This window comes from Actinomadura scrupuli, from assembly GCF_050971785.1.
GTDB lineage: Bacteria > Actinomycetota > Actinomycetes > Streptosporangiales > Streptosporangiaceae > Actinomadura_E > Actinomadura_E scrupuli.
In genome coordinates this window covers 798871-856541 of record NZ_JBPCCU010000001.1, presented here as the reverse complement: position 1 = coordinate 856541, position 57671 = coordinate 798871, and the positions used below count along the sequence as shown (strand labels likewise).

The 57671-nt window shown below is 70.7% G+C and carries 49 protein-coding genes (2 of these 49 only partly in view); 26 read left to right on the top strand and 23 right to left on the bottom strand.

The window, feature by feature from the left end:
* The 3 genes from ACRYCC_RS03960 to ACRYCC_RS03950 form a co-directional block, all read left to right on the top strand.
* Window positions 1–662, top strand: the 3' portion of a protein-coding gene (locus ACRYCC_RS03960; RefSeq protein WP_433808774.1) for a DMT family transporter. It extends 292 nt beyond the left edge of the window; the window shows 662 of its 954 coding nt (coding positions 293–954); the start codon falls outside the window, past its left edge; it ends in the stop codon at window positions 660–662.
* A gap of 47 nt (window positions 663–709) precedes the next feature.
* Window positions 710–1777, top strand: coding sequence for a hypothetical protein (locus ACRYCC_RS03955; protein WP_433808772.1), 1068 nt, complete (start codon window positions 710–712; stop codon window positions 1775–1777).
* A 984-nt stretch (window positions 1778–2761) separates the two neighbouring features.
* Window positions 2762–3319, top strand: a complete 558-nt coding sequence (locus ACRYCC_RS03950; protein ID WP_433808770.1) for a hypothetical protein — start codon at window positions 2762–2764, stop codon at window positions 3317–3319.
* Window positions 3320–3392: 73 nt separating this feature from the next.
* Here the strand turns inward: ACRYCC_RS03950 and ACRYCC_RS03945 are convergent, their stop codons facing one another.
* Window positions 3393–3578, bottom strand: coding sequence for a hypothetical protein (locus ACRYCC_RS03945; RefSeq protein WP_433808768.1), 186 nt, complete (start codon window positions 3576–3578; stop codon window positions 3393–3395).
* Window positions 3579–3940: 362 nt separating this feature from the next.
* Between ACRYCC_RS03945 and ACRYCC_RS03940 the strand changes: the two genes are divergently transcribed.
* From ACRYCC_RS03940 to ACRYCC_RS03920, 5 genes are all read left to right on the top strand, one after another.
* A complete protein-coding gene (locus ACRYCC_RS03940; protein ID WP_433808766.1) occupies window positions 3941–6820 on the top strand; it encodes an ATP-binding protein in 2880 nt (959 codons plus the stop codon).
* A gap of 201 nt (window positions 6821–7021) precedes the next feature.
* A complete protein-coding gene (locus tag ACRYCC_RS03935; protein ID WP_433808764.1) occupies window positions 7022–8122 on the top strand; it encodes an alpha/beta fold hydrolase in 1101 nt (366 codons plus the stop codon).
* Window positions 8123–8124: 2 nt separating this feature from the next.
* On the top strand, window positions 8125–10602 hold the full coding sequence (locus ACRYCC_RS03930) for a GMC oxidoreductase (RefSeq protein WP_433808762.1): 2478 nt from the start codon (window positions 8125–8127) through the stop codon (window positions 10600–10602).
* 168 nt (window positions 10603–10770) lie between these two features.
* Complete coding sequence (locus ACRYCC_RS03925; protein WP_433808760.1) at window positions 10771–10977, top strand: hypothetical protein; 207 nt, start codon at window positions 10771–10773, stop codon at window positions 10975–10977.
* 194 nt (window positions 10978–11171) lie between these two features.
* On the top strand, window positions 11172–12554 hold the full coding sequence (locus ACRYCC_RS03920; protein WP_433808758.1) for an alpha,alpha-trehalose-phosphate synthase (UDP-forming): 1383 nt from the start codon (window positions 11172–11174) through the stop codon (window positions 12552–12554).
* A 71-nt stretch (window positions 12555–12625) separates the two neighbouring features.
* Here ACRYCC_RS03920 and ACRYCC_RS03915 read toward each other — a convergent pair whose 3' ends face one another.
* Together ACRYCC_RS03915 and ACRYCC_RS03910 are read right to left on the bottom strand one after the other, a co-directional pair.
* Window positions 12626–14788, bottom strand: coding sequence for a serine/threonine-protein kinase (locus tag ACRYCC_RS03915; RefSeq protein ID WP_433808756.1), 2163 nt, complete (start codon window positions 14786–14788; stop codon window positions 12626–12628).
* A gap of 62 nt (window positions 14789–14850) precedes the next feature.
* Window positions 14851–16296: a WS/DGAT/MGAT family O-acyltransferase gene (locus ACRYCC_RS03910; RefSeq protein ID WP_433808754.1), complete on the bottom strand. Its 1446-nt coding sequence runs from the start codon at window positions 16294–16296 to the stop codon at window positions 14851–14853.
* 417 nt (window positions 16297–16713) lie between these two features.
* On the opposite strand from ACRYCC_RS03910, the gene ACRYCC_RS03905 reads away from it, so the two are divergent.
* Window positions 16714–17391, top strand: a complete 678-nt coding sequence (locus ACRYCC_RS03905; RefSeq protein WP_433808752.1) for a uracil-DNA glycosylase — start codon at window positions 16714–16716, stop codon at window positions 17389–17391.
* 47 nt (window positions 17392–17438) lie between these two features.
* Here the strand turns inward: ACRYCC_RS03905 and ACRYCC_RS03900 are convergent, their stop codons facing one another.
* A complete protein-coding gene (locus ACRYCC_RS03900; protein WP_433808750.1) occupies window positions 17439–18098 on the bottom strand; it encodes an iron-containing redox enzyme family protein in 660 nt (219 codons plus the stop codon).
* A gap of 312 nt (window positions 18099–18410) precedes the next feature.
* Between ACRYCC_RS03900 and ACRYCC_RS03895 the strand changes: the two genes are divergently transcribed.
* The 6 genes from ACRYCC_RS03895 (at window position 18411) to ACRYCC_RS03870 (ending at window position 24559) form a co-directional block, all read left to right on the top strand.
* A complete protein-coding gene (locus ACRYCC_RS03895; RefSeq protein ID WP_433808748.1) occupies window positions 18411–19802 on the top strand; it encodes an FAD-dependent oxidoreductase in 1392 nt (463 codons plus the stop codon).
* 37 nt (window positions 19803–19839) lie between these two features.
* The gene (locus tag ACRYCC_RS03890) at window positions 19840–20589 is read left to right on the top strand and encodes a lysophospholipid acyltransferase family protein (protein WP_433808746.1); all 750 of its coding nucleotides are present in this window, start codon (window positions 19840–19842) and stop codon (window positions 20587–20589) included.
* 88 nt (window positions 20590–20677) lie between these two features.
* A complete protein-coding gene (locus ACRYCC_RS03885; RefSeq protein WP_433808744.1) occupies window positions 20678–21835 on the top strand; it encodes a DUF5925 domain-containing protein in 1158 nt (385 codons plus the stop codon).
* Window positions 21836–21988: 153 nt separating this feature from the next.
* A complete protein-coding gene (locus ACRYCC_RS03880) occupies window positions 21989–23170 on the top strand; it encodes a trans-sulfuration enzyme family protein (protein ID WP_433808742.1) in 1182 nt (393 codons plus the stop codon).
* Window positions 23171–23248: 78 nt separating this feature from the next.
* On the top strand, window positions 23249–24136 hold the full coding sequence (locus ACRYCC_RS03875; RefSeq protein ID WP_433808740.1) for a TauD/TfdA dioxygenase family protein: 888 nt from the start codon (window positions 23249–23251) through the stop codon (window positions 24134–24136).
* A gap of 216 nt (window positions 24137–24352) precedes the next feature.
* Window positions 24353–24559, top strand: a complete 207-nt coding sequence (locus ACRYCC_RS03870; protein ID WP_433808738.1) for a hypothetical protein — start codon at window positions 24353–24355, stop codon at window positions 24557–24559.
* A gap of 24 nt (window positions 24560–24583) precedes the next feature.
* On the opposite strand, the gene ACRYCC_RS03865 is transcribed toward ACRYCC_RS03870, so the two are convergent.
* From ACRYCC_RS03865 to ACRYCC_RS03825, 9 genes are read right to left on the bottom strand one after another with little or no spacing between them, the layout of a single operon-like run.
* Window positions 24584–25618: a hypothetical protein gene (locus ACRYCC_RS03865; RefSeq protein ID WP_433808736.1), complete on the bottom strand. Its 1035-nt coding sequence runs from the start codon at window positions 25616–25618 to the stop codon at window positions 24584–24586.
* Window positions 25615–26919: an MCE family protein gene (locus ACRYCC_RS03860; RefSeq protein WP_433808734.1), complete on the bottom strand. Its 1305-nt coding sequence runs from the start codon at window positions 26917–26919 to the stop codon at window positions 25615–25617. Before ACRYCC_RS03860 ends, ACRYCC_RS03865 begins: the two co-directional genes overlap by 4 nt.
* Entirely contained in the window at window positions 26919–27992 is a 1074-nt protein-coding gene (locus ACRYCC_RS03855) for an MCE family protein (protein WP_433808732.1), read from the bottom strand. The genes ACRYCC_RS03860 and ACRYCC_RS03855 overlap by 1 nt, the downstream gene beginning before the upstream one ends.
* On the bottom strand, window positions 27989–29023 hold the full coding sequence (locus ACRYCC_RS03850) for an MCE family protein (protein ID WP_433808730.1): 1035 nt from the start codon (window positions 29021–29023) through the stop codon (window positions 27989–27991). The genes ACRYCC_RS03855 and ACRYCC_RS03850 overlap by 4 nt, the downstream gene beginning before the upstream one ends.
* Before the next feature lie 2 nt (window positions 29024–29025).
* Window positions 29026–30048 carry an MCE family protein gene (locus tag ACRYCC_RS03845; RefSeq protein ID WP_433808728.1) on the bottom strand — a complete coding sequence of 341 codons (1023 nt, stop codon included), beginning with the start codon at window positions 30046–30048 and terminating at the stop codon, window positions 29026–29028.
* Entirely contained in the window at window positions 30045–31142 is a 1098-nt protein-coding gene (locus tag ACRYCC_RS03840; RefSeq protein WP_433808726.1) for an MCE family protein, read from the bottom strand. The genes ACRYCC_RS03845 and ACRYCC_RS03840 overlap by 4 nt, the downstream gene beginning before the upstream one ends.
* A complete protein-coding gene (locus ACRYCC_RS03835; protein WP_433808724.1) occupies window positions 31142–32164 on the bottom strand; it encodes an MCE family protein in 1023 nt (340 codons plus the stop codon). The genes ACRYCC_RS03840 and ACRYCC_RS03835 overlap by 1 nt, the downstream gene beginning before the upstream one ends.
* Entirely contained in the window at window positions 32161–33015 is an 855-nt protein-coding gene (locus ACRYCC_RS03830; RefSeq protein ID WP_433808722.1) for an ABC transporter permease, read from the bottom strand. The genes ACRYCC_RS03835 and ACRYCC_RS03830 overlap by 4 nt, the downstream gene beginning before the upstream one ends.
* The gene (locus ACRYCC_RS03825) at window positions 33015–33818 is read right to left on the bottom strand and encodes an MlaE family ABC transporter permease (RefSeq protein ID WP_433808720.1); all 804 of its coding nucleotides are present in this window, start codon (window positions 33816–33818) and stop codon (window positions 33015–33017) included. Before ACRYCC_RS03825 ends, ACRYCC_RS03830 begins: the two co-directional genes overlap by 1 nt.
* Before the next feature lie 646 nt (window positions 33819–34464).
* On the opposite strand from ACRYCC_RS03825, the gene ACRYCC_RS03820 reads away from it, so the two are divergent.
* Complete coding sequence (locus ACRYCC_RS03820) at window positions 34465–35094, top strand: aggregation-promoting factor C-terminal-like domain-containing protein (protein ID WP_433808718.1); 630 nt, start codon at window positions 34465–34467, stop codon at window positions 35092–35094.
* Window positions 35095–35126: 32 nt separating this feature from the next.
* Here the strand turns inward: ACRYCC_RS03820 and ACRYCC_RS03815 are convergent, their stop codons facing one another.
* Window positions 35127–35756, bottom strand: coding sequence for a TetR/AcrR family transcriptional regulator (locus ACRYCC_RS03815; protein ID WP_433808716.1), 630 nt, complete (start codon window positions 35754–35756; stop codon window positions 35127–35129).
* A gap of 178 nt (window positions 35757–35934) precedes the next feature.
* Between ACRYCC_RS03815 and fabG the strand changes: the two genes are divergently transcribed.
* Both fabG and ACRYCC_RS03805 read left to right on the top strand, forming a co-directional pair.
* Window positions 35935–36696 (top strand): 3-oxoacyl-ACP reductase FabG, encoded by a 762-nt coding sequence (gene fabG / locus ACRYCC_RS03810; protein ID WP_433808714.1) that lies wholly within the window; start codon window positions 35935–35937, stop codon window positions 36694–36696.
* A gap of 11 nt (window positions 36697–36707) precedes the next feature.
* Window positions 36708–38162 carry an MFS transporter gene (locus ACRYCC_RS03805; RefSeq protein ID WP_433808712.1) on the top strand — a complete coding sequence of 485 codons (1455 nt, stop codon included), beginning with the start codon at window positions 36708–36710 and terminating at the stop codon, window positions 38160–38162.
* A 96-nt stretch (window positions 38163–38258) separates the two neighbouring features.
* Here the strand turns inward: ACRYCC_RS03805 and ACRYCC_RS03800 are convergent, their stop codons facing one another.
* On the bottom strand, window positions 38259–39716 hold the full coding sequence (locus ACRYCC_RS03800; protein WP_433808707.1) for a flavin-containing monooxygenase: 1458 nt from the start codon (window positions 39714–39716) through the stop codon (window positions 38259–38261).
* 86 nt (window positions 39717–39802) lie between these two features.
* Between ACRYCC_RS03800 and ACRYCC_RS03795 the strand changes: the two genes are divergently transcribed.
* Window positions 39803–40468, top strand: a complete 666-nt coding sequence (locus tag ACRYCC_RS03795) for a TetR/AcrR family transcriptional regulator (RefSeq protein WP_433808705.1) — start codon at window positions 39803–39805, stop codon at window positions 40466–40468.
* On the opposite strand, the gene ACRYCC_RS03790 is transcribed toward ACRYCC_RS03795, so the two are convergent.
* Window positions 40431–41123: a TetR/AcrR family transcriptional regulator gene (locus ACRYCC_RS03790; RefSeq protein ID WP_433808703.1), complete on the bottom strand. Its 693-nt coding sequence runs from the start codon at window positions 41121–41123 to the stop codon at window positions 40431–40433. The two genes, ACRYCC_RS03795 and ACRYCC_RS03790, sit on opposite strands and share 38 nt — an antisense overlap.
* Window positions 41124–41251: 128 nt before the next feature.
* Here ACRYCC_RS03790 and ACRYCC_RS03785 point away from each other — a divergent pair, with 128 nt between their 5' ends.
* Window positions 41252–42364 carry a ferritin-like domain-containing protein gene (locus ACRYCC_RS03785; protein WP_433808701.1) on the top strand — a complete coding sequence of 371 codons (1113 nt, stop codon included), beginning with the start codon at window positions 41252–41254 and terminating at the stop codon, window positions 42362–42364.
* Between the two features lie 36 nt (window positions 42365–42400).
* On the opposite strand, the gene ACRYCC_RS03780 is transcribed toward ACRYCC_RS03785, so the two are convergent.
* Window positions 42401–43105 carry a 4'-phosphopantetheinyl transferase family protein gene (locus ACRYCC_RS03780; protein ID WP_433808699.1) on the bottom strand — a complete coding sequence of 235 codons (705 nt, stop codon included), beginning with the start codon at window positions 43103–43105 and terminating at the stop codon, window positions 42401–42403.
* A gap of 654 nt (window positions 43106–43759) precedes the next feature.
* Window positions 43760–44563 carry a hypothetical protein gene (locus ACRYCC_RS03775; RefSeq protein ID WP_433808697.1) on the bottom strand — a complete coding sequence of 268 codons (804 nt, stop codon included), beginning with the start codon at window positions 44561–44563 and terminating at the stop codon, window positions 43760–43762.
* 131 nt (window positions 44564–44694) lie between these two features.
* Here ACRYCC_RS03775 and ACRYCC_RS03770 point away from each other — a divergent pair, with 131 nt between their 5' ends.
* Window positions 44695–46218: an ATP-dependent DNA ligase gene (locus tag ACRYCC_RS03770; protein WP_433808695.1), complete on the top strand. Its 1524-nt coding sequence runs from the start codon at window positions 44695–44697 to the stop codon at window positions 46216–46218.
* A 21-nt stretch (window positions 46219–46239) separates the two neighbouring features.
* On the opposite strand, the gene ACRYCC_RS03765 is transcribed toward ACRYCC_RS03770, so the two are convergent.
* The 3 genes from ACRYCC_RS03765 to ACRYCC_RS03755 all read right to left on the bottom strand — a co-directional run bounded on the left by ACRYCC_RS03765 (window position 46240) and on the right by ACRYCC_RS03755 (window position 49496).
* Complete coding sequence (locus ACRYCC_RS03765) at window positions 46240–47748, bottom strand: hypothetical protein (protein WP_433808693.1); 1509 nt, start codon at window positions 47746–47748, stop codon at window positions 46240–46242.
* A 68-nt stretch (window positions 47749–47816) separates the two neighbouring features.
* Entirely contained in the window at window positions 47817–48572 is a 756-nt protein-coding gene (locus ACRYCC_RS03760; protein ID WP_433808691.1) for a bestrophin-like domain, read from the bottom strand.
* Window positions 48573–48659: 87 nt separating this feature from the next.
* Entirely contained in the window at window positions 48660–49496 is an 837-nt protein-coding gene (locus ACRYCC_RS03755; protein WP_433808689.1) for a hypothetical protein, read from the bottom strand.
* Between the two features lie 105 nt (window positions 49497–49601).
* Between ACRYCC_RS03755 and cds1 the strand changes: the two genes are divergently transcribed.
* A complete protein-coding gene (gene cds1 / locus ACRYCC_RS03750; protein ID WP_433809910.1) occupies window positions 49602–50684 on the top strand; it encodes an L-cysteine desulfhydrase Cds1 in 1083 nt (360 codons plus the stop codon).
* 139 nt (window positions 50685–50823) lie between these two features.
* On the opposite strand, the gene ACRYCC_RS03745 is transcribed toward cds1, so the two are convergent.
* Both ACRYCC_RS03745 and ACRYCC_RS03740 read right to left on the bottom strand, forming a co-directional pair.
* Window positions 50824–52125, bottom strand: a complete 1302-nt coding sequence (locus ACRYCC_RS03745) for a M50 family metallopeptidase (protein WP_433808687.1) — start codon at window positions 52123–52125, stop codon at window positions 50824–50826.
* Window positions 52126–52203: 78 nt separating this feature from the next.
* Window positions 52204–52959: a FadR/GntR family transcriptional regulator gene (locus ACRYCC_RS03740; protein WP_433808685.1), complete on the bottom strand. Its 756-nt coding sequence runs from the start codon at window positions 52957–52959 to the stop codon at window positions 52204–52206.
* Window positions 52960–53171: 212 nt separating this feature from the next.
* On the opposite strand from ACRYCC_RS03740, the gene ACRYCC_RS03735 reads away from it, so the two are divergent.
* From ACRYCC_RS03735 to gcvT, 4 genes are all read left to right on the top strand, one after another.
* Window positions 53172–54530, top strand: coding sequence for a glutamine synthetase family protein (locus tag ACRYCC_RS03735; RefSeq protein ID WP_433808683.1), 1359 nt, complete (start codon window positions 53172–53174; stop codon window positions 54528–54530).
* A gap of 115 nt (window positions 54531–54645) precedes the next feature.
* Window positions 54646–56025 carry an aldehyde dehydrogenase family protein gene (locus ACRYCC_RS03730; RefSeq protein WP_433808681.1) on the top strand — a complete coding sequence of 460 codons (1380 nt, stop codon included), beginning with the start codon at window positions 54646–54648 and terminating at the stop codon, window positions 56023–56025.
* A 95-nt stretch (window positions 56026–56120) separates the two neighbouring features.
* Entirely contained in the window at window positions 56121–56903 is a 783-nt protein-coding gene (locus ACRYCC_RS03725; RefSeq protein WP_433808679.1) for a 3-oxoacyl-ACP reductase, read from the top strand.
* 376 nt (window positions 56904–57279) lie between these two features.
* Window positions 57280–57671, top strand: the beginning of a protein-coding gene (gene gcvT / locus ACRYCC_RS03720) for a glycine cleavage system aminomethyltransferase GcvT (RefSeq protein ID WP_433808677.1). It continues 763 nt past the right edge of the window; only the first 392 of its 1155 coding nucleotides appear in the window; its start codon is at window positions 57280–57282; its stop codon lies off the right edge, out of view.

Genomic DNA, 57671 nt, shown 5'->3' with positions numbered 1-57671 from the left:
TCGCGGCGCTGCCGCTCTTCGTCGCGGTGCTGGCGATCCGGCTCGATCCCGCGGAACGCGCCGGGGGCCTCCGGCTACTCGGCCTGCTCATCGGCATGGCCGGGGTGGCGGCCGTGCTCGGCTTCGACGTCAGCGGCGACCGGTCGGCGCTGCTCGGGGCGGCCATGGTCCTGCTCGCCGCGCTCAGCTACGCCTTCGCCACCTTCCTGGTCAAACGGTCGTTCTCCGACACGTCCGCGCTGGCCGTCTCCGCAATGGCCGTGACGATCAACGCGGTCATCCTGGCCCCACTCGGGCTGCTCGGCCTGCCCGCCCGGGCCCCGTCCACCGCGGCCGTGGCCGGGATCGTGGTGCTGGGCCTGCTGTGCACCGCGGCCGGGCTGCTGGTCTACTTCGCCCTGATCACCATCGCCGGTCCCGGTCGCGCCTCGGTGATCACCTACGTGAATCCGGCCGTCGCCGTGGCGCTCGGTGTCACGATCCTGAGGGAACCGCTCACGGCGGCGACCGTGGCCGGCTTCCTTCTGATCATCATCGGGTCCTGGCTCTCCACCGGCGGCCGCCCGCCCGCTCGCCTGCTCGGCCGCACCTCCCGGTCCGCACGGTCGCTCGGCCGGGCGGCGGCGCCGGCCGCTCAGGGCGAGCCGGGGTCCTCGGCCTGAGCGGGGCCGGGCATCGAGCGCGAGAGCGCGACCGGAGGGGTGACACGGTGACGATCGAGGAGTGGCGCCGGGTCCGCGATCTGCTGGGCGAACGCCGGCACGAACTGGGGAAGGCGGCCGGGCGGCTGTACCCGGACCTCCCCCGGGTGGGAGCCGGCTCGCTGCTGTGCCGGCCCGAGTGGCTGCCCGCCGCCCCGCTACCCCTCCGTACGGTGGAGCTGACCTGGCAGGACGATCCCCCGCCGCCGGCGGTGACCGGCGCCGAGCCCGCCTCCGAGGGCGTACGGCCCGTACGTCCTGACGGCCGGCGCTTCCGCACGTACGCCGAGGCCCTCGGCGAGCTGGCACCACCGGCGGTCTTCGACAACCGCCCCTGCTACGGGCTGCTGGGTGCGGATCTGCGCGGCCCCCGGCCCGGGCTGCGGATGGGCCGGGCGTGGTACTTCGACGGGATCGACGTCGGCGAGGCCGTCGCCCATGAGCTCGCGGCCGGGCTCGGCACCCCGTTGCGGGACCTGGTCGGTGACCCGCTGGACTTCGGCCGCCGGCCGGCCCGGCCGGCGATCACCACGCTCACGCTCCGCCGGGCGGGCGGCGACGCCGGTTTCGTCCTGCACCGGCGGGACCCCGCCAAGGTCGCGCATGCGGGAGGGCTCCTGCAGGTCGCCCCGGTCGGGGTCTTCCAGCCGCTGTCGCAGGCCGGCGAACGCGACGACTTCGACCTGTGGCGCTGCATGGTCCGGGAGTTCAGCGAAGAGCTGCTCGGTGGTGCGGAGGAGTACGACCTGCCCTTCGAACAGTGGGACTTCGCCACCGGCCTCGGCGCGGCCCGGGAGGCCGGGCGCCTCCAGGTCTACGTGCTCGGGCTGGGGGTGGACCCGCTCAGCCTCGCCGTCGATCTCCTCACCGTGGCGGTCTTCGACGCCGACCTGTTCGACGAGACCTTCCACGGCCTGGTCGGCGTCAACGCGGAGGGACAGATCATCGGCAACGTGCCTTTTCAAAGGGACGTCATCGCGCCCTTTATCCACGGCACCGAACCCATGCAGCCCGCCGGAGCCGCCGTTCTCGACCTCGCCTGGCGGCACCGTCATCACCTGCTCACCCGGCCCTGACGGGCGCCGCCCGTACCGGCCGCCGGAGGCCGCGGCTCACCGCCGGGGCGGCCATTGGGTATACCGCGGAGTGACCATCAAGTCATTCCTCTACGACGACCCGAGAATGGCCCGAGCACACGGATGCGGTCACCGCATCCCGGGCGGGGAGCGTCACGAGTCATCAGAGCGTGACTCATGCCGTGACGTAAGCGGACGATAAAAATAAGCACGAGGAGCGCACCCGCGAATACCGCTCCACCTCTCCGGGAGCGCCACATTTTCCTACTGTCGAGATCTCCGTTTCGCCCCTTTTATCCTATCCAAAGATCATTCATAGTAACGGGAATATCACCGACAGTCGCCAAAGCGGGGAGTTGATATACAGCCGGTCGCCGAGCACCTTCTTGCCCTCGCCCAGCGGCGTATGCTGGGGTTACGCGCTCGCCACCGAACTGCGACCCGGTGGTCCCGGTGCGGGAGCCCGGCTGGAGGACCCCGGCGAGCACTCGCGCACCGTGACCGGCACCGAGCCGACAAGGCAAGGGCGCTGAGCGCTGCAGACGACTCACGGGGAGGTGCCGGATGCGGCACTGGTAACGGACCGGCAATCGGGGATCGGGCTCACGGAATTCACCGCCACCAGTGGGGTGATGCCGGGGCCCCTTTGATCTCTCGGACAATCGCGAAGTGCGGCCTCGCACGTCGAGGACCGCCCACCCTGCCGTCGTTGTTGGTCGCAGCTCGGCAGGCTGGACGGCCCTCACCCCACATCACCTGTCTCGAGATATCGCTATCCATTGGCGCATGGGGTGGACAATTGCTCAATACCATTCTCTGTATACGCGGAGCCGCAGCACATGCCCCCGACGGCTACGAGTCACTCACGGCAGTTCCACCGTACGGCAATTCCCCCCGTAGTGAAGCCCGTTCCCAGCGGCCGGCCACGCCACCGGCTGCGAAGCGGACCGGAAACGACCACCGCGCGCAGCGCCGGAGCCCGTGATGACGCCCGGCCGGCCGACGGCGCTCACGTGGGTCACGTCGATCGGAGGCGGGGGGATCGGCGTCGCCATCGGAGCGTATTCCCTGTGGCACGACAAGGCCTATGCCACGGGAGCCGCGGCCCTCACCGCGGTCATCGGCCTGCTCGTGGTCTGGCTGATCGAGCGCGAGCACACCAGACGCGCGGAGATCCCGTACCGGGCCCAGATCATCCACGCCGAGTCCGTACGCGATCTCGCCAGGGCCCGGGCGGCCGTTCTCGAGCGGGCGATCCGGCGGGCCACCGCGGGACCCGCCCTGACGCCGGGGTCCGCCGGACGGCGGCGGGGGGACAGCCTCGTCGCCCTGGACAGGCTCGGCACGGAGGACCTGCACGCTCTCGGCATCCTCGCCGGCATCCCCGGCCAGGAGGGCGAGGGACCGGCCGGCCTTCACACCGACGGGGAGGAGACTACCAACGTCACCCCGCTCGGTGATCTCAACCCCGTGCCCAGCCCACCGGCCGCCCAGCTCACCGCGCCCGAAGGGCCCCAGGACACGGCCTCCGCCGCGTCCTGACCGCCGTGCCCGCCGGGCCGGCCCCGCGCCTCGGCGGCGTCCGCCCGCCGACCGGCGGACGCCGCACCCGCGCTCACCCGACGGCGGCAGGCTCCTCCGCCGCGGCCGCCCGGTCCATGGCGGCGATGATCTGGTTCTGCGTCCGCCACAGGTGGACGGCCCTGCCGACGACGATCGCCAGGGCGGTCGCCGGCAGGGCAGCGAGCAGCCAGGAGATCTCCGCGGGCATCGCAGAAACAAGCGAGGTCACAGCGTCCATGTCGTTCACTCCCGATGAGAGGGCCGGTCACCGATATAGAACAAACTATCGAACGCCACTGACATTTCCGGGCCGCGGAACCGCTGCCCGGCGAGCCCGCCCACAAGGTGCCCGGCAGCCCGGCGGCACGCGGCATACGGGTCGTACGGGGTGTAGGAGACATACGTGGTGTGCAACGCCATACCGTGACCGACCCGCCGATGTCACCGTGTCGGGACGCGACACAAATGTCACTTCCGGCTCGGACATCCGAGGGGACCAGCGGGTGCCACACCGGATCTGTAAAGTGATCCCCGCAGACCTTTGAACTCAGCGCGACACGGAACCAGACTGTCGACCGCGCATCTCTGTGGGGTGTGGGCATGGACGGCCCTCCGAACGCTAATCCCCCGCTGATCGGGCGACATGACGCCCTGCTCACCGTCGGGGAGGCCCTTGACGGTGCTGCGAACGGAACGTTCCGCTTCCTCGGCGTGGTCGGCGACCCCGGGGCCGGCAAGACCAGGCTGCTGGCGGAGCTGGCCGCCGAGGCCGGCCGGCGCAAGATGACCACGCTCTGGGGCCGTGCCGCGGAGTTCGAGCAGGAGATACCGTTCGGCGTCATCGTCGACGCGCTCGACGACCATCTGGAGACCGACCTCCCGGGTGACCTCGGCGAGGTGCCGATCGCCCTGCTCGGATCGGTGTTCCCCGCCCTCTCCAGCGGCCCGGCCGGCGGTCCCGGCGCGGGCCTGACCGGGCTCGACCGCTACAAGCTCTACCGGGCGGTCCGCCAGCTGCTCGACCGGCTGGCCGCGCCGTCCGGGCTGGCGCTGATCCTGGACGACGTGCACTGGGCCGACGACAGCTCCGTCGAGCTGCTCGACCACCTCGTCCGGCACCCTCCGGCCGGCCGGGTGCTGATCGCGGCCGCCTACCGGCCCGCGCAGGCGGCGCCCCGGCTGGCCACGCTCGTCGACATCGCGGCCGCGCACGGCTGCCGCCTCATGGTGACCCCGCTCAGCCAGACCGAGGTGGCGGAGTTCCTCGGCCCGCAGGTGAGCCGCGCGCAGTGCGAGGAGCTGTACGAGGCCAGCGGCGGCAACCCCTTCTACCTGGAGGCGCTCGCCCGGATGGGCGGAGCCGCCGCGCCCGCGGCGGCGGGTGCGGACGAGGGCGAGCTGCCGCCCGCCGTCCGGGCCGCCCTGCAGATGGAGCTGACCGGCATGTCGTCCGCCACGCTGCAGGTCGCCCAGGCCGCGGCGGTGGCGGCCGACGAGTTCGAGCCGGCGCTGGTCGCGGTGGCCGCCGAGGTGTCGGAGGAGCAGGCGCTGGCCGCGCTGGACGAGATGGCCGCACGCGACGTGGTACGCGCGGCGTCGGCGGGCCGGTTCAGGTTCCGGCATCCGCTCGTCCGGCATGCCGTCTACGGCTCCGCCGCGGCCGGCTGGCGGCTGGGCGTGCACGCCCGCATCGCGGCGCGCTTGGCCGAGGTCGGCGCGCCCGCGACCGCACGGGCGCGGCACGTGGAACGCTCGGGCCGCTTCGGCGACCGCGCGGCCATCGCCACGCTGACCGACGCCGCCCGGGCGGTGGCCGCGCAGGCCCCGGCCACCGCCACGCACTGGCTGAAGGCGGCGCTGCGGCTGGTGCCCGAGAGCGAGACCGAGGCCCAGCTCGGGCTGCTGCTGGAGCTGGCCCGACTGCAGGCGGTCAGCGGTCTGCTGCTCGACGGCCGGGAGACCGCCCACCGGGCACTGCGGCTGCTGCCGGCCGGCGACCATGACCGCAGGGCCCGGGCCGTACGCTTCTGCGCGATGATCGAGCGGTTGCTGGACCGGCCGCAGGAGAGCCGGGCGCTGGTGCTCGCCGAGCTGCGCCAGATGCCCGATCCCCGGTCGGCGGCGGCGGTGCTGCTCCGGCTGCGGCTGGTCGCGGAGAGCCTGTGGCGCACCGATTTCCGCGCCGCTCAGGCGGTGCTCGACATGGTGCCCGACGACGCCGAGGGCTGGGAGCCGTCGCTGCCGCTGGCGGTCGCCGCCCTGCGGGTCATGCCCGCCTGGGCGGCGGGCCGCATCCCGGATGCCATCCGCTATCTCGAGGCGGCCGACCGGCGGTTCGAGGCCGCTCCCGACGAGCACCTCGCCGAGTGGATGGACGCGCTGGCCTTCCTGTGCTTCACCGAGCTGTTCATGGGCCGTTACGACAGCGCGCTCCGGCGGTTCGACCGGGTGCTGGCGATCGCGCGGGCGACCGGTCAGATCTACATCGTGACCTCCATCCTGTCCGGCCAGGCGCGGGCGTACGCCATGCTCGGCCGGCTCGCGAAGGCGGCGGCCGCGGCCGAGGAGGCCGCCGAGCTGGCGCGGATGCTGCACTCGGGCCAGTCGCTGGCCATGGCGCTGTCGGCGCAGAGCCTGATCGCCGGGTGGTCCGGTGACCATGACACCTCCGTCGGCCTGGGTGAGCAGGCGGTGCGCAGCGGCGGCCTCGGGGAGTGGGGCGGGGCGCAGGCGCGGTACGCGCGGGCGGTGGCACTGATCAACGCCGGCCGGCTCGACGAGGGCACCGCGGCGGCGCTGGAGGCCTGCGGCGACTTCGACGCGTCGCTGCTGGACCTGAGCAGCCTGCTGTCGTGCTGCGAGATCATGGCGCAGGTCGAGGCCGCCCGCGACCGGCCCGCCGCGGCCGCCGTCTGGGCGGACCGGGCGGCCCGGATCGCCCACCCGGATCTGCCCGGCTACATGGGGCTGATGCGGCTGGCCCGCGCGCACGCGCTGCGCGGCTCCGATCCGGCCGCCTCCGCAGAGCACGCCCAGGCGGCCGCCGAGGCCCTGGCCACCGTCGACCAGCGGCTCGACCTCGGCCGCGCCCGGCTCTACGCGGGCATGGCCCTGGCCGAGACCGGAGACCGCGCGGGGGCGCTCGACGCGCTGCGGGCGGCCGCCGACGGCTTCCAGGAGTGCGGGGCACGCACCCTGCACGCGGTCGCGGTCCGCGAGCAGCGCCGGCTCGGGGTGCGCGTTCCCGGCAAGGGCGGGCGTGGGCGCGGCGGGGGTTCGCACGGCCTGTCCCGCCGGGAGCAGGAGGTGGCCATGCTCGTCGTCGAGGGCCACACCAACCAGCAGATCGCCGAGAAGCTGGTGCTCAGCATCCGGACGGTGGAGACCCACCTCTCCCATGTGTTCGCCAAGCTGGGGGTCGGCTCCCGGGTCGGTCTGGTGAAGGCGCTCACCGCCGAGGACGCTCCCGCCGACCAGTGACCCCGGGGGCGGCCGGAATTTCACCGTCACCGGGCACCGCGCCGGCCTCTGCGGATTTGTACATATCCGCAGGAACGTGCCGCCACTGAGGAAACCACCGGCCCCGTCACCACGGTCTAAGCAACAAGTCAGGGTTTACCCGGATGTCAGGCGGACCCCTCGGCTCGCATAGTTGACGCACGCTCCCGAGAGGACAGACAGATGGAACGCCGGATCCCGCGCTACACGCTCGATGGCGTGCCCGACGCCGAGATGTCCGAGCGCCTGTTCGCGACCGAGGACGGCCTCGGCCTGAGCCTCACCCGGTTTCATCGTGCCGACTGCGACGACGTCGTACTGCTGGTCCACGGCCTGACGCTGTCCCGGGACATGTTCATCATGCCGGAGCACACCAACCTGGTGTCCTTCCTGCTCGACCAGGGTTTCACCGACGTGTGGGCGCTGGACTTCCGGATGAGCAACCGGTTCCCCTACGACATGGAGACCCACCGCTACACCCTGGACGACGTCGCCCTCTTCGATCACCCGGCGGCGCTGCGGGCGCTGCGCGACGTGGTCGGTGACCGGCGGGTGCACATCATCGCGCACTGCCTCGGATCGGTGACGTTCATGATGAGCCTGTTCGGCGGCGTCATCGACGACATCACCAGCGTCATCTCCAACAGCGTCGCGCTGACCCCGCGGCTGGCCCCCTGGGCCCGCCGCAAGCTGGCCTTCGGTCCCACGCTCTCGGAGTACGTGCTCGGCATGCCGATCCTGGACCCGAGGTTCGGCGACGCGCCCTGGTTCACCCGCCGCCGGCTGTTCGCCCGCGCGGTGTCACTGTTCCACCGGGAGTGCGACAACAGCGCCTGCCACATGCTGAGCTTCATGTGGGGCAGCGGCAAGCCCGCGATGTTCGCGCACGAGACGCTCGATCCGGTGACGCACGAGCGGATGGCCGATCTGTGCGGCCCCTGCGGCGTCCACTACTACCGCCACCTGCACAAGATGGTGGAGGCCGGCCGGGTCGTGAAGTACGACGCCGACGACCCGCGGCTGCCGCGCGACTTCCTGGTCAACGCGGCCGACATCACCACCCCGGTCCTGTTCCTGACCGGTGACCGCAACCGCGTCTTCACCGACTCCAACATCGTCTGCCACCGACTGCTGGAGGAGGCCGCCCCCGGGCGGCACAGGCTGGAGATCCTGCCCGGTTACGGGCACGTGGATCCCTTCATGGGTATCGACTCGCACCGCGACGTCTTCCCGAGAATGGTGGCCTTCCTCAACGAACACAGCCCCAAGCGACAGGCGGCCTGAGCATGACCGACCAGACCTTCGAGCATGCCGACGCGGTGGTGATCGGCTCGGGCTTCGGCGGCTCCGTCTCCGCGTACCGGCTGGCGGACGCCGGGCTCTCGGTGGTGCTGCTGGAGCGCGGCCGGCCCTACCCGCCGGGCACCTTCCCGCGCTCGCCGTCCGACATGGGCCGCGCGTTCTGGGATCCGCGTGAGGGCCTGTACGGCATGTTCGACGTCTGGGGCTTCGGCGGGTTCGACTCGGTGGTCTCCAGCGGCCTCGGCGGCGGCTCACTGATCTACGCGAACGTGCTGCTCCGCAAGGACGAGCACTGGTTCGTCAACGAGCAGCGGCTGCCCGGCGGCGGGTACGAGTCGTGGCCGGTGACCCGCAAGGACCTCGACCGGCACTACAAGGCCGTCGAGGACATGATCGGCGTCACGCCGTACCCGCTGGACCAGCCCGCCTACGCCGACACTCCCAAGACGCACGCCATGCAGGACGCCGCCGCCGAGCTGGGGCTGGACTGGCGGCTGCCGCCGCTCGCGGTCAGCTTCGCGCCGGCCCGCGGCGGGACCCCCGGCATCGGCCTGCCGATCGTGAACGCGGACTACCCCGATCTGCACGGCGTACAGCGCAAGACCTGCCGGCTGTGCGGTGAGTGCGATCTCGGCTGCAACGACGGCTCCAAGAACAGCCTCGACCACACCTACCTCTCGGCCGCCAAGCATCGCGGCGCCGATCTGCGCCCGCTGCACGAGGTGCAGGAGATCCGCCCCCGGCCGGGCGGCGGCTTCGAGGTCGACTACGTCCGGCACGACCCGGACGACGCCGACCGCGCCCCGGCGAAGCAGACGATCTCCTGTGACCGTCTGGTGCTCGCCGCCGGGACGTACGGCACCGCGTACCTCCTGCTGCGCAGCCAGAAGAACTTCCCCGCGCTCAGCCGGACGCTCGGCACCCGGTTCTCCGGCAACGGGGACCTGCTCACCTTCCTGCTGCGGGCCAAGGACCGCACCCGCACCCGGGCGCTGGACGCCAGCCGGGGGCCGGTCATCACCAGCGCGATCCGGCTGCCGGACGAGGCCGACGGCCTGCCCGGCGCGGGACGCGGTGCCTACATCCAGGACGCGGGCTTCCCGAACTTCGTCAACTGGATGCTGGAGAGCGCCGACGTCCCCAACGAGATCTCGCGGGCGGCGCACTTCCTCTGGGAGCGGTTCCGCGAGTTCATCACCGGAGACCCCGACACCAACCTGTCGGCGGAGATCTCCGAGATGATCGGTGACGGGGCGCTCTCGATCAGCTCGCTGCCGCTGCTCGGGATGGGCCGGGACACTCCGGACGGGGTGCTCAGCCTGCGGCGCGGCAAGCTCGACGCCCGCTGGACCACCAAGACCAGCGAGGCCTACTTCGACCGGGTGCGGGCGACCATGCGCCGGATCGGCGACGTGCTGGGCGCCGAGTACGCCGACAACCCCATGTGGTTCCGCAAGCGGATCATCACGGTGCATCCGCTGGGCGGCGCCCCGATGGGCCGGCACGCCGACGAGGGCGTCTGCGACCCGTACGGAGAGGTCTTCGGATACCCCGGCCTCTACGTCGCCGACGGTGCCGCACTACCGGGACCGGTCGGGGCCAATCCGTCACTCACCATCGCGGCACTGGCCGACCGGATGGCGACCCGGCTGCTCGAGAACGACAAGGCGACCGCCACGGGGGCCGGGCCGAGAGGTGAGGGCGGGCCGGGGAGCCTGGACCACCGCCTCGGTTCGCCGGGCGGGGCGGTGAACGGCACGGCGTGCGCTCCGGAACACAGGACCGGCTCCTTCACGGAGAGCGGGGGTTCGGGGAGTGCGGGGAACTCGGGGATTCCTCACCCTGCGGTCCACCCGGAGCGCACGTCGTTGTCGTTCACGGAGGAGATGAAGGGGTACTACACCGCCGGGGTGAGCAATCCGCGTACCGGAGAGCAGTCGGCCGACCGGGAACGCCTTTCATTCCGGTTGACCATCACCGCCGACGACATCGACCGCTTTCTGACAGAACCCGGGCACACCGCCCGGGCCGAGGGATGGATTGACGCCGCAGGCCACGGGGGCCGGCGTCACATCACGCGGGGCTGTTTCAATCTGTTCGCGCCGGCCGGCGCGCCGGATCGCCGGCTGATGAAGTACCGGTTGTACTTCACCGACGGCACGGAACAGCCCCGCACCCTCACCGGCTGGAAGAACGTCTTCCACGGTATGCCCATCGACATCTGGCCGGACACCTCGACGCTGTTCTACCGGGTGCTGGAAGGGCACGTGGAGGAGGACCAGGACGAGCACGCCCGCATCGTGGGAGCGGGGACGCTGCACATCGAGCTCGCCGACTTCGCCCAGCAGCTGACCACGTTCCGCACCACCGGCCCGCACGGCGTCGCCGCGCTGGCCCGGTTCGGCTCGTTCTTCCTCGGTGAGCTGTGGGACGTCTACGGGCCGGCCCAGCACTGCTCCTGACCGCCGGATCACGGGGGTGCCCGTCACCCGATCGGCAGTCTCGGATACGGTGAGTGACGATCGATATCTTCGTCGGTCAATGGTCCGCAACATCGCTCCGGCAGCGAAACGATATGTCACGATCGGGCCGTTGGATCCTGACAGCCGAACGGGACGGAGGTGCCCATCGTGGCCTATGCCGAGTGGAGTGGCGGCCTGGCCATCCCCCAGGCCACTTTCAGCGGTGACGACGCCCACGCCCGGCTCATCCGCCACGTCTTCGTGCACTCGTGGGCACAGCACTCAGGGCACTCCATGCCGGACAAGCCACACGGCACCTGGACCGCCGAGGAGCTCGTCGACTTCTGGGCGGACGACGACGTCGTCTGGCTGTGACGTACGTCCCGTTTGCCCACTTTGCCCTATTCACATCGCTCAGCGGGGTTTTCCGGGAGCCTTCCAGGGAAGGCCGGAAACCCGGGTCGTGAGTGCCCCTAACTCCATGCCTTACCGTTAGGTGAAGATCCCTACCGGTGGGCGGGATGCCGCGGCACACGTGAGACCTGGATCGTTGAGAGAGGTGGCCTTTCGTGACGCGCGAAAGTGAGTTCGTCGTTGTCGCCAACCGGCTCCCGGTGGACCGGGTGGTCGGGCCGGACGGAGAGCCGTCCTGGCGGCGCAGCCCAGGTGGGCTGGTGAGCGCCATCGCGCCGGTGATGCGCAACCGGAAGGGCGCCTGGCTGGGCTGGTCGGGAGCGCCGGACGAGAAGCTGGACCCGTTCAGCGAGGACGGGATGGAGCTGGTGCCGGTCACCCTCTCCGCCGAGGAGATCGAGCTCTACTACGAGGGGTTCTCCAACGCGACCATCTGGCCGCTCTACCACGACGTGATCGCCACACCCATCTACGACCGCCACTTCTGGGAGTCCTATGTGGAGGTCAACGAGCGGTTCGCCGCGGCCGCCGCGGAGACGGCCGCGCCCGGAGCCATGGTGTGGGTGCAGGACTACCAGCTGCAGCTGGTACCGGCGATGCTGCGCCGGCTCCGGCCGGATCTGCGCATCGGGTTCTTCCTGCACATCCCGTTCCCGCCGCCGGAGCTGTTCCAGCAGTTGCCGTGGCGCAAGCAGATCATCGAGGGCCTGCTCGGCGCGGACCTGGTCGGCTTCCAGCGGCCCGGGGCGGCGGCGAACTTCCTGCGGCTGGCCCGCCGGTACTGCGACGTCAAGGTGCAGGGCCCGGCCGCGCAGGTCGGCGACCGCATGGTCCACGCTCAGGCCTTCCCGATCTCCGTGGACGTCGGGGAGCTGGCCGAGCTGACCCGCAGCCCCAAGGTGTGGCGGCGCGCCTCGGAGATCCGCGCCGATCTCGGCGCGGCGAAGATCCTGCTCGGCATCGACCGGCTCGACTACACCAAGGGCATCGGGCAGCGGCTGCAGGCGTTCGGGGAGCTGTTCAGCGACGGCAAGCTCCGGCCGGGCGAGGCGGTCTTCGTGCAGCTCGCCACCCCGAGCCGCGAGCGGGTCGAGCAGTACCGGCTGCTCCGCGACGAGATCGAGCAGCAGGTGGGGCGGATCAACGGCGAGTACGCCCAGCTCGGCTCGCCGGTCATCCACTACCTGCACACCTCCTACAACCGGGAGGAACTGGTCGCGCTGTACCTGGCCGCCGACGTCATGGTGGTGACCCCGCTGCGGGACGGCATGAACCTGGTGGCCAAGGAGTACGTCGCGTGCCGTCAGGATCTGCACGGTGCGCTGGTGCTCAGTGAGTTCGCCGGGGCCGCCGACGAGCTCAAGCAGTCCTTCCTGGTCAACCCGTACGACATCGACGGGATGAAGCGGGCGCTGATGACGGCCATGGGCACCGACCCGGACGAGCTGGCCCGCCGGATGCGGACCATGCGCCGCCGGGTGAGCCAGTACGACGTCAACCGCTGGGCCCGGGAGTTCCTGACCGCGCTGGAGGAGTAGCGCCACGGCCGCCTGGTCACCGGGCGGCGGTCCACCGGGCGATCGTCCACCGGCGGCCGTCAGCCGGTTCCTCAGCCGCGGGGCGCCCAGGCGATGGCGCTCACCCCCTGGGCGAGGGGCGTGCTGACCGTGCCATGGGTGACGACCAGGGCACCGGCGGGCCGGCCGCCGCCGAGCGCGCCGGACGTCATGGTGCCGTTGAGCGTGGCCCGCCAGCCGGCCCGCCCGTAGAGCTGCTGGAGCACATGGTCTGCGGTCCGAACCCACCGGCCGCCCTCCGCGCGGTAGACCTGCGGGGTCACCGCCGTCTCCGCCACCTGGCCCGCGCCGGTCGCGCTGGTGGACCGGCAACCCGCCGGTTGGGGGACGAAGGCGGTGTAGGCGGTGCCTGCGGGGTCGAACCACACCGACCCGGTGTAGCCGCGGGCCGGCATGGCGGGGCGGCTCGCCCGCCCGGTGGCGGCGTCCAGCAGGACGACCGAGTCGGTGTTGGCGCAGTAGCCGCCGTGCGAGCTGATCAGGTAGCCGATCCGCCTGCCGTCCGGGCTGGTCGTGAAGTTCCACGGGACCGTGTTGTCGGTCGTGGGATCGCGGGGGCTGCCGAAACGGGTGGCGTGTCCCGCGGTGTCCACCTGGTAGAGCGTCTGCGGACCGCCGGCGGCGCTGACCCCGGTCCCGTACCCCACGATCAGCGCGCCGGAGGCGGTCACGGTGTGCAGGTTGAAGGTGTTGGTGACGGGGCCCAGGGGCGGCAGGCCGGTCACCCGCGTACTGACCGGTCTGGCACTGGCCGCGGAGTAGTAGAGCAGATGCGGGCCTCCGGTGAGGCCTCCGCCGGTGACCAGCCGGTCTCCCTGGAAGGCGGCCGAGTCGCAGGTGCAGTCCCAGGAACGCACCCGGCCGCCCCCTCGGACGTCGGCGAGGTAGATCGTGCTCTTCGGGTAGCGCTCGGCGATCCAGCCGAGCCGCGTACCGTCGGCGGACCAGACCAGGTTGCCGACCCTCATTCCGGCCGGCACCGCCGCGAGCGTCCGCGCCGCGCCGGTCCCGGAACGGATCTGGACCGCGGTGGCGGTGGCGTACGCGAGCGTCGGCGGGCGCGGCGGGGGCCCGGCGACGGGTTTCGCGGCCGGCTGGGCGGCCACGACCACCGCGGCGGCGCCACCGGCGGCGACGACCGCGGCGGTGCCGCCGATGACCGCCTTGCCGAGCACCGTCTTGTAGAAGACCCGCCGGCCCGTGGCCACGGCGCCGTGGCCGACCGCCGACCCGACGCCGTGGCCCGCGGCGGCCTGACCGGCCGCCTGCGCCGCGGCGTGACCCGCCTGCGCCGCCGCGTGTCCGGCGGCCTGCCCCGCTCCGATCAGCAGCCCGGCCAGCGGGGAGAGCGCGGCCAGCGCGGCCGCCGCCGCCCCGAGCGCCCGCCAGCCGCGCGTCTCCCAGTCCGGGCCGTACGCCGCGCCGGCCACGGTCTCCAGCTCGGTCACGAACGCGGCGGCGCTCGGCGGCCGTTCCCCCGCCGTTTTGGCCATGCCCCGCGCGACGAGTTCGCGCAGCGGTTCGGGCACGTCCGCGACCGGGACCGGCTCGGTGAGGTGCAGGCCCATGAGCGCGACCTGGTCGTCGGCGGTGTAGGGCCGGTGGCCGGTGACGCACTCGAAGAACACGCAGGTCGCCGCGTACACGTCGGTGGAGGGGGTGGCGGGTTCGGCCCGCCACTGCTCGGGTGCCATGTAGGCCGGGGTGCCGCTGCGGTCCTGCCGTCCGGTGAGGGTGGCCACGCCGAAGTCGATGAGCTTGCTGAGCCCGTCGTCCTCCACCACGACGTTCGCGGGCTTGTAGTCGCGGTGCACCACCCCGAGCTCGTGCGCGGCGGCCAGCCCGAGCAGCGAGCCCTTCAGCACCGCCAGGGACGCCTCGGGGGTGAGCGTGCCGTGCCGGTCCAGCGCCACCCGCAGTGAGACCCCGTCCACCGCCTCCATGAGGATCGCGGCGCCCTTGCCGGGCTCCTCGACGTAGTCGTACAGCTTGGCGACGTACGGGTTGGCCACCCGCCGCAGCAGCCGGGCCTCCTCCCGGAAACGGGTGAGATCACCGGTGCCGAAGACGTACTTCACGGCGACGACCATGCCGCTCGTGTCGTGCCTGGCGAGCACGACCCTGCCCTGGGCTCCGGCCCCGAGCTCGCGGAGCTCGGTGAACCCCGCCACGCGCCAGCGAGCCGGTTGATCCATGGCCGTCATGATGCCGGACCTTCACCGGCCGGGTCCCGGCATTTATCACCGACCCTGGGCGATCAGGACATCTGGGACCCCGCGAGGGTCTTGAGCTCGTCGAGCGCCTCACCCATGTAGTCGATCATCTTCCACACGTCGGGGACCATGTCGGGGCAGGCGATGATGCCGACGTCGATGTTGCCGTTGTAGGAGAACACCGTGATGTTGAGGCCGCCGGTGACATCGCTGATCACCGAGACCGGGTAGTACCCGAGGATCCGGGCGCCGCGCACGTAGAGCGGGATCTGCGGGCCCGGCACGTTCGAGACGACCAGGTTCGTGGACCGCAGGAGGGAGCTCGGCGCGAACTGCAGCGCCAGCCGGGTGGCCACCGAGGCGACCGGCGTGGGCATCAGCGAGCTGAGCTCGTGCAGCCAGGCACCGGAGGAGGCGACGAACCGGCGTTTGACCGCGCGCATGCTGTTGCGCACCGCCTCGAAGCGCTCGCGGTGGTCGGCCACGTGCGTCGCCAGCGGGGCGATCATCACCGCGAGCTTGTTGGCGCTCTCCTCGCAGGTCTCATCGCCGTTCTGCCGCAGCGACACCGGCACGGCGGCGACGAGCGGCCCGTCCGGCAGCGCGTCGTGCTCGACCAGCCAGCGGCGCAGCGCCGACGCGCACAGGGCCATCACCACGTCGTTGAGGCTGCCGCCCAGATGCTGGCGGACCCACTTGATCTCCTCCAACGGCAGCGAACCGAACGCGAACCGCCGGCGCGGGCCGATCGTGCCGTTGAACGGGGTCGGCGGCGGCGTCAGCCTCGGCACCTGATGCTTCCCCTTGGTGTCCACCCGCATCATCGCGCGCAGGGCCTGCGTCACCTTGTCCACCCCGGGGTACTGCCCCGGACCCGGGATCTGGTCCAGGTGGGTGGCGGTATGGACGAACGCCCGGCTCGTGAGGACCGGGTGCAGCACGGTCCTGACCAGGCCGGCGCCGAGCATGGCCAGCGCGCCGGGCGCCCGCTGGGGCTCCTCCACCGTGTCCGGCAGCGGGCGCGGCTCGGGCGAGAGGTCGAGCAGCGCGGCCAGGGTCTCCGCGGCGAGGACCCCGTCGATGGCGGCGTGGTGCACCTTGACGTAGATCGCGGTGTGGCCGCCGGCCAGGCCCTGCACGAGATACAGCTCCCACAGCGGGCGGCGCCGGTCGAGCGGCGTCTCGTGCAGCCGGGCGATCTCCTCGCCGAGCTGCCTCGCGTCACCCGGGTACGGCAACGCGACCTCGCGCACGTGCTCGGACGGGTCGAAGTCCGGGTCGTCGATCCAGTAGGGCAGGTCCAGGCCGAGGGGCACCTCGACCAGCCGCTGGCGGATCGGCTTGGCGAGATGCGCGCGCTCGCGTACCAGCTCCACCATGTCGCCACGGGTCAGCCTGCCGTTGGGGCAGGAGGTCGTATCCAGGATGCCCAGGCCCCCGATGTGCGCGACGGTGGTGCCTCCCTCGATGTGAAGGAAGTTAGCGTCCAAAGCAGTCAGCTGACTCATCATGTGACCCCATCTGCTCGTCTGTGCGCACCCGACTCCTACTGGCTACGCATTACCGACAAGTAGGTCAATGAAGGCTGAAACTACGTAACACGGACTTAACGCGGCGTCGTCGGGCCGTTACACCAGGCTTTTCCCCCTGGTCGGCACGTTCCAATCCCGGAGAACCGACCATGGTGAGCCGACGGCGGACCGGGACCCTTTCCACCCGTCGAGCATGCCCTCAATTGGTATTGATCAGGCGTTTCCGGCATTTAGTGGCCTTCTCGTGATCGGCTGGGTACGCGGCATCCTCGCGGAGGCCCGGCAAGGCCGTCCCGGGCGGCGGAATCCGGACCGGCCCGCCTTCGTCCCCGGTTCGCCCCTCGATCGGCCGGTCGATCACTAGAGTTGCCGACCATGACGGGACGTCCGCTGAATGAGATCGTCGAGGCCGGCTGGGCCACCGCGCTGGAGCCGGTCGCCGGCCGGATCGCGGAGATGGGCGAGTTCCTGCGCACGGAGGTGGCCGCCGGCCGCCGATACCTGCCGGCCGGTCCGCACATCCTGCGGGCCTTCCAGCAGCCGTTCCAGGACGTACGGGTGCTGATCGTGGGCCAGGATCCGTACCCGACGCCCGGGCATCCGGTCGGGCTCAGCTTCTCGGTGGCGCCCGAGGTACGGCCGCTGCCCGGCAGCCTGATCAACATCTTCCGGGAGTACGGCGCCGACCTCGGCCATCCGGAACCCGCCAACGGCGATCTCACCCCCTGGACCGAACGCGGAGTGCTGCTGCTCAACCGATCGCTCACCGTGGCGCCCGGCAGGCCCGCCTCGCACCGCGGAAAGGGCTGGGAAGAGGTCACCGCGCAGGCGATCCAGGCGCTGGCCGCGCGGGGCACCCCGCTGGTGGCGATCCTGTGGGGGCGGGACGCCCGCAATCTGCGTCCGCTGCTGGGCGGCGTGCCGTGCTTGGAATCGGCGCATCCCAGCCCGATGTCGGCCGACCGCGGATTCTTCGGCTCCCGCCCCTTCAGCAAGGCCAACGCCCTGCTCGAACGCCAGGGCGCGCAGCCCCTCGACTGGAAACTCCCCTGACCCGACCCGGCGGCGACCGGGCGGACCGGCGGCCCGCCGGGCGTGGGTCAGGAGGTGCCCATCCGGTGGCAGGCGTCGAAGCCCCGGCGGAACAACTGGAGTGACAGCCGGGTCGCGTCCTCGACCTTCTGCCGCTCCTCGTCGCTCCCCACCGTGATCTTGATGAGCTCCAGGGCCTCGCGCGGGTGCGCGTCGTCGTACTCCGCGTGCTCGGTGAGCCACAGCAGGGCGGTCTTGCTGCCGTCGAGGCGTCGCTCGAAGGCCGGCATCACCAGCCGCGTCCACTCGCCGGTGGTGCCCTCGATGGCGTAGTTGACGGCGCCGAGGGCCTCCGCCAGGGTGCCGCGGTAGGCCATCGACCAGAGGTACTCCTGGAGCGCGGCGACCTCCGGCCCCGGCCGGTGGGCGACCATCTCCTCGTAGGTGATGCCGAGCCCGATGGCCCAGTCGATGAACCACTGGGCGTGCAGGGCCTCGGTCCGGATGTTGCCGATCAGCCAGTCCCTGGCCAGGATGTCGCCCGGCCGGCGGCCGAAGGTCGTCTTACCGAGGGTGACGCCCATGTACTTCGGGAAGGACTCGACGACGCCGAAGAATTCCAGCAGCACGTGGCGCCAGGAACGTTCCGGCAGCGGGCCTTGCACGGTGGCCTCGAACAGCGGAGACTCGAGAACCCCGCTCCACTCCGGCTTGATGTTCGCCATCATGCTTTCGACCCAGGCCGGATGAACACTTTCAGCCAGTTCCCGCTTGATGGTCCGATGGTGGTGAGTACGCGAAGGGGGCCGTGTGCCAGTGGTCATTACGTTGCTCCTCTCGATCGTCCCGCCTGGATCTTTTGACCGTTTGAGTATCCGTAAATCCCACTGGACCGGTCAATCTATACCTTTTATATGTGCCTGTCAGACGAAATGTCAGTAGTCCGAAATCAGCTATTTGTACGGCGATGTCCTGTTGTATTCGGCCCATTCGGCCGATAATCATCAGACGCCGCCGTTCCCTCGCCCCTGGAGATCATAATGACGGAGTCTCGCGAGCATGCCGTCGTCATCGGAGGCAGCCTGGCCGGGCTGCTGGCCGCCCGGGTTCTGGCCGACCACTTCGACAAGGTCACCGTCATCGACCGCGACCGGTTCCCCGAGGACCCCGCGTTCCGGCCGGGGATCCCCCAGGCCCGCCACCTGCACGTGCTCTGGACCAAGGGCCTGGAGATCATCGAAGACCTCTTCCCGGGGATCGAGGCGGAACTGCTGGCCGCCGGGGTCCCGGAGCTGGGAATCCCCAAGGACGTGCTCTGGCTGACCTCCGAGGGCTGGCGCCGCCGGTTCGAGGTGACCCGCATGCTGACCTTCAGCCGTCCCCTCCTCGACTGGACCGTCCGGCGGCGCATGGCCCCGCGGCTGACCCTGCTCACCCACCAGGAGGTCACCGGACTGGTTCCGGCCGGCCCGGGGACGCAGCGCAAGAAGGTCGCCGGGGTGGAGGTCCGGGAGGTCGGCACCAACGGCACCAGCACTCCCCTCCACGCCGACCTGGTCGTCGACGCCTCGGGCCGCGCCTCCCGGGCCCCCGAGTGGCTGGTCCTGCTGGGCTATCCGTTCCCCAAGGAGACCAAGGTGGACCCGCTGCTGGGGTACACCAGCCGCTACTACGCCATTCCCGAGGGCTTCGACCCCGGCTGGCAGGCGCTCTACCTCCAGGCCGAGGCACCGCACAGCAAGCGCACCGGCGGGCTGTTCCCGCAGGAGGGCGGCCGCTGGATCTGCAGCCTCAGCGGAGCCGGCCGTGACTACCCGCCGACCAGCGAGGACGGCTTCCTGGACTTCGCCAAGGGGCTGCGCGACCCGGTCCTGTACGACGCCATCCGCACCGCCGAGCCGCTGACCCCCATCACCGCCTTCCGCCGGACGGCCAACCACCGCAGGCACTACGAGCGGCTGCCCTCCTGGCCCGAGGGCTTCATCGCGGTCGGCGATTCCGTCTGCGCCTTCAATCCCATTTACGGACAGGGCATGAGCGTGGCGGCGTTGCAGGCCGTCGTCCTCGACGAGCTGCTGTCCGCGAGTCCCGCCGGCCTGACCCGGGCGTTCCAGCGCCGGGCGATGCGCTGCGGGTCGGGGGCCTGGCTGGTCGCCACCGGCGAGGACTTCCGCTACCCCGGCACGGAGGGCGCGCCGATCCGCCCGCACAACCGGATCATCAACCGGTACGTCAGCCGGGTGGTGGCCGCGGCCAACGTCGACGAGAGCGTCTGCGCCGCGCTGCTCGACGTGCTCGCCCTGCGGCAGGAGCCGCCCTCGCTGTTCCGGCCCTCGGTCCTGCGGCGGGTGCTGCTCAATCGGACCCGCCCTCCCGCGGACCGCGCGAACCTGCTCCCCGAGCCCGGCGAACTGGAAGGCGCCCGCCACTGACCGGCACCGATGACCCGGAGTGAGTTACCGTTCTCCCATGACGGAGATTGTGTACCCCCCGGTGATCGCCACTGCCAAGACGTTGTTCCGCGTCCTCGGGCTCAAGTTCCGGATCGAGGGAGCCGAGCATCTGCCGAAGACCGGTGGTGCGGTCCTGGTGAGCAACCACGTCAGCTATCTCGACTTCATCTTCGCCGGGCTCGGCGCCAACCCGGCCGGGCGGCTCGTCCGGTTCATGGCGAAAAAAGAGGTCTTCGACAACAAGATCTCCGGCCCGCTGATGCGCGGCATGCACCACATCCCGGTGGACCGCGAGGCCGGTGCGTCCTCGTACGCCGCGGCGCTCAAGGCGCTGAAGGGCGGTGAGGTCATCGGGGTGTTCGCCGAGGCCACGATCAGCCGTTCCTTCACCGTCAAGGACATCAAGAGCGGCGCCGTGCGGATGGCGGTCGCGGCCAAGGTGCCGATGATCCCGATGGCCGTGTGGGGCGGGCAGCGGCTGTGGACCAAGGGTCGGCCGCGCCGGCTCTTCCAGCGGCGGATCCCGATCACGATCCTGATCGGCGAGCCCATGTACCCCAAGCGGGGCGACGACTACGACAAGGCCACCGACGACCTGCGGGCCCGGATGTCGGAGCTGGTGGAGAAGGCCCAGCGCGAGTACCCCGAGAAGCCCAAGCCGACGGAGACCTGGTGGCAGCCGGCCTACCTCGGCGGCACCGCGCCGACGCCGGAGGAGGCCGCGGCGCTCGACGACAAGGACAAGGACTCCAAGCGACAGGACTGACGCCTCGACGCCCTCCGCCTCCGCCGACCCAGACGTACCACGGAAATTCGCTGGACGCCGGGCGGGAAGGGGCCTGATCATCGAGGACATGTCCACCCCCAAGGAGCCGCTGCGCCTCATCGAGCCCGTCCACGACGCCGCCGACCCGGTCGCCGGGCTGCCCTGGACGATGAACTTCGACGACTCCGACTCGGCCCGGGACATCATCGACGCCCTCGCGCTGGAGCCCTTCGTCTCCGGCCGCCAGCCGTGGGCCCGCTCGGTCGACCTCGAGCGGGTACGGCCGGAGGCGCCGCTGCGGCCCGCGGGCTCGCGGGTGCTGCGGATGACCACCACGGACGACGGCCCGACCGCGTTGCTGGCCGACGGCGCGGGCTGGACGCTGCGGGCCATCCGGTGGCGTAGCGGGTCCGCGCAGGTGGAAGTGACCGCGACCAGCGACGACCTGGCGCGTACGATCCTGGAGGAGTCGACCCGGGACGCCACCGAGCCGGCCCCGCAGGACGAGGCCCAGGTGGAGATGGGGTTCTGGCACCTGACCGCGCACGGGCCGCGCCGCCGGGAGCGGAACATCACCACCGCCACCTGGCCGGAGATCCGCGGCAACTACTCCACCGACGTGACCGGGGCCATGGACCGGCTGATGACCCTGTCGGCCGCCGACGTGACCGGCCGGCTGCTGCTGTTGCACGGCCCGCCCGGCACCGGCAAGACCACCGCGCTGCGCTCGCTGGCCCGCGAGTGGGCCGACTGGTGCCAGTTCGACTGCGTCCTGGACCCCGAGGTGCTCTTCGGCAACCCCGGTTACCTCATGGAGGTCGCGGTCGGCACCGACGGCGACGAGGAGGAGAAGCGCCGCTGGCGGCTGCTGATCCTCGAGGACTGCGACGAGCTGATCCGCGGCGAGGCCAAGAAGTCCACCGGCCAGGGGCTGTCCCGGCTGCTCAACCTCACCGACGGGATGCTCGGCCAGGGCCGTGACGTGCTGGTGGCGATCACCACCAACGAGGACCTGACCCATCTGCACCCCGCCGTCGTACGGCCCGGCCGCTGTCTGGCCCAGATCGAGGTGGGCCCGCTGTCGCAGGCGGAGGCCACCGGCTGGCTCGGCGACGACTCCGCGGCGGCCCGCATCGGGCCGGAGGGGGCGACCCTCGCCGAGCTGGTGGCCATGCGCAACGGCGAACGCCAGATCGCCACCCAGGAGCAGGCCCGCAACGCCCAGGACACCGGCTTCTACCTCTGACCCCGCAATCCCCCTTCACCCCCGCGCCTTCCTCTCAACCCCTCCGTGATCAGCAATCGTTCGTCGAACGATTGCTGATCACGGAGGGGGCGGGGGCCACTGATGGGGATTGGCCCTGGTCGGCCCGGCTGGGGAGGGTGCAAGGTGGAAGGCATGAACGAGCTGCACCGCGAGACCCGCGCCGTCCACGTCCCCGTCCGGCAGCCCGCCGGCAGCCGCCCTCTCGGAGTGCCCATCTACCAGGGACACCTGTTCGCCTTCGATGACGCCGACTCGATGGCCGCCGCCTTCGACGGCCCCGAGGGCGCCTACTTCTACAGCCGGCTCGGCAATCCCACGGTCCGTGCCTTCGAGGACGCCGTCGCCGAGCTCGAAGGCGGAACGGGCGCCATCGCCACCGGCTCCGGCATGGGCGCCATCAGCGCCGTCCTGCTCGCCCTGCTGAAGACCGGTGATCATCTCATCGCCCAGCGGTGCCTCTACGGCGGCACCTACGCCCTCGTCCGCGACCTGACCGAGCGCTGGGGGGTCGAGGTCACCTACGTCTCCGGCGACGACCCCGAGGAGGTCCGTGCCGCGCTCCGGCCCGAGACGCGCGTGCTCTACCTGGAGACCATCGCCAACCCGACCACCCAGGTCGCCGACCTGCCCGCGCTGCTGGCCGTCGCCCGGGAGGCCGGTGTGACGGGGGTGGTGGACAACACCTTCGCCACTCCGCTGCTCTGCCGGCCGATCGAGTACGGCGCCGACGTGGTCGTCCACTCGGCCACCAAGTACATGAGCGGTCACGGCGACGCGCTCGGCGGCGTGGCGGTCTTCGCCGACGCCGCGCTGCACCGGCGGGTCTGGGATCACGCCGTCGAGCTGGGAGCCTCGGCCGACCCGTTCATGGCCTGGCTGGTGCTGCGCGGCCTGACCACGCTGGCGCTGCGCATGGAACGGCACTGCTCGAACGCGCAACTGCTGGCCGAACGGCTCGCCGCGCATCCCGCGGTGACGCGGGTGCACTACCCCGGGCTCCCCGGCGACCCGTGGCACGAGCTGGCCGGGCGGCTGATGTCCGGTTACGGCGGGGTGGTCTCGTTCGAGCTCGCCGGCGGGCGCGAGGCCGGGCGCACCTTCATCGAGGCCGTACGGCTCGCCTCGCTCGCGGCGTCCCTCGGGGCGGCGAAGACGCTGGTCATCCATCCGGCCAGCACCTCCCACCGGCAGCTCGACGCCGCCACGCTGGAGGCCGCGGGGATCGGCGAGGGGACCGTGCGCATGGCGGTGGGCATCGAGCACCCCGAGGATCTGTGGGCCGACCTGGAGCAGGCCCTCGTCAAGGCGAGCTGAGCACTGGACAGATGTCCACCTCCATCGAGTACGCTCAACCTAGCGATTGCTTGTTTTACGCGGATGGAGGCTCCGGACATGATCGAATTCCACCCTGTCACCCGGAACATCGGGGCCGAGGTCACCGGAGTTGACCTGAGCAAGCCTCTGGAGGCGGAGCAGGTCGCCACGGTCCGGCAGGGCCTGCTGGACCACATGGTGCTGTTCTTCCGCGACCAGAACATCACCGACGAGGAGCACCTGGAGTTCGCCAAGAACTTCGGCACGCTCAACCTGCCGCCGATGGACACCTCGGGCAGCGCCATCCATGTCCTCGACCAGACCGACCCGAAGGGCGAGGGCGGCGACCAGTGGCACAGCGACAACACCTTCATGAGGACCCCGCCCATGGGTTCGCTGCTGCGCGCGGTGATGCTGCCGAAGGTCGGCGGCGACACCAACTGGGCCAACATGTACATGGCCTACGACTCGCTGCACCCGTCGATCCAGCGGCTCTGTGACGAGCTGTACGCCGAGCACGACCTCACCATGTCGGTGTCGAAGGCGATCGACAAGGGGCATCGGCTGGACCTGCGGGCCATGCAGGACAAGAATCCGCCGTCCGTCCACCCGGTGGTCCGCGTCCACCCGGAGACGGGCCGCAAGGCGCTGTACGTCAACCGCAGCTCGGTGACCCGGCTGATCGGCCTGTCCCGCCGCGAGAACGAGGCGCTGCTGCCCCTGCTGTTCGACGCCGTACGCGACCCGCAGTTCCAGGTCCGCCTCAACTGGCGGGTCGGCACGCTGGCCTTCTGGGACAACCGGCCCACCCAGCACTACGCGGTCGCCGACTACACCCAGCGGCGCAAGATGCACCGCGTCACCGTCAACGCCCCGGCGGAGCTGGACGACGGCATTCCGCAGGGGCCCGGCGGGGTCACCGGCGCGGACGCGCCGGCCGAAGCCGCCGCCGCCCGCTACCTCTGAGCTCCTCCCGGCCACCCGCCCCTTCCGCCCGTCCCCGTCCCGGCCGCCGTGCACTCCCCGGCCCGCTCGCGCTCCGCGTGAGCGGGCCGGCGTCGTCAGGGGTTCCCGATCCGGGTCGTGGGCCATATCGTTGTGTGCGCAAGGAGATCGGGGTCACACTCCCGCCTTGCGGACCCGGCCCGGGCGTGTTCCGGCGTGACGGTTGAGGAGTGCGACGTGAAGTTCTTCCTGCTCGTCTGCTGTGCGGTGGTGTGCGTCGCGCTGAGCTTCATGTGGCACAAGCCGTGGCTCGGCGGCGTGGGGTTGCTGTGCGGATTCGCCACCATGTGGATCGACCGGGATCCGGTCCGGGTCGAGGCCCGGGAGCGCGAGCTGGAAGGGACCATGGAGGTCCGCAAGATGCGCGCCAAGCGGTCGCGCTGACCCGGGAGCCACCCCGCGGGCCGGCTACTTCTTGGGCTTGGCGGTGGGCGTCGCACCGGCCGCCGGAGCGGTCGCGCCGGTGCCGTCGGTGGTGTCGGACGGGCTGCCGATCGGGGTCAGCTTGCTCACCTTCCACACGCCCTTCTGCTTGACCAGGTCGACCACCAGGTAGTTGTTGGCCATCGGCGCGCTGCCCTGCTCGGTGGTGAGCGTGATGTCCACCGCGATCAGGCCGGTGGCGAACTCGCCGTTCACATTGCCGACGATCACCTGGCGCGCCTTGGACACTGTGGTGACCTTGGCCTTGGCGGGGTCGGTCAGCGTCTGCGCCTTGGCCGCGTTGGCCTGGAACACGCTGAGCGCGTCGCCGACCATGTAACTCGCGATCTTGTCCTGGGACGACTTGACCCGGGTGGTGTCGTAGGTGCCGATCACACCGCCGAACTCGGTGAGCTTGGCCTCGACCGCCCTGCGCGCCTCCTGCCTGGCCGACAGGTCGCTCGCCTGCCGCCACTGGAAGAGCCCGAAGGTGGCCAGGGCCGCGATCACCACGATGGCGGCGGCGGTGCGCACGGCGGGTGCGGCGATCAGGTGCCGCAGTCCGCCGAGAGCCTCTCCCCCGTCCCGTTCCGCCGGTGCGCCGGCCTTGCGGGCGGTCCGGGTACGGGCCGGTCGCGGCTCGTCTGCCGCCTCGTCGGCCTCGTCGTCGGCCTCGTCCCGAGCCGCGCCCTCAGCCGCGCCCTCAGTTGCGTCGTCGGCCGCGTCGTCGGTCTCGTCCCGAGCCGCGTCCCGGGCGGTGGTCCGCACGGCCGGCCTGGGCCTGGCGGGCCGCGCCTCATCCTCGTCGGCGGCATCGAGCCGGTCCAGCACCTCGTCCAGGTCCTCGTCATCGATGATCTCGACGACCCGGACGCGCCGGACCTTCTTCCTCGCCGGGGCCTTGGCGACGGGCTCCGGCCGCCCCTCCTCACCGGTCACGACGTCCTCGGCCTCGACGTCCTCGACCTCGACGGCCGGGGTCTCGGCGGCCTCGCGCCCCTTGGTGGTGTCGGTGCTCACTGGCGTCTCCTAGGAGGGTGGGATCTGCGTCCGCGTCGACGTCCGGGCAACAGGGGCACGGTACCGGCCAGTACCTTGATCAGGATCAGCAACGCGAGCAGCGGCGGGACGTAGAGCAGCCAGCCCGGCGGACCGCCGGTGCCCTCCTGTGAGGCGTTCTTCAGCGTCACCGGCGCGGCGGTGGCGGGCGGGTACTGCGGCGGATTGACCTGAGCGAGTGCCTTGGACGGGTCGGACACCTGCTTGACCTTGCCGGGGCTCCGCCCATCGCGGCAATTCGGGATCTTCGCGACGCCGGGCTGCGGCACCGGGTACTTGTACTCCAGCGTCGCCTTCGTCTTCAGGGTCAGGATGAACAGAACCTTCAGGACGTACTGCCCTTGGTCCTTGCCGATGACGTCGCCCAGCGCCTGGGCCAGCGAGGGCGCCAGCGCCAGGCTCTCGCCGAGATTCGCCAGGCCCCTGGCGTTGGCGAAGTCAGGGAGCCCGGCACCGAGCGCGTCGAACGTGCAGCCGAGGTCCGCGCCGCCGGCCTCGAGCAGCCTGTTGACCTTGGCGAGCAGGTCGGGGCCCCGGTCACGGATCCGGGCCAGCTCCGCACGCACGCTGCTCAGCGCGGCGGTGGTGGCCGCGAGGTCGTCGATGCCCTGGCCGAGCGCGCCCCGGTGCACGGCGACCTCATGGGTGATCTTCGTCAGGTCCTTGGTCAGGTCGTCGATGAGCCCGGAGTTGGCCGCGAAGCTGGAGGTGATCTTGTCGGCCCCGTCGATGGTCTGGCGCAGCGAGTCGGCACGGCCGCTCCACCCGACCGACAGCTCGTGCACGAGGATCCTGGCGTCGTCGGGGTCGACGGCGCTGAGCGCCTTGTTCACCGCGCCGAAGAGCTCACCGTAGGAGGCCGGCACCGAGGTCTGGGTCACCGCGATCACCGCTCCCGGGCGCAGCGGCGGCGCGTCGGCCCGTCCGGGAGCCGGGGTGAGCTGGACGAAGGGCTCGCCGACCGCCGACTTGCGGCCGGCGGCGGCCGTGACCCCCTGCGGGATCTTCGTGCCGCGCTTGATGCCCATCTTCACCACGACCTTGCCGGTCCGGAGATCGACCTTCTGGATCTTCCCGACCGGGATGCCGAGATAGTCCACCTCGAAGTTGGGATGCAGGCCCGGCGACGCGGTGAACTCGGCGGTGATCGTGTACGGCCGCTCGATGAAGTCGAACGTCACGACGTTCTGCAGCGCCCACCAGATGACGACGACGCTGACCGTGCCGAAGACGGCCAGGTTGATCAGGATGCGCCTGTTCATCAGGGGCGCCCCAGGAGTTGGTTCAGGTTCGGCAGCAGATCCCGTAGCTTGGCGAGCGGGTCGGCGGCGGTGGTCCCCTTCTTGGTCTTCGCGGACGTGGACCCGCCGCCGAGGTCGATCGGCTCCGTCTGGCCCGGCAGCACGATCTTGAGGATCGGGTAGAGCAGCAACTGCCCGTCGTAGGTGGCCCGGGGCAGCCTGTTGACGAACCGCTCCAGCCCGGTGACCAGGGAGGTGAGCCGGGCGCGGTCGCCGCCCAGCTGCCGCAGCACCGGGTCGAGCCGGTTCAGCGTGGTCCGCAGCTCCGCCGCCCGGCCCAGCAGGACCTTCTGGTTGAGCAGCCGGGCGGTCCTGGTGAGGTTGCGCACCAGCGTCAGCGCCTGGTCCTTGTTGGCCAGGATCAGGTTGGTGGTCCGCTCCAGTTCGCCCGGCGCCCGGGCGAGCTGGTCACGGCCGTTCGCCAGCGACCTGCCCAGCCTGGCCAGTTCCTCGACCGCGGTGCCGAGCTGCTCGCGCTGCCGGCCGAGGATGTCCACCAGCCGGCTGGACTTGGCCACCAGCGTGTGGAGTTCGGGACCGTTGCCGGCCAGGGAGGTGGCCCCGGCGTCGACCACGGCGCTCAGGTCGTCGCCGGCGAGCGCCTTCAGCAGTTCCCCGGCCTTCGCGGTGACCGTCTCGAACTGCGGGGTCACGCTGGTCCTGGTGATCTCCGCGCCGTTCGCCAGGAAGGGGCCACCGGTCATGCTGGCGTTGGGCGGAAGGCTCAGCTTCACGTAGTTCTCACCGAGCAGCGAGGTCACCGAGATCTCGGCCGCGGTGCCGACCGGGATCCGGTATTCGTCCTTGATGGACATGGTCACCTTGACCCGGTAGCCCACCAGCTTCACGGCCGTGACCGAGCCCACCTTCACGTCCGCCAGCTGAACGCTGTGGCCGGCGACAAGGTTCTGCGCGTCGTCGAACGTCGCGACCAGCCTGAGGTCGCCGGTGGGCGCCCCGAGCGTGCGGATGGAGCACGCCGACAGCAGCACCGTCACCAGGGCGAGCGCGAGCACGGCCGGTCCCCGCCTCACTTGGTGCCTCCCATCCAGGGACAGTTGGAGTTGGGCGGCGGCAGCGGGCAGGGCACGTAGTCCTTCCTGGTCAGTCCCCGGATCCAGGTGCGCAGGAAGGCGTCGGCGGCGAACCGCAGGACCAGCGCGTGCTTCTTCGGGTCCCACCCGTTGATGAAGGTCTTGGAGACCTTCGGCAGCGCCCTGAGCAGCACGCTCAGCCGGTCGCTCTGGCCGTCGACGACCAGGGAGATGCGGGCGATCACCGACAGGTCGTACGGCAGGTTCCCCTGGTAGCGCTCGAGCAGCCCGTCACCCTGGTCGATCAGCACGGCGACGTTCCGGACCAGCTGGGTGAGGCTCTGGCGCTCCGAGGCGAGGATCCGGCTGACGGTGGCGAAGTCGTCGACCAGCTCCCCGATCACCTGCTCCCGGCCTCGTACCACTCCCGCCACCTGATGGAGGTTGTCGGCGACCTTCAGCAGCTCGTCGGTCTGGCCGGCGATGTTGGAGGTGAGCCGGCCGCCCTGTTCGAGCGCCTGGTTGAACGCCTGGCCGTTGCCGTCGAACGACTCGGCGGCCCCGCCGAGCGCCTTCTTGACCTTGGTGGGGTCGAGGGCGTTGGCCACGTTGGTGAAGGCCTTCAGCGCCTCGTCGGTCTCCACCGGCACATGGGTGTGGTCCAGCTGGATCACCTTGCCGTCGCGCGCCTTGGGCATGCCCGGCTGCCAGGCCGGGCTCAGCACCAGGTTGCGCTCCCCGATCAGGTTGAGCGGCACGATGGAGGCCTCCAGCCGGTCGGGCAGCGGCACCTTCGCGTCGACGCTGAAGTCGACCCGGATGCGGTCGCCCTCGGCCCGTACCCGGTCGACGCTGCCGACGTTCAGGCCCATGACCTTGACCCGGGACTTCTCGTAGAACGCGGTGGCGCGCTCGAAGTAGGCGGTCATGTGCTTGGGCCGGTCCTGGGGGGCCAGGGAGCACCCGCCCAGCGGGGCCACCAGCGCGGCGGCGAGCGCGACGAGGCCTGAGGTACGCAACCTGGAGTTCATCCTCATCCTCCCGGGATCCGGCTGGAGACGGGCCCGGGTGGCTGTAGCGGGCCCAGCCCGGTGAGCAGTCCTTCGATCCACCGGCCGCCCTGGCCGTAGGTGTTGGCCGTCTGGGCGATGGTCGGGCCGAACACGGCCAGGCCGGTGTTGAGCGACTCCATGTTGGGCGCCAGCCGGGTGGTCAGCAGATGCAGGTCGGCCAGGATCTGGTCGATCTGCTTCTCGTGCCGGGTGAGGGTGGCCGTCAGCGAGGCGACCACCTGGTTGCCCCGGCCGAGCGTCGCTGCCAGCTCGTTGCGGCGCGCCACCAGGGTGGCCAGCAGCGACCTGCTCGCGTTGATGATCCGGACGAGCTGGTCGTTCTTGGAGGCCAGCGTGCCGGTCACCCGCTTGCTGTTGGCGATCAGCTGCTGGATCTCGGGATTGTCGTCGTTGAGCACCTTGGTGAGCCGGGTGAAGTTGGCGAGCATCGTGTGCAGCTGGTCGCGCTCGGGAACCTTGATCTTCGCGGTCGCGTCCAGGAGCTTGGTGACCGACTTCTGGTCGAGCGACTGGGTGATCCGGGTGGTGTTCTCCAGCGCGTCGGTGACCGTGAAGGGCACCCCGGTGCGGTCGAGCGGCACCCGGCGCTGGGCGGCGGGCAGCGTCTGGACGTACGGCGGCGCCACCGGCCCGGTGAGCCGCAGGTACCGGCCTCCCAGCAGGGTCGAGAGCTGGACCTCGGCCCGGGTCTGCCGCCCCAGGCGGATGTCCCCGTCGACGTACCAGCTGATGATCACCTTGCCGTGGTCGTAGTCCGGTCGGACCTCCGTGACCCGGCCGGCCTTCACCCCGGCGACCCGGACGTCGTCGCCCTTCTTGATCCCGCCGGTGTCGGTGAACACCCCGCTCATCGTGTAGCCGCCGTCGAACAGGTGCATCTGGCCCGCCGCGTAGGCGAAGGCACAGGCCGCGCCGATCACCAGCAGCGAGACGATCGCGACCACCCGCCGGTTGACGTCGCGCAGGGACTTGAGCGCCATCATCGGCCTCCCCGCAGCATCTGGGCGAGCTTCTTGAGCTCCTCGTAGGAGTACTGCCGGCCGCCCGCGCCCCTGGCGTTGCCGGCGGTGGCTCCGGGCAGCTGCATCCTGAACGGGCAGGGGCCCTGGACGACGTTGAGGCAGAGCGCGTCCGTGCGCAGGAAGTGCCCGCCGTTGCCGGCCGCGAACAGCCGGCGCAGGGCCAGCGGAAGCTCCTGCACCATCAGCTCCAGCTTGTCGACGTTCAACCGGAAGGTGCCGGTGAACCGGGCGAGGTTGTCCACCACCCGGCCCAGTTGTGCCTGCTGGCCGCCGAGGACCTGGTCGAGGCTGGTGGTGACACCGGAGACCTGGACCAGGGTGTCGTTGAGCAGCTTGGAGTTGCCGTCGAGCAGCTCGGTGATGGCGGCCAGGTTGTCGACGCTCCGGGCGATCTGGCCGTCGCGCTGCTTGATGACCTCGCTGACGTCCTTGTAGTCCTTGACCATCTGGTCGATCGTCCTGCTGCGCGCCGCGAAGGTCTGGAGCAGCCCGTCGAGGTTGCTGGTCAGCAGGTTGATGTTGTTCTCGTTGCCGTCCAGCGTGGTGGCGAAGGCCTGCAGCACCTGGTTGATCTGGTCGGGGTCGAGGCTGCGGGTGAGCGGGCCGAGGCTGTTGACGATGTCGCCGAGGTCCACCACCGAGAGGGTGTGCTGCACCCGTGCGCCGTCGGTGAGCATCGAGGTGCTCCGGCCCGGCTCCAGGTAGATCTGCCGGGTGCCGATGAGGCTGCGCCAGCGGATCGAGGCCGTCGAGTCGACCGGCAGCCTCACCTCCTTGTCGACCTGCATCCTGACCTCGGCCCGGCCGTCCTTGACCTTGATGCCGCCGACGCGGCCGACCGGGGCGCCGGCGACCTTCACCTGATCGCCGACGAGCAGGCCGGTGACGTCGTCGAAGGTGCCGACGAGGGTGTACCGGTCGCTGAAGGAGGTGCCCGTGATCTGCTGGCCGATGAAGAACGTCAGCAGCCCGGTGAACACCGCGAACACGGCGAACCGCAGCAGCGAGCCGCGGTCGGGACCGCGACCGCGCTTCCGGGCGCCGATGGCCGCCATCACCTGGCCCCCTGCTGCGGGCAGACGTCCACCAGGGTGAGGCAGAGGTCCAGGGGCAGGGTGTTGACGGCCTGCGCCAGCAGGGTCCCGCTCGGCCCGGGGACCCGGACGATGCTCGAGATGCCGCCGAAGAAGCCGTTCAGGCCGTCGATCAGCAGCGGCACGTTCCTGCGCTGCCGGTACAGGACGTCGATCAGGTCGCCGCCGGTGTCCAGGACCAGGGCCGCCTGGTCGCCGTGGTCCCGCAGGCCGTCACCGGCGGTCGCGGCCGCGCGGCCGGCGCCCGCCAGCAGCTGAGTGATCTTGTCCGGGCGGTCGTTGAGCACCGGCGACAGGGCGTTGAGGTCCCCGGTGATGCCGACGATCTCGTCTCCCCGCGAGCCCAGGGTGTCGGAGAGCCCTTCGATGTCCAGCAGCGCCTGCCGCAGCGCCGCCCTGTTGCGATAGGCGCCGTCCACCACCGTGGCGGCGTTGTCGATCGTCCGCCGCAGCGCGGGCCCCTTGCCGTTCAGCCCCGCGGCGAAGGTGTGCAGGATGGTGGCGATCTCCTGCGGGTCGATCGCCGACGTCAGCCGATAGGCGGGCCAGGCGGTGTCGGACAGTTCCTGCGGGTCGGTCGTCCTGGCGATGTTCCCGCCGTTGGGGAGATAGGGGCCCGAGCCCTCGCCGCTGCCGAGGTCCAGCGTGAGGTCCTTGGGCCCGAACACCGAGATCGGCTCGATCCCCGCGGACGCGCTCCGCGGCACCTTGATGCCGCGGTCGACCCGGAACCGCACCACCGCGCGTCCCCTGTCGTCCAGGCCGACGCCGCTGACGCTGCCCACCGCGATGCCGCGGATCTTGACCTTGGAGCGCTCGTCGAGGCCCTGCCCGGCACGCCCGAACGTCGCGCTGTAGTGCGTCGCGCCGGGGTGGCTCTGCACCGCGCCCCCGGCCAGGGCGGCGGCGCCGCCGACCATGACCGCCATGCCGACGGCGGCGAACGTCAGCCGGGAGCGCGCGGAAAGCTCTGAGGGCATCATCCGGTCAGGCTCACCGTCCCTCCGTTGCCCCAGAAGATGTAGGACATGACCAGGTTCATCACGATGACCGCCACGCTGGACTCCCTGATGGCCCGTCCGGCGGCGTTGCCCACCCCGACCGGGCCGCCGAAGGCGTAGTAGCCGCGGTAGCAGTGGATGAAGACGACGACGAAGGCGAAGACCGCCACCTTGACGACGCTGTAGAACACGTCGATCGGCGGCAGGTACAGGTGGAAGTAGTAGTCGTAGATGCCGGGCGACAGGCCGAAGTACTGCACCGAGATCAGCCGGGAGGCGAAGAAGCTGGCGAACAGCGCCACCAGGTACAGCGGCACGAGCGCCAGCACCGCGGCGGCCACCCGGGTGCACACCAGGAAGGCCAGCGAGTTCACGCCCATCACCTCGAGCGCGTCGATCTCCTCGGAGATGCGCATGGCGCCGATCTCGGCGGTGAACGCCGAGCCCACCTGGGCGATGAGCGCCACGCCCGCGATGATCGGGGTCACCTCCCGGACGCTGGAGAAGCTCGCGACCAGGCCGGTGAACGACTCGGCGCCGATCCGGGCCAGGTTCGGATAGCCCTGCAACCCGACCTGCAGACCGGTGAAGAACGACATGGAGAAGACCACGAAGACCATGCCGCCGCCGATCACCAGGGCGCCGACGCCGATGGTGATGTCGCTCATGTTCTGGAAGACCGTCTTCCAGTACTTCCGGCGCAGGACGATGTCGAAGAGCAGGTGGTAGACCACCCGGCCGAGGAAGACGGCCAGGTTGGCCGAGCCGGCCACGCCCGCCGCGCGGTCCTGGACCGCCCGGCCGAACCGGCGTACGGATTGGCTGGCGACCATCAGAACCTCGGGGGAACGAGTACGAAGTACAGCGCGGAGATCACGTAGTTGGCGGCGAACACCAGGATCGAGGTGACCACCGTCGACTTGTTGACCGCCCGGCCGACGCCGACCGGACCGTAGTCGCAGTTCATGCCCATGTGGCAGGCGACCGCGCCGGCGATGAAGCCGAAGACCCAGGCCTTGAACAGGGTGACCAGCAGGTCGGAGAGCTGTAGGAGCGAGGCCGCGCCGTCGAAGAACGCCCCCGGGCTCACCCCCTGCTGGATGACGTTGAAGTAGTAGCCGCCCGCGACGCCGGAGAGGATGACCAGCGAGCAGAGCAGCACCCCGATCGTGCTGGCGGCCCACAACCGTGGCGTGACCAGCCGGTGGATCGGGTTGATGCCCATGACCTCCATCGCGGCGAGCTCGTCGCGGATGTTGCGCGCCCCCATGTCCGAGGCGATGGCGGAGCCGCCCGCTCCGGAGATGAGCAGGGCCGCTGCCAGCGGGGCGACCTGCTGCACCATCGCGGCGACGACGGCCGCGCCGGTGTTCGACTGGGCCCCGATCTGCCGGGAGATCTCACCCACCTGCAGCGAGATCGTCGCTCCGAGCGGAATGGCGATGAGGAAGATCGGAACACTCGTCACGCGGGCGATGAACCAGCACTGCTCGATGAACTCGCCCCACCAGCTCCGGATGTCCCAGGTGCGGCGCATCCCCTCGATGAAGGTGACGCACAGGTCTCCGGTCACGTCGAGCGCCGAGCCGGCCCGCTGCCGGGCCACGCCTGCGCCCTTGTCGAGCAGCAGTGCCATCAGCCGGAACCCGCACTGAAAACGGCCAGACGAAGCATCACAGCCTCCCTAGGCGTCCCGGGCCTCGACGCGAACCTCCGGGCCCGCCTCTCGATCGGTCTCCCGATCGTCACCCGACGTCACAGGACATGCCGTCTTCCACGATGAGACGGTAATCACGTCTGTGATCTGGAGCACTGTATTGGAAGTCGGTCGGCGAAGTTAGTAGCTAAGTCATGATTTGTCAGAAGCTACTATCCGGCGCCGCTAATTTTCTGTTCCGTCAGGCGGGCTCCCGGTGCGACCGGTCGGGACGGCGGAACCACCACTCCCGGCATGGCTGAGCAGGGCCGATGTACGCGGTCGCGGATTCCGGCGACCCGGCGGGCGGCCGGTGCGCCGGGCGCGCGGGGCGGACCGCGGCTCCGGATCCGGTACGGCGCGCGGCGGACGACGGCGGCCTCTGGCCAAGAAAAAGGCCGGAAACTATACAGAGTTCGGCGATCTTAGGGCAATCTACCTATCCATGCGGCACGTTCCCCAAAGCCCCCCGCGTCGGCCCCGTGCCACCGCTCCCCGTACCACCACCTCCCGTAACGGCTCCCGCAAGGCCCCCCGGAAACGCCCGCGCTCCCGCCCGGAACGCAGGGCTCCGCTGTTCCTCCGGATGCTCACCCACAACGCCACGATCATCTGTGCCGCGATCGTGGCCATGGGCGCGGGCGTGTTCTACTTCACCCCCGGCAAGGGCGGCCCGCCTGCCGCCGCCGGAATGTCCGTCGAGCAACTCGGCGATCTCATGAACCAGCAGTCCGACATGGACCCGGTCACGGCGAACGCGGTGGCCTACGCCAAGCAACGGGCGTACGAGAAGCAGGTGAAGGCCGACCGGCTGCTGGCCGAGAAGGCGAAGCGGGACGCCAAGGCCGCCGCCGCGCTGAAGGCCAAGAGGGACGCCGCCAGGAAGGCGGCGGAGCTGGCCAAGGCCAACCCGACCACGGCGCAGAACAAGGCACTCGGCAAGCAGATGAACGCGCTCAAGGGCTGGGGCCGCTGCTGGCCGTCGCTCCTGACGATGTGGACCCACGAGAGCAACTGGAACGAGCGGGCCGACAACCCGTCCTCGGACGCGTACGGCATTCCGCAGGCGCTGCCGGGCTCCAAGATGGCCTCGGCCGGGCCGAACTGGCAGACCAATTCCGCCACCCAGATCTCCTGGGGGCTCAGCTACATCAAAGCCCGCTACCGCGATCCGTGCGGAGCCTGGTCCTTCTGGCAGGCCCACCACTGGTACTGACCGCGTCCCGAGGCCGGTGACGGAACCCGTGCTCAGGCGGGCCGGGAGAGCCGGACGAGAATGCGGCAGACCTCATCGATGATCTCGTGCGCCTCGGCCTGGTCCACGGCGGCGGCGACCTCACGTCCGGCCTCGCCCATCACGGTGGTGAGCACCAGCGCCAGGACCTGAGCGGCCCGCTCGCCGCCGTGGCCGCGCAGCAGCCGGGTGTTCTGGCCAATCCACTGGCGGACCCGAGCGCGGCGCATCAGGGCGAACCCGCTGGGCCCCTCCCCCGACTGGAAGAGCCGGGAGGCCTCCCGTTGCTGCCAGCACACGTCCAGGAAGGCCCGGGCGCCGGCGATGAACAGGGCGATGGCGTCGGTCTCGCCGCTCTTGCGGGCCGTGGCGACGGCGAGGGCGGCCTGCCGCTCCTGCTCGGCGGTGAACTCCTCCCAGAGCGCGAGATACAGCCCGGCCTTCCCGCCGTAGTGGTGGTAGAGGCTGCCGACGCTGATGCCGGAGCGTTCGACGATCTCGGCGATGCCCGCGTCGGGATAGCCGCGGTCGGCGAAGATCACCTGGGCCGCGTCCAGCAGCGCTCTGCGGGTCGCGTCGGCCCTGGCCCACTGCCTTCCGCCGGTCTCCGCGGAGCCGTCGCCCGGCTGGTTCGTCGTTCTCATGGCGCCATCGTGCTTCCTCCCCACCCGGATTCTCCCGGGTTCGGCCCGGGAACCGGGGCCTTGACACACCCCCGCCCGCAAGCCGAGGCTGAACATATTCTAGAACCTTCTTCTAGAATCGGTCTCACAGTGATCGATCGAACGTGACCGGTACCGACGCTGAAGGGCAGGACCTGCGATGAGCCATCTGACCGGAAGGACCGCGTTCGTGACGGGCGCGGCCCAGGGCATCGGCGCGGCGACGGCGCTCAGGCTGGCGGCCGACGGCGCCAAGGTCGCCGTGGTCGATCTGACCGAGGAGTCCGGCAAGACGACCGCCGAGGCGATCCGCGCGGCCGGCGGTGAGGCGATCGCGGTGGCCTGTGACGTCTCCAGCAAGGACCAGGTGGAGGCCGCGGTCGAGCGGACCGTCGGGGAACTCGGCTCGCTGGACGTCCTGGTCAACAACGCCGGGGTGATCCGCGACAACCTGCTGTTCAAGATGTCCGACGACGACTGGGACACCGTCATCGACATCCATCTCAAGGGCGGCTTCCTGTGCTCGCGCGCGGCGCAGCGGCACATGGTGGCCGGCGCGTGGGGCCGGATCGTCAACCTCAGCAGCACCGCGGCACTCGGCAACCGCGGCCAGACCAACTACTCCACCGCCAAGGCGGGCCTGCAGGGCATGACCAAGACCCTCGCCATCGAGCTCGGCCCCTTCGGGGTGCACGTCAACGCCGTGGCCCCCGGCTTCATCGACACCGCGATGACCAAGTCGGTGGCGGAACGGGCCGGTGCCGACGCCGAGGAGCGCAAGGCGGCGGCCGCCAGGACGATCCCGCTGCGCCGGGTGGGCACTCCCGACGACATCGCCGGCGTCGTGTCCTTCCTGTGCGGTCCCGACTCCTCGTACGTCACCGGTCAGGTCATCTACGTCGCCGGGGGTCCCCGAGCCTGAGCGCGCGGAGCATGCCCTACCACTGGCGCGTGCTGTCGGTGATCACGCTGGGCACGCTGCTCACCGGGATGAACGCCAGCACCCTCAACGTGGCGCTGCCGGTGGTCGTCCGGCACTTCCACGCCGGTGCCTTCGCGGCGAACTGGGTGCTGCTGTCGTTCATGCTGGCCAACACGGTGCTGCTGGTGGTGTTCGGCAGGCTCTCCGACGTGTTCGGCCGCAGGACCACCTATCTGACGGGGTACGCCGTGTTCACCGCGGCCGGGCTGCTCATGGGCTGGTCTCCGGGCATCTGGGTGCTGATCGCGCTACGGGTGGTGCAGGCGGTCGGCTTCGCGATGATCCTGGCCAACGGCGCCGCCCTCATCACGCACGCCTTTCCGCGGCACCTGCTCAGCCAGGGCATGGGCGTCTACATCTCCGGCATCTCGGTGTCCCAGGTGCTGGGTCCGTCCGTGGGCGGTTTCGTGGCCGACGCGGCCGGCTGGCGCTGGGTGTTCTGGTTCAACGTGCCCGTCGGCCTGGCCGCCTTCGCCTGGGGATGGGTCACCCTCAGGCGGGTGCCGCGCGGCCCGCGCCGGCCGATCGACCTGCGCGGCGGCCTGCTGCTGCTGGGCTGGCTCGGCGGGTTGCTGCTCGCGCTGTCCGAGGCGGGAGCGCTCGGCTGGGACAGCCCGCTGGTGCGCGCCGGGGCCGTCGCGTTCGCGGTGCTGATGCCGGTGTTCTGGTGGGCCCAGCGGCGCACCCCGTACCCGCTGGTCAGCCTGGAGCTGTTCGCCGACCGCGGCTTCTCGCTGGCCAACCTGGCGGCGTTCTTCCATACCCTCGCCAGGTTCGGGATCGTGCTGGTGTTCTCGCTGTTCTTCCAGGGCGTGTGGGAGGCGGACGCCGCGACCGCGGGGCTCGCGGTGCTGCCCGTCCCTATCGCGATGATGATCGCTTCACCGCTGGCCGGCACGCTGGCCCGCTGGACCAGCCCGCGCGCGGTGGCCGTCGCCGGGCCCGCGCTCACGGCCACCGGGCTCGTCGTCCTGCTGCTCACCCTGGACCGCCACACCCCGTACGCGGTCGTCGCGACCGGGCTCGCCCTGCTGGGCTGCGGGTCGGGCATCTTCCTCACCGCCAACACCACCGCGATCATGACCCGGGTCCCGCACGACCAGCTCGGCGCCGTCAACGGCATGCGGCTCACCCTGCAGAACGTGGGCAACACGCTCGGCATCGCGATGGCCCTCACGCTCATCGCCGGCGCGCTGCCCCGCACGGACCGCCCGGCGGTCTTCGCCGGCACCGTCCCGCACGGCGAGCTGCCCGCGCTGCTGTCCGGTTACCACCGGGCCATCGCGGTGATGCTCGTGATGGCGCTGCTGTCCATGTCGGCCGCCGTCGCGAGCCTGGTGGGCGAGCGTCACTCCCGTACGGTCCGTACCCCCGCGGAAGAGGCCCCGCGCCTGTCCGACGCCTGAACGGCCCCCACCCCGATCCATGCCGTGATCACGCAATCGATCGTCGAACGATTGCATGATCACGGTCGGGGCGTCGGGGGCGGTCTCGGGAGGAGATCAGGCGGTGATGTAGTCCGCGGCCTTGGCCTTGCGGGTGGACGCCCAGTACTCGAAGGTGAAACCGGGCCACAGCGTGCGGTTGATGCCGTGCTCGTCGAGGTACCAGCTCTGGCAGCCGCCCTCGTTCCACACGGCCCTGCGCAGCCGCCGGTGCAGCCGGTCGTTGAACCGGCGCATGGCCTCCGGCCTGACCTCGATGGTCTCGGCCCTGCGCTCCGACAGCAGGCGCAGGCAGCTCATCACATGCTGGACCTGCTGCTCGATCATGAAGACGACGGAGTTGTGGCCGAGCCCGGTGTTGGGGCCCAGCAGCATGAAGAAGTTGGGCAGCCCGGGGACCGTGGTGCCGTGGTAAGCCTCGATGCCGTCCTCCCAGAGCTCCTGGATCTTCACCCCGTCCCGGCCGATGATGTGCTGCTCGGCGAGGCCGTCCACCACCTTGAAGCCGGTGCCGTAGATGATCGCGTCGACCTCGTACTCCTGGCCGGCCGTGGTGACGATCGAGTGCTCGCGCACCTCGGCGACACCGTCGGTGACCAGGTCGACGTTGGGCCGGGTGAGCGCCGGGTAGTAGTCGTTGGACAGCAGCACCCGCTTGCACCCGATGGTGTAGTCCGGGGTCACCTTGGCCCGCAGCCCGGGGTCGGCGATCTGCTTGGCGATGTGCCTGCGGGCCATCCAGTCCATCGGCTTGTTCAGTCGCGGGTCGATGGCGAAGCCGACCGCCCGGGCCTCCAGGGTCCAGTAGATCTGGTTGCGCACCGCCCGGCCCAGCCCGGGAACCGCGGCGAACGCGCTCCGGACCCCGGCGGGGATCTTCACGTCCGGCTTGCTCTGGATCCAGGGCGGTGTCCGCTGGAACACCTTCAGCTCCGCGACCTGCTCGGCGATCCGCGGCACGAACTGGATGGCGCTGGCGCCGGTGCCGATCACGGCGACCCGCTTGCCGGTCAGGTCGTAGTCGTGGTTCCACTCGGCGGAGTGGAAGGTGGTGCCCTGGAAGCTCTCCAGGCCGGGCAGCTCCGGGTAGGACGGGATGTGCAGTGCCCCGACCCCGGAGACCACCACCCTGGGGGTGTGGACCTCGCCGTCGGCGGTGGTGACGTTCCAGCGGGCGGCGGCGTCGTCCCATTCGAGCAGCTCGACCGCGCTGTTGTAGCGCAGGTGCGGCTCGATGCCGTACTTCTTCGCGCAGCGTCGCAGGTAGTCCCAGATCTCCTGCTGCGGCGCGAACAGCCGCGTCCAGCCCGGGTTCAGCTCGAAGGAGTAGGAGTACATCGGGGACGGCACGTCACAGGCGCAGCCGGGATAGGTGTTGTAATGCCAGGTGCCGCCCAGGGCCTCGCTCTTCTCCAGCACCACGAAGTCGTGAAAGCCGGCCTTCTTGAGCTGGATCGCCATCCCGAGCCCGGCGAACCCGGACCCGACGATGACGATCTGGGGCTGGTCGCTCATGATCCCTCACCTCGCTGTCAATCTACTAGAAGTAAGTTACCATCAGTAAGTTACCGGCGGTAGATCAAGGCGATAGGATCTCGTACGTGAGCAGCGCCACACCATCCCGCCCGGTCGCGGGGCCGCCCCCGCGGGCGTCCCGGCGCCGGATGTCACGCGCCGAGCGGGAACGGCAGATGCTCGACGTGGCCGAGGAGGTCTTCGCCGAGCTCGGATACCGCGGCGTCTCCATGGAGGAGATCGCCGAGCGCTGCGGGGTCTCCAAACCGATGCTGTACGAATACTTCGGGTCCAAGGAAGGCCTGCTCCGCGCCGCCATCGCGCGGTCCCGCGCGGGCCTCTACCAGGCCACCCAGGCGGCCATGGCCGAGGCCACGTCGCCCCTCGAGGTGCTGAGGCGGGGCATGCTGGCCTACTTCGCGTTCACCGACGAGCACAGCCGGTCGATGGCCATGGTGCTGCAGGAGCCGCTGGTGCTGTCCGCCGCGGGCGAGGACATCGAGGCCACCCGCCGCCAGCAGAGCGGGCTGATCACACCGATCCTGGCGGCCTTCGCACCGGACGCGCCCGCCCAGGCCATTGAGGCCTTCACCGAGATCATCATCGGCGCGTGCGAGCGGCTGACCCTGTGGCGCCTCCAGCGGCCGGAGGTGACGGCCGAGGAGGCGGCCGGCTACGTCACCGACTTCTGCTGGCACGGGCTCAGCCCGTACCTCACCGCGTCCGACGCGGCAGCAGGTCCAGGGCACTGAGCATCAGATCCAGGCCGAACTCGAAGTCGGTCTCCGGATCATGTCTCATCAGCTCCTCCTGGAACGACGCCACATGCGGGAACTGCTCCGGGTCCAGGCGGTCGAAGCGCTCGGCGGCCTGCTGGGGCAGGTAGTCCAGCAGCTTGGCCGCGCCGACCTCGCGCATCTGGGCACCGATCGCGTACGCCAGCAGCGCGCGCATGATGCGCACCGAGGTCTCACCGTCGAAGCCGGCGTCGGCCGCCAGGGCCAGCGCGTGCTCGACCGGGCGCATCCCGGAGGGCGCGTCGATCCTGCGGGTCAGCACCAGCGTCACACAGCGCGGGTAGTCGTGGGCGACCTTGCGATAGGCCCGGATCAGCGCCCGCGCCCGCTCGGTCCAGTGCTCGCCCTCCCCTGGCGGCCGGGAGCCCGCCGCGCCGTCGTCGCCGACCTCCATGCCGGCGAGGATGCGTTCGGCCACTCCGTCGAGCAGCGCCCCCTTGTTGGGCACATGGTTGTAGAGCGACATCACCGCGACGCCGAGCTCGGTGGCGATCCGGCGCATCGACAGGGCCGCCTCGCCCTCACGCTCGATCACGTCGATGGCCGCGCCGATGATCCGATCCCGGCTGAGCGCGGCGCGCACCGGCACGGCTCCCGCTCCTCGTGGCACCTGCCACACCTCTCTCCGGTCCATTGACACGCGTACGACCAGCGTGGCACGGTACGTACATCGTACGTTAGACGTACATCGTACGTCACCGTGCCGTCGGCCCCGGCTCACAACGACGAGGAGCGCCCATGTCGACCCACGACTTCTACAGCAAGCCCGTGGACAGGTCCACCTGGGACGTCCCGCTGGCCGGCGACGCCCGCTTCACGTGGGAGTACGACGACGGACGGCGGCGCCTGCTCGACCTGTACCAGAAGGGCAAGGACAAGCAGTGGGACTCGGCCGCCAGGATCGACTGGTCGCTGGAGGTCGACCCGTACAACGTGCTCGGCACGCCGGACCAGGCCATGGCGATCTACGGCACGAAGTACTGGGACCGGATGAGCGAGCAGAATCTCAAGGACATCCGGCAGCACATCGCCAGCTGGCAGTTCTCCCAGTTCCTGCACGGCGAGCAGGGCGCGATGATCGTCGCCGCCCGCATCGTGGAGTCGACCCCGGACCTGGACTCCAAGTTCTACTCGGCCACCCAGACCATGGACGAGGCCCGGCACGCCGAGACCTTCTCGCGCTTCCTGCACGAGAAGGTCGGGATGATCTATCCGATCAACGCCAAGCTCCAGGGTCTGCTCGACGACACGCTGAACGACTCCCGCTGGGACATGCCCTACCTCGGCATGCAGGTCCTCATCGAGGGTCTCGCGCTGGCCGCCTTCGGCGTCGCCCGGGACATCACCAAGAAGCCGCTGCCCAGGCAGATCCTGGCGTACGTCATGCAGGACGAGGCCCGGCATGTCGCCTTCGGGCGGATGGCGCTGCGCGACCACTACAAGCAGCTCAGCCCGGCGGAGCTCAGGGAACGCGAGGACTTCGTCATCGAGGGCTGCCACCTGATGCGGGACAGGATCCGCGGACTGGAGATCTGGGACAACTTCGGCATCGACTCCCGGGAGATGAAGAAGATCGCCGATCAGTCGCCGTACATGAAGATGTACCAGAGCTTCCTGTTCAGCCGGATCGTGCCGTGCGTCCGGGACATCGGCCTGTGGAGCGAGCGCATCCAGCGGGCCTATGACGACATGGGCGTGCTCGACATGTCCCGGCAGGACCTCGACGCCCTCATGAAGCAGGACGAGGACATCGCCGAGAAGCTGGACGCCGACCGGTTCGCCGCCGAGGAGGCCGAGCGCAAGAGTGAGGTCGACGCCGTCATCACCGCCGAGGCCGCCGCCTCCTCCTGATCACGGAAGTGAGGCGGGGCGGGCGAGGGGCGGGGGTCATTCGGCGAGCAGGGCGGTCGCCGGGGTCTCCTCGACGGTGGCGTGCGGCTGGTCCATCAGGGCCAGGCAGGCGGCGTAGCCGGGGCCGGGGTTCAGCGCGTGCAGCCGGAACCGGCCGGGCAGCCCCGGGCGTCCCTGCCAGTCCAGCAGGCGCGGGCCCTGATCGGGCGCCGACACGTGCAGATCGGTCAGCGGGACCCGCAGTCCGTCGCCGGTCGCCTTGACCACGGCCTCCTTGCGGGTCCAGTAGGCCAGTAGCCCGGACTGCCACCGCGCGGGGCCGAGCCGCTCCAGATCGGCCAGCTCGGCGGGCCCCAGCACCCGGTCGGCGATCTCCCGGTCCAGCTCCCCGCGGGCGGCCTCGACGTCCACGCCGAGCGGGCCCGCGGCACTCACCGCCAGGGCGATCCGATCTCCCGAGTGGGAGATCGAGACGTGGGGCCCCGTGCCTCCCGGCAGCCTGGGCGCGCCATGCGGCCGGCCGCAGTCCGTGCAGGTGCGGTCCAGCGGCACCCGCTCGGGAGGGAGACCGAGCGCCTCTCCCAGCACCAGCCGGGTCAGCGCCACCCCGATCGTGAACCGGTCGCGGTCCTCGGGCCGCAGGTAGCGATCGCGGCGGCCATGCTCCACCTCGTCGAGCAGCCGGACATGACCCGGCCGAACATCACCGCGGGTGGCCCACCACACCTGACTCTCCAGCACGCGCCCACGGTAGTACCCACGACCCGGTACGGCCACGCTCGCCTTCCGGGCTCCCGGGGGAACTGGAAAGAAAGCCACCGAAAGTACGGCGGCCGCCTAAAAGTGAGCGCACTTCGCATTTTTGATCACGGATTTACAACGACCGTGTGTACGGATGGAAGCGCCAGAGAGCGCGAACACAGCGCGCCTTCTTATGACAGGAACACCTACGCCCTTTTTCAATGATGCGCCATCCCCGAACTCCGTGATCCGGCCGGTTGCGCAAAGCCACCGCTCAATTGCAAAGGGTCGCCGGATGCCTCGCATCCGGCGACCCTCGAGCCTTGACCTCGTCTTCCCTACTCGCCCCCGAGCCGGCTAAGCCCAAGACACTCCATTTCTCATGGCATGCACGTCGCTCCTCCTCCACAGATGACGCGCGATCCAAGGGATGGCGCCCCCGCTTTCTTCCCCCTTGAATCAGGTAACCATGCCGATGCGTTGCGTGGTCATCGGCAGTCCCGCCCCGAACTCCGAAATCATTTTACGAGCGCGCTCACAGCGACATGTGCCATACGGCCGATTGAGGACAGCAATTGTCAAACGGCAAGGCGGAAAGTGACCGGTGGGTCGTCGTATCGGGCCCGGTCCCCGGGCAGGTGCGGGTACGGGCCGCTAGGCGAAGGCCCGTACGGCCTGCCGGGCGACACCGGCGGCCTCGTCGAGAAGGCGCTTCTGGGTCGCCTGCTCCTCGGCCTTGGCGGGCGCGTCCCGTGAATAGGCCACCCGTACGACCGCGTTCCGCAAGCGGACCTCCACCTCCCCCACCACCACCGGCTCCCCCTTGTCCCTCCGGTACCAGCGGAACGCCTCGTCCCCGAGCCCCGGATGCCGCTGGAGCAGGACGGTCGAGGTCAGGCCGTCGTCCTTGTGCGCCTGGGTCCAGTCCGAGGAGACGAACGCCTGGGCGTCCTTGATCGGGTCTCCGCCGTTCTGCGGCCGGAACAGATAGGCCTCCACGTGCAGCGACGGGCGGCTGCCGCCGGTGGAGACGACGGTGCAGGTGGTGACGGTGGTGTTGCCGCTCCTCGAGGTGATCCGCGGGCTGGGCACCAGCCTGACGGACGTCGCCTCCGACGGGGTGCCGCACACGGGCGGCAGCCGGACGAACAGCGGGGCGCCCGACGGCGACGGCGACCCGGAGGTGGGCGTGGGCGTGACGGAGGATGTCTGCGCCGGGGTGGCGGAGGTGACCGGCGACGGTGCGCTGGACGGCTGCTGCGAGCCCGCACCGAACGGCCGGCCGTGCGACGGCCTGCCGCCGAAACCCGAGCTGACGTAGAGGATGGCGAGACCGGCGAGCCCGAAGGCCAGCACCGCCGTGAGGATGCCGACGAATGCGGATCTGCGCGCCGTCGAGGGCGGCTCGGGCGGCGAATAGACCCGGGGGAAGGACTCTGGAGGTCTGGGGTGCCCCACGCACGCTCCCTACTGCGCCGAGTCCGTTGGTCAAGCAGGTCGTCCTTCGAAAGTAGCCCGTCACGGGGCGTTCAATCCAGGTCTCGGCCCCGGTCGGTGGATTTGTCGGTACCGGCGGCGAGAATGGGAGAGTGCTGCTCGCCGAGATCACCCGGACCTCCGAGGCCGTGACCGCGACCGCGGGCCGCCGCGCCAAGATCGAGCTGCTCGGCCGGTGCCTGCGGGACGCCGGACCGTCCGAGGTCGCCATCGCGGTCGCGTACCTCTCCGGGGAGCTGCCGCAGCGGCAGATCGGGGTCGGTTATGCCGCCTTCCGGGACCCGCCCGCACCCGCCGACGAGCCCGCTCTCACCGTGGCCGAGGTCGACGAGGCCTTCACCCGCATCGGCGGGCTGTCCGGCAAGGGGTCGGTGGCCGGGCGCCGCGAACTGCTCGGTGCGCTGCTCGGCCGGGCCACCCGCGCAGAGCAGGCGTTCCTGATCCGGCTGCTCTCCGGTGAGCTGCGCCAGGGAGCGCTGGACGGGGTGATGGCGGACGCCGTGGCGGTGGCCGCCGAGGTGCCGGCCACCGAGGTGCGGAGGGCCACGATGCTGCGCGGGGCGCTGGCGCCGGTCGCCGTGGCGGCCCTGGCCGACGGCGCCGCCGGGCTCCGGCGGTTCGGCCTGGAGGTCGGCCGCCCGGTCAAGCCGATGCTCGCGCAGAGCGCCGCCACCCTGGACGAGGCGCTGGCCAAGCTCGGCGCCGAGGTCGCGGTCGAATGGAAGCTGGACGGCATCCGCATCCAGGCACATGTCACCGGCACCGGTGAGGTACGGCTGTTCACCCGGACCCTGGACGACATCACCGAGCGCCTTCCCGAGGTCGTCGAGGTGCTGCGCGCGCTCTCGGTGCGGTCGGCGGTGTTCGACGGCGAGCTGATCGCGCTGCGGGAGGACGGACGTCCGCAGCCGTTCCAGGTGACCGCTGCGCGGGCCGCCAGCCGCACCTCGGAGACCATGCCGCTGTCGTTGTTCCTCTTCGACGTCCTGCATCTCGACGGAGTGGACCTGCTCGACCGCCCGGCCGCCGAGCGCCAGGCGGCGCTGGCCGGGGCCGTCCCGGCCGGGCTGCGGATGCCCCGGCTGGTCACCGGCTCCGCCGAGTCCGCCGGTGAGTTCTTCCGCGGCGCCGTCGCGCACGGGCACGAGGGCGTGGTGGTCAAGTCGCTGGACACCCCCTACGCCGCCGGGCGGCGGGGCGCCGGCTGGATCAAGGTGAAGCCCCGGCACACCCTGGACCTCGTGGTGCTGGCCGCCGAGTGGGGCCATGGGCGTCGCAAGGGCTGGCTGTCCAACCTGCATCTCGGTGCCCGGGACCCGGAGACCGGCTCGTTCACGATGCTGGGCAAGACGTTCAAGGGGCTGACCGACGAGCTCCTGGGCTGGCAGACCGAGCGGCTCCAGGAGCTGGCCGTCAGCGACGACTCCTGGACGGTCCGGGTCCGGCCCGAGCTCGTGGTCGAGATCGCCTTCGACGGGGTGCAGCGCAGCTCCCGCTACCCGGGCGGGATGGCACTGCGGTTCGCCCGGGTGCTGCGCTACCGCCCGGACAAGCCGGCGGCCGAGGCCGACACGGTCGACACGGTGCGGGCCATCGCGGCCCTCCATCTGGACTGAGCAGCCCGAGCCGTCGCGGTGTCAGCGATGGCCGGCGAACAGCCCTCCGGCGAAGGCGGCGACGACCATCGCCATGACGACGACCACCAAGAGGTTCTTGAACGGGTGGCGGTGCGGGGGCAGCACGTGCGCCTCCGCCGGGATCACCCTGGCCTGGTAGTGCCGGGCGGGCGGCGGCGCCACCGGCGCGTGGCGGGGTGGCCTCCGCTCCGGGCCCGCCGGGACACCCACCGCCGGAGCACTCACCGCCGAGGGCGCCGGCTGCTGTGGCGGTGCGACGGCCACGGCGGGAGCGGGCTGGGCGACGACCGATGCCGGTGCGGCGGCCACGGGTACGGGTGGGGCGGTGACGGGTACGGGCTGAACCGCCACCGGTGCGGGCTGCACGACGACCGGCGGCTGCGCGGGGGCCACGGCCGCGGGCTGCGGAGCCGCGGGCTGCGGGGCGATGGCCGCGGGCACCGGGGCGGCGCAGCTCCCTGAGCCGAGGATCAATTGGGCTCCCAGGGCGATCCCGGCCACCGTCACATCGGCGCAGACCACGACGCCCGGCGTCGGGCTGACCTGGAGCCCGAGGAGCAGCGCGAGAGAGGCGTCCGGTGCCGACGCGGCGACCAGCGTGCTCAACCCCGCCCCCGGTCCGGACCCCGTCCCCGGGCCCGCGAGCAGGGTCGGGGAGCCCGCGACGGCGGCCGTACCCCCGCTCCCCGTGCCGCCTCCCAGGGTGAGGCCGATCCGCAAGGTCCCCGGCCCGCCCGCCACCACCGGACTGGGCGCGGGCGCCGCCGGACCCGGCGCGGGAAGCACCGGGCTCTGTGCGGGCACCACCGAACCGGGCGCGGGTGCCACCGAACCCGGCGCGGGTGCCACCGAAACGGCCATGGGCGCTCCCGGCGGCGACGCCGACGGGACCTGTGCGGGCACCGCCGGGCTCTGTGCGGGCACCACCGAACCCGGCGCAGGCGCACCCGCACCCGATGCGGGCGCTGCGGACCCCGGCGCGGACACCACCGGAGCCTGTGCGGGCGCCACCGGGGTCTGGGCGGGCATCGCCGAACCCGGCGCGGGCGCTCCGGGACCTGATGCGAGCGTCACCGGACTCGACACGGCCCCCGCCGGCCTCGGCGCCTGCGCGGCCGGCCTCGGCGACGGTGCCGCATCGTGCACCGGCACCGCCGGCCGTGGGGACGCCGCCGCGTCGTGGAGCGGCGCCACCGGCGACGGCTTGGGCGTGTGCACCGCCGCCGACGGCCGGGGCGTATGCCGCGGGGCGTGCACCGTCACCGCGGGCTTCGGCGACGCCGCACCCTGCGGGCCCGCAGGTGGTCTCGGGGGCCGCGCCCGGGGCGCAGCCGGTCTCGGGGAGTGGCTCCGGCCGGAGCCCGCCGCCGTCACGGGGGCGTGCGCCGGTGCCACGGGCCCCGGGTCGGCGGCGGCCGGCTCGGCCACCGTCAGCAGCCCCAGCACCACCCCGGCCAGAGCGGCCGGAAGGCGCACCGCCGAACCGCGTGGATCCACGATGTCACGCATGGGAATCTCCAACTCGTCCAGTGACCGTCGTCGCGCCGAGGCACGTCCGGCGTCCGTGCCGGGCACGGTCAGGGGATCCGGGCGAAGCCCTGGAGTGCGGAGGTGAAGGCGTCCGGGCCCACGGCCAGGCCACCGGTGAAGGTGTGGTTGATGTGGAAGACGGTGTAGACGCAGATGCAGAGCATCATGGCCATCACCACGAGCGGGGCCAGGGCCATCCCCCGGGGCCTCGCCCCGGCCAGGAACGGAAAGATGATCATCACGAGCCCGGTGATCACCGTGAAGACCAGCACTCCGGACGGCAGGCCGGCCCTGGCGTCGACGGTGCGCTGCCGGCGGGCCGCGTACACCTCGCGGATGCGCTCACCGACGTTGTCGCGCACCGCCTTGGTGTCGTCGTCGGTGAACCGCATGCCGCGCAGCGCGACGCGGACGGCATCGAGCTTCTGCCAGCCGGCCTCGCTCAGCCTGCCGCTCCCCATCTGGCGCCACTCCTGGCCGGTGACGAAGCGTACGTAGTCGGTGATACCGGTGCGGATCACCTGGCGTTCCGCCGGGGGCAGCCCGCCGGCGGTCCAGTAGGCCTCGCTGAGGGACTGCGCCTCCGAGTAGGTGTTCTGGCGGGCGGCGTCCACCGTGGTCCACGGCACGATGATCGCGATCGAGAAGACCAGGAGGAAGAGCGCCGACAGCATCGCACCCGCGTGCCCGACGGTCGGGCCGTCCGGCTCGTCGTCGTGGGTTCCGTACTTTCTGAAGGCGAGGGCTGCGATCACGACCAGGGCCACGGCCGCGCAGGCGGCCAGAAGGGACTGGATCAGCACGGTCGTCTCCGGGGGGCTGGATACGGATATTAACCATGAGTAGTCATATCACATCAGAGAGTGAAGCAACCCGGAGACAACGGGTCGTCACAGCCGGGTGCCCGACCCTGTCCGCTCCTGGTCGTCGTCCCGGTTGCGCTGACGCTGCAGGCGGTCCAGCGGGATCAGGTCGTGCCGGCCGGCGATGAACTCCTGGACCCAGATCTTGCCCTTGATGAGCGGCCGCCGGACCCGCTGCTCGTGCCGTTCCGCCCGGCGGTATTTGCGGGACCCGGGCCGGTAGCGCCAGCGCGCCCACGGTGAGCCAGGCCTGGCGAGCCGGATCGCGCCGACGTAGAGCAGCACCGGGATGAAGATCCCGATCAGCCCCGTCCAGATCTTTCCCTTGAGCAGGGCGACCACGGCGGAGGCCAGGTTGATCATCATCCACACGACGTAGACGATGGTGGCGATCAGCAATTGGGTGCCCCGGACCTCCAGCACGTCGGCGTCGCTCCAGCCCACCGGGCGGGCCCCCAGGAGCAGCATGCCGGTGAGCGCGCCGGCGATGAAGACAGCGTCGACCGAGGCTCTGCCCTCCTCGGTCCAGTAGACGTCCCGCAGGTGCAGGATCAGCGCGAACTCGTCCAGGACGAGCGCGGCGCCCATTCCGAAGACCACCGCGGCCGCGATGTTGAGCCCGCTGTAGAAGTCGGGGATGGCGAAGCCTCCCACCCCGCCGAGCAGCATCAGCACCACGCCGAACACGACGTGGTGGATGTGCAGATCACCGGCTTGCACGTCCTTGAACCACCAGCGCACATCGGCGCGGATCAGCCGCACGTTGACGCGGGTGAGGACGAAGGTGACCATGAACGCCACGAAGAAGCAGAACAGCGGCAGCCGCCCCGTCTCCACGATGCGCCGCGCGAACAAGTCCTCCATGAGTCCCCCGACCTGGTCGACTACCATGATGCCCCGCTCGACGTGGGAAGACACCGTACGCTGTAGGCATCCGAGCGCAGGGGGTGCCTGATCACCGGCCAGTCCATCGACCACTGCGACCCCGGCTCCCGGGCCTGGATCGCCGAGGCCATCCGTAAGGTCGAAGCCGACGCCAACCGCAGTGCGGACACACATCTGCACGTGTTCCCGCTCCCGCCGGAGTGGGGAGTCGACCTCTACTTGAAAGACGAGTCTGTCCACCCGACAGGTTCTCTGAAGCACCGGCTCGCCAGGTCACTGTTCCTTTACGCGCTGGCGAACGGCTGGATACAAGAGGGCACACCGGTGATCGAGGCCTCCAGCGGATCCACCGCGGTGAGCGAGGCCTACTTCGCCCGGCTGATCGGCCTGCCGTTCATCGCGGTCATCCCGGCGAGCACCAGCCAGGAGAAGATCGAGCTGATCGAGTTCCACGGCGGCCGCTGCCACCTGGTCGAGGACCCGTCCACGATGTACGCCGAGTCGCGGCGGCTGGCGGCGGAGTGCGGCGGCCACTACATGGACCAGTTCACCTTCGCCGAGCGGGCGACCGACTGGCGCGGCAACAACAACATCGCCGAGTCGATCTTCTCGCAGCTGCGGCTGGAGCGGTTCCCGGAACCCACCTGGGTGGTGGTGGGCGCCGGCACCGGTGGCACCTCCTCCACCATCGGGCGCTTCGCCCGCTACCGGCGGTTCCAGACCAAGCTGGCGGTGGTGGATCCGGAGGGATCGGCGTTCTTCGACGCCTACGCCTCGGGAAACCAGGAGCACACGGCGCGGGGCTCACGGATCGAGGGCATCGGGCGGCCCCGGGTGGAGCCGTCGTTCACCATGTCGGTGATCGATCGGATGATCCAGGTGCCGGACGCCGCCTCCATCGGAGCGATGCGCTGGACGATGGAGGTGAGCGGGCGCAGCGTCGGAGCCTCGACCGGCACCGCCATGTGGGGCGTGGCGATCCTGATCTCCGAGATGCTGGCCGCGGGCGAGCGGGGCAGCGTGGTCACCCTGATCTGCGACGGCGCGGAGCGCTATGCCCGGACGTACGGGTCGGACACCTGGCTGACCTCGCAGGGCATCGGCATCCGGCCCTACGTCGAGGCGCTGACGGCCTTCCACACCACCGGCAAACTCATCGCGCCCTGAGATTGGGCACCCGAGCGGGCGCGCGGTCTCTGGACCGAGGAGCGCGCGCAGCGAGGTACGAGCGGAGCACGCGACGAGGGAAGAGGCCGCGTCAAAGCGCCCGCGAGGCGCGCGAGCGAAGCGAGCGCCGGCCAACCGGCTAACCCGAGAAGTGGATGGGGTTGAAAACGTCGGCGTAGATCAGCAATGCGCCCATGACCATGAACACCGCGGCCATGAGATAGGTGAGCGGCAGGGCCTTGGCCACGTCGACATAGCCGGGATCGGGCCTGCGGATCAGGCGGGCGAAGGACTTCTTGAGCCCCTCCCACAGCGCCCCCGCCATGTGCCCGCCGTCCAAGGGCAGCAGCGGGACGAGGTTGAACATGCCGACCGCGAAGTTGATCCCGGCGAGCAGCATGAGGAACGTCGCGAACTTCTCCACCACCGGGCTCTTCGAGGCGAGGATCTCGCCGCCGATCCGGCTGGCTCCGACCACGCCGATCGGGCCGTTGGGGTCGCGCTTCTGATCGCCGAAGGCGGCCTGGAAGACCCCGACCATCTTCTGCGGCATGTGGATCAGGGAGTCGATGGTACGGGTGGTCATGTCGCTCATCGCGCTGACCACGAGACCCGGTCCGCCGCGCTCCCGGGCCTGCAGGGGGGTGATGCCCAGGAAGCCGACCGTCACGGTCTTGTCCGGCTCGTCCAGCGAGGGCAGCTGGTTCTTGGTGACGTTGACGGTGAGCGGGACCTGCTTGCCGTCGCGCCGGACGACGATGGGCACCGTCTGCCCGGCCGAGCCGCGGATCAGCTTCTGCAGCTGCGGGTAGGAGTCGACCTTCTCGCCGCCGTAGGACAGGAAGCGGTCACCGGGCTTGAGGCCGACCGCCGCGGCCGGGGTGAGCGGCTCGCCGCCCCGGCACTCCTGGTCGACCTGGGTCGAGGGAATGGTGCACTTGGCCACCGAGCTGACCACGGGCTGGGTCTTGACCAGGCCGATCCCCATGATCAGGATGGCGAAGAAGATGACCGCCAGCATCAGGTTCATGGCCGGTCCCGCAAACATGATGATGAGCTTCTGCCACCATTTCTTGGCGTAGAAGACGCGGTTCTCGTCGCCGGGCCGTACCTCCTCCAGCGCGCCTTCCCGGGCCGCGTCGATCAGGCCCTGGAACCGGCCGGTAGAGGATCGCCGGATATGTCCTTCCGGGTCACCTTTTCGCGGGGGCAGCATTCCGATCATCCGGATGTAGCCGCCGAGCGGGATCCACTTGATGCCGTACTCGGTCTCGCCCTTGTGCCGCGACCACAGCGTGGGACCGAATCCCACCATGTACTGCGTGGTCCGTACGCCGAAGAGCTTGGCGAAGGAGAGATGACCGAGTTCGTGCAGAGCGATGGAGAGCATCAGCAGCACGAAGAACAGCACCGCGCCACCCAGAATGATCAGCGTTTCCATTCTCCGCGTCCTCCGTGATCGCTCGGCACTCGCGGCCCAGCGTATGTGATCGGCGCTGTGATACCCGTAAACCCGTAACTATGCAAGAAAACCACGCAGCAGGGCGCCTGTCCCCTCCAGATGTTCGGCGACCGCGCGGCGGGCCGCCTCCGGATCCCCGGCCAGCACGGCGTCGACGATCGCGGCGTGCTGGACGGCGGCGTGCTCGATGTTGCGCTGCAGGACGGGAATGGCGTTGAGCAGGTCGGTCACCCGCATGCGCGCGTCCGCGCACGCCTCGGCCAGCAGGGAGGAGCCGGTGAGCTCGGCGATGGTGAGGTGGAAGCGCACGTCCAGCCGCCGGTAGTCGTGCGGGGTGGCCAGGGTGACCTCCTCCAGGCTGCCCAGCAGCCGGGCCTGCTGCCCCTCGCTCAGCCCGTTGGCGGCCAGCAGCTGCGCGGCGCCGGTGTCGATCGCGTGCCGGTACGACAGCGCGTCGGCGAGCAGGTCGCCCATGTCCGCCGCGACCCGTTCCAGGTCACCGCGCCGGGGCGCCCGGGGCCGGTAGGTCACGAAGGTCCCGCCGAACCGGCCGCGCCGGGACTCGACGAACCCCTCCTGCTGGAGGGCCCGGATGGCCTCGCGCAGCGTGACCCGGCTGACGCCGAGCCGGGGGGCCAGCTCGCGCTCCGGCGGCAGCCGCTCTCCGTACACGACCGCGCCCAGCTTGATCACCTGCAGCAGACGCTCGACGGTCTCCTCGAAGGCGTTGCCGGCCCGGACCGGCCGGAGGAAGGCGGGGAGTTCCGTCGCACCCCGAGACTCCTCGGAGACGACCGTCGCGCTGGGATCCACCCGATCCTCCCCGTCATGCAACTGTGGCAGCCCACGTTACATGTCGGTTTCGCGTCGACAGTGGCCCTTGACAGCGATTACCCCTATATCTATCAATGGCCTGACATTAGACCGTTTGATGCGCCTGCCTGCGCGGGCAGACGCCGGGCGGAGGGCCGGCGCCCGCCCACGCGACAATGTCCGCACCACCTTTCGAGGAGAGGACCCCGCCCATGACGGATGGCCGGCTCACCCTGGAGCAGCTGCGCGACGAGGTGCTGACGGGCACGATCGACACCGTCCTCATCGCGATCACCGACATGGAGGGCAGGCTGCAGGGCAAGCGGCTCTCGGCCCGGTTCTTCCTGGAGGAGGTCGCGCAGCACGGCTCCGAGGGCTGCAACTACCTCCTCGCGGTGGACATCGACATGAACACCGTCGACGGCTACGCGATGTCCTCCTGGGAGCGGGGTTACGGCGACTTCGTGATGCGCCCGGACCTGGACACGCTGCGCCGGATCCCCTGGCACGAGGGCACCGCGCTGGTCTTCGCCGACCTGGTCTGGGAGGACGGCTCCGACGTCGTCGCCTCGCCCCGGCAGATCCTGCGCCGCCAGCTCGCCCGGCTCGCCGAACGCGGCCTGACCGCCTTCGCGGGCACCGAGCTGGAGTTCGTGGTCTACTCCGACTCCTACGAGCAGGCCTGGTCGAAGGCGTACCGGGACCTCACACCGGTCAACCAGTACAACGTGGACTACTCGCTGCTGGGCACCGGCCGGATCGAGCCGCTGCTGCGCCGTATCCGGCTGGGCATGGAGGGCGCGGGCCTCTACGTGGAGTCGGCGAAGGGCGAGTGCAACCTCGGCCAGCACGAGATCGCCTTCCGGTACGACGAGGCCCTCGCCACCGCCGACAACCACGTGCTCTACAAGACCGGCTCCAAGGAGATCGCCGCCCAGGAGGGCATGTCGCTCACCTTCATGGCCAAGCCCAACGAGCGGGAGGGCAACTCCTGCCACATCCACCTGTCGCTGCGCTCCACCGAGGGCGGCGCCGTGCTGGCGGGCGGCGGGCCGCACGGGCTGTCGAAGCTGGGAGAGCACTTCATCGCCGGGCAGCAGGCCTGCCTGGACGACTTCACCCTGCTGTACGCGCCGCACATCAACTCCTACAAGCGCTTCCAGCCCGGGTCGTTCGCGCCCACCGCGATCAAGTGGGGGGTGGACAACCGCACCTGCGCGCTGCGGCTGGTCGGGCACGGCCACTCCCTGCGGATCGAGAACCGCGCGCCGGGCGGCGACGTCAACCCGCATCTGGCGCTGGCCGCGATGATCGCCGCCGGGCTGCACGGCATCGACAATGAGCTGCCCCTCGACGAGGCCTTCGCCGGGAACGCCTACGCCTCGGACGCACCGCAACTGCGGAGCACGCTGCGCGACGCGCTGGCCGGCTGGGGGGAGAGCGCCCTGCCCCGCGAGGTCTTCGGCGACGAGGTGGTCGAGCACTACGCCAACCACGCCCGGATCGAGCTGGCCGCCTACGACCGGGCGATCACCGACTGGGAGCTGTTCCGCGGCTTCGAACGCCTGTGACCTCCCTTCTCCCTTCCGTGATCACGCAATCCATCGACGATCGATTGCGTGATCACGGAGGAAGAGGGGGCGTGCTGGCGGTGGGAGAGGGAGTGATGACATCAAGGGGGGTTCCGTGGCCGAGTTCAATGTGATCAATCCGGTGACCGAGGAGCTCGTCGAGGCGGTGTCGATGGCGGGCGCCGCGGAGGTGGACGCGGCGGTCGGCCTGGCCGCCAGGGCCTTCGTGGCGTGGCGGGCGTGCGGTCCGGGCGAGCGCGCCCGGCTGCTGCGCGCCTTCGCCCAGCAGATCGACGACCACCTGGACGAACTGGCCGAGCTGGAGATCGTCAACGCCGGTCACCCGGTGAGCCAGGCCCGGTGGGAGGCGGCCAACCTCCGCGACGTCGTGCAGTACTACGCCGGCGCCCCCGAGCGGCTCAGCGGCCGGCAGATCCCGGTGCCCGGCGGGCTGGACGTGACGTTCCACGAGCCGCTCGGCGTCGTCGGCGTGATCGTGCCCTGGAACTATCCGATGCCGATCATGGGCTGGGGCATGGCGCCCGCGCTCGCCGCGGGCAACACCGTCATCGTCAAGCCCGCCGAGCTGACCCCGCTCACCGCGCGGCGGGTGGGCGAGCTGGCACTGGCGGCGGGGCTGCCCGAGGGCGTGCTGCAGGTGCTGCCCGGCACCGGTCCCGAGGCAGGCCGCCGGCTGGTCGAGCACGAGGACGTACGCAAGATCGTCTTCACCGGCTCCACCCGGGTCGGCAAGGAGATCATGGCGGCCTGCGCCCCCTCGGTGAAGCGGCTGACGCTCGAACTGGGCGGCAAGAGCTCCAACATCGTCTTCGCCGACGCCGACCTGGAGAAGGCCGCCGCGTCCGCGCCGTACGCGGTCTTCGAGAACGCGGGCCAGGACTGCTGCGCGCGCTCGCGCATCCTCGTGCAGCGGCAGGTCTACGACCGGTTCCTGGAACTGCTCGAACCCGCGGTGCTGGGTGTCCGGGCCGGCGACCCGTACGACGACAAGACCGAGATCGGCCCGCTGATCAGCGCGGCGCACCGCGAGAAGGTGACGTCGTACGTCCCGCCGGGAGCGAACGGAACGGGCGTGACGATCGCCTTCCAGGGACAGGTCCCGGAGGGGCCCGGCTACTGGTTCCCCCCGACGGTGCTGCTGGCCGGGGCCGCGCCGCACTGCCCGGCCTGGGACGAGGAGATCTTCGGGCCGGTCGTGACCGTGGCGCCGTTCGACGACGAGGCGGACGCGGTACGGCTGGCCAACGACACGGCGTACGGGCTGTCGGGGTCGATCTGGACCCGTGACGTGGGCCGGGCACTGCGGATGTCGCGGGCCGTGGAGGCCGGCAACCTCTCGGTGAACTCGCACTCCTCGGTGCGCTACTGGACGCCGTTCGGCGGCTTCAAGCAGTCCGGGTTCGGCCGCGAACTCGGCCCGGACGCCCTGACCGCCTTCACCGAGACCAAGAACGTCTTCATCTCGACCGACTGACCCCGGCTCGTTCCACCCAACCGGAACGGCCCAATCCCCCGTGATCATGCACGAACCATCATGATCACGGAAGAGAGAGTGAGAGGTACATCGCCATGCAGCGTTTGGCAGGCCGGGTGGCCGTGGTGACGGGGGCGGCGAGCGGAATCGGGCTGGCCACCGTACGCCGGTTCGCCGAGGAGGGCGCCAAGGTCGTCTGTGTCGACATCGACGAGGTGGCCGGTGAGGCCGCGGCGAAGATGGCGCACGAGGTCCAGGGCTCCGGCGCGGTGTTCGTGCACGCCGACGTCACCAGCGAGAGCGACGTCCAGCGGATCTACCGGACCGCGCACGACACCTACGGCAGCGTGGACATCGCCTTCAACAACGCCGGCATCTCCCCGCCGGACGACGACTCGATCCTGGAGACCGGGCTGGACGCCTGGCAGCGGGTACAGCAGGTGAACCTCACCAGCGTCTACCTGTGCTGCAAGTACGCGCTGCCCTACATGCGCGAGCAGGGCAAGGGGTCGATCATCAACACCGCGTCCTTCGTGGCGGTGATGGGCGCGGCGACCAGCCAGATCTCCTACACCGCGTCCAAGGGCGGCGTGCTGGCGATGAGCAGGGAGCTGGGCGTGCAGTTCGCCCGCGAGGGCATCCGGGTGAACGCGCTCTGCCCGGGACCGGTGAACACCCCGCTGCTGCGGGAGCTGTTCGCCAAGGACCCCGAGCGCGCGGCCCGGCGGCTCGTCCACATCCCGGTGGGGCGCTTCGCGGAGCCCGAGGAGATCGCGGCGGCCGTGGCCTTCCTGGCCTCCGACGACGCCGCCTTCATCACCGCCTCGCAGTTCCTGGTGGACGGTGGCATCGCCGGCGCCTACGTCACTCCGATGTGACTCAGCGTGACCGGCCGATTCCGCCGCATGGCCCGCCCGGCCGGAGCGATCATGCTGCAGTCCACTGCCAGGTGAACCGCTGCTAGCCTGACAATTGGCTTCCGGACCAGGGAGCCTGCCCGTCGGCCACCCGGCTCGTAGGCGAGGGCTTCGCAGCTCAGACCCACCGCCGGGGAAGGCCGTGCCGTCCGCACCGGGCGGCCGCGGTCCCCGGCGGGTCGCGAGCCGACCGGCAGTCCGATCGATCCCGTACAACCGTGTCCCCGGCTTAAGGTCGGTTCGTGCCTTCCAGCTCGCGGACCACTGCACAGAGCGTACAGTCCAGTTACGCGGCGTGAATGGCCAGTGACGCGATTCCCCCGCGAGAGAGGTGCCGATGTCCGCGCCACCCGAAGTGAAGAGGACGCCGCTGCACGAGATCCATGAGGGTCTCGGCGCGAATCTCGTCGACTTCGCCGGTTATCTGATGCCGTTGCGCTACGGCAGCGAGACCGCCGAGCATGTGGCGGTCCGTACCAGTGCCGGGCTGTTCGACATCTCCCACATGGGGGAGATCTTCGTCTCCGGGCCGCAGGCCGCCCGCGCCCTCGACTACGCGCTGGTCGGCAATCTGTCCGCGCTGGCCGTCGGCCGTGCCCGGTACACGATGATCTGCGACGCGGCCGGCGGGGTGCTGGACGACCTGATCGTCTATCGGCTGGCCGACGAGACCTTCATGGTGGTCGCCAACGCCTCCAACGTCGCCGTCGTCCGCGAGGCGCTGATCGA

Bases quoted from the DNA above. Each gene is read 5' to 3' on its own strand.
- ACRYCC_RS03950 (WP_433808770.1), top strand. From the start codon at position 2,762: ATGACGCCCGGCCGGCCGACGGCGCTCACGTGGGTCACGTCGATCGGA.
- ACRYCC_RS03945 (WP_433808768.1), bottom strand. From the start codon at position 3,578: ATGGACGCTGTGACCTCGCTTGTTTCTGCGATGCCCGCGGAGATCTCC.
- ACRYCC_RS03940 (WP_433808766.1), top strand. From the start codon at position 3,941: ATGGACGGCCCTCCGAACGCTAATCCCCCGCTGATCGGGCGACATGAC.
- ACRYCC_RS03935 (WP_433808764.1), top strand. From the start codon at position 7,022: ATGGAACGCCGGATCCCGCGCTACACGCTCGATGGCGTGCCCGACGCC.
- ACRYCC_RS03930 (WP_433808762.1), top strand. From the start codon at position 8,125: ATGACCGACCAGACCTTCGAGCATGCCGACGCGGTGGTGATCGGCTCG.
- ACRYCC_RS03915 (WP_433808756.1), bottom strand. From the start codon at position 14,788: ATGGATCAACCGGCTCGCTGGCGCGTGGCGGGGTTCACCGAGCTCCGC.
- ACRYCC_RS03905 (WP_433808752.1), top strand. From the start codon at position 16,714: ATGACGGGACGTCCGCTGAATGAGATCGTCGAGGCCGGCTGGGCCACC.
- ACRYCC_RS03900 (WP_433808750.1), bottom strand. From the start codon at position 18,098: ATGATGGCGAACATCAAGCCGGAGTGGAGCGGGGTTCTCGAGTCTCCG.
- ACRYCC_RS03895 (WP_433808748.1), top strand. From the start codon at position 18,411: ATGACGGAGTCTCGCGAGCATGCCGTCGTCATCGGAGGCAGCCTGGCC.
- ACRYCC_RS03890 (WP_433808746.1), top strand. From the start codon at position 19,840: ATGACGGAGATTGTGTACCCCCCGGTGATCGCCACTGCCAAGACGTTG.
- ACRYCC_RS03885 (WP_433808744.1), top strand. From the start codon at position 20,678: ATGTCCACCCCCAAGGAGCCGCTGCGCCTCATCGAGCCCGTCCACGAC.
- ACRYCC_RS03880 (WP_433808742.1), top strand. From the start codon at position 21,989: ATGAACGAGCTGCACCGCGAGACCCGCGCCGTCCACGTCCCCGTCCGG.
- ACRYCC_RS03875 (WP_433808740.1), top strand. From the start codon at position 23,249: ATGATCGAATTCCACCCTGTCACCCGGAACATCGGGGCCGAGGTCACC.
- ACRYCC_RS03860 (WP_433808734.1), bottom strand. From the start codon at position 26,919: ATGAACAGGCGCATCCTGATCAACCTGGCCGTCTTCGGCACGGTCAGC.
- ACRYCC_RS03850 (WP_433808730.1), bottom strand. From the start codon at position 29,023: ATGAACTCCAGGTTGCGTACCTCAGGCCTCGTCGCGCTCGCCGCCGCG.
- ACRYCC_RS03845 (WP_433808728.1), bottom strand. From the start codon at position 30,048: ATGATGGCGCTCAAGTCCCTGCGCGACGTCAACCGGCGGGTGGTCGCG.
- ACRYCC_RS03840 (WP_433808726.1), bottom strand. From the start codon at position 31,142: ATGGCGGCCATCGGCGCCCGGAAGCGCGGTCGCGGTCCCGACCGCGGC.
- ACRYCC_RS03835 (WP_433808724.1), bottom strand. From the start codon at position 32,164: ATGATGCCCTCAGAGCTTTCCGCGCGCTCCCGGCTGACGTTCGCCGCC.
- ACRYCC_RS03830 (WP_433808722.1), bottom strand. From the start codon at position 33,015: ATGGTCGCCAGCCAATCCGTACGCCGGTTCGGCCGGGCGGTCCAGGAC.
- ACRYCC_RS03825 (WP_433808720.1), bottom strand. From the start codon at position 33,818: ATGGCACTGCTGCTCGACAAGGGCGCAGGCGTGGCCCGGCAGCGGGCC.
- ACRYCC_RS03820 (WP_433808718.1), top strand. From the start codon at position 34,465: ATGCTCACCCACAACGCCACGATCATCTGTGCCGCGATCGTGGCCATG.
- ACRYCC_RS03815 (WP_433808716.1), bottom strand. From the start codon at position 35,756: ATGAGAACGACGAACCAGCCGGGCGACGGCTCCGCGGAGACCGGCGGA.
- fabG (WP_433808714.1), top strand. From the start codon at position 35,935: ATGAGCCATCTGACCGGAAGGACCGCGTTCGTGACGGGCGCGGCCCAG.
- ACRYCC_RS03805 (WP_433808712.1), top strand. From the start codon at position 36,708: ATGCCCTACCACTGGCGCGTGCTGTCGGTGATCACGCTGGGCACGCTG.
- ACRYCC_RS03800 (WP_433808707.1), bottom strand. From the start codon at position 39,716: ATGAGCGACCAGCCCCAGATCGTCATCGTCGGGTCCGGGTTCGCCGGG.
- ACRYCC_RS03785 (WP_433808701.1), top strand. From the start codon at position 41,252: ATGTCGACCCACGACTTCTACAGCAAGCCCGTGGACAGGTCCACCTGG.
- ACRYCC_RS03765 (WP_433808693.1), bottom strand. From the start codon at position 47,748: ATGCGTGACATCGTGGATCCACGCGGTTCGGCGGTGCGCCTTCCGGCC.
- ACRYCC_RS03755 (WP_433808689.1), bottom strand. From the start codon at position 49,496: ATGGAGGACTTGTTCGCGCGGCGCATCGTGGAGACGGGGCGGCTGCCG.
- ACRYCC_RS03745 (WP_433808687.1), bottom strand. From the start codon at position 52,125: ATGGAAACGCTGATCATTCTGGGTGGCGCGGTGCTGTTCTTCGTGCTG.
- ACRYCC_RS03735 (WP_433808683.1), top strand. From the start codon at position 53,172: ATGACGGATGGCCGGCTCACCCTGGAGCAGCTGCGCGACGAGGTGCTG.
- ACRYCC_RS03725 (WP_433808679.1), top strand. From the start codon at position 56,121: ATGCAGCGTTTGGCAGGCCGGGTGGCCGTGGTGACGGGGGCGGCGAGC.